Origin of the sequence: Micromonospora sp. NPDC005707, from assembly GCF_040631005.1 — a bacterium.
Lineage (GTDB): Bacteria > Actinomycetota > Actinomycetes > Mycobacteriales > Micromonosporaceae > Micromonospora.
On record NZ_JBEXYR010000002.1, the window covers coordinates 449794 to 507464 of the forward strand.

51 protein-coding genes (2 of these 51 only partly in view) are annotated in these 57671 nt (G+C 73.1%); 20 read left to right on the plus strand and 31 right to left on the minus strand.

All coding sequences use genetic code 11. The features are described from left to right. Both ABZ452_RS04685 and ABZ452_RS04690 read left to right on the plus strand, forming a co-directional pair. A protein-coding gene (locus ABZ452_RS04685) for a DEAD/DEAH box helicase (protein ID WP_357938881.1) crosses the window boundary here: on the plus strand, positions 1–918 show its 3' portion. It extends 771 nt beyond the left edge of the window; the window shows 918 of its 1689 coding nt (coding positions 772–1689); the start codon falls outside the window, past its left edge; it ends in the stop codon at positions 916–918. Between the two features lie 101 nt (positions 919–1019). Then, complete coding sequence (locus ABZ452_RS04690) at positions 1020–2174, plus strand: SAM-dependent methyltransferase (RefSeq protein WP_357938883.1); 1155 nt, start codon at positions 1020–1022, stop codon at positions 2172–2174. Here the strand turns inward: ABZ452_RS04690 and ABZ452_RS04695 are convergent. Further along, a complete protein-coding gene (locus tag ABZ452_RS04695; protein WP_357938885.1) occupies positions 2171–2602 on the minus strand; it encodes a hypothetical protein in 432 nt (143 codons plus the stop codon). The two genes, ABZ452_RS04690 and ABZ452_RS04695, sit on opposite strands and share 4 nt — an antisense overlap. A 194-nt stretch (positions 2603–2796) precedes the next feature. Between ABZ452_RS04695 and ABZ452_RS04700 the strand changes: the two genes are divergently transcribed. After that, a complete protein-coding gene (locus tag ABZ452_RS04700) occupies positions 2797–3216 on the plus strand; it encodes a helix-turn-helix transcriptional regulator (protein ID WP_151465319.1) in 420 nt (139 codons plus the stop codon). Between the two features lie 8 nt (positions 3217–3224). Here ABZ452_RS04700 and ABZ452_RS04705 read toward each other — a convergent pair whose 3' ends face one another. The 4 genes from ABZ452_RS04705 to ABZ452_RS04720 form a co-directional block, all read right to left on the minus strand. Then, a complete protein-coding gene (locus ABZ452_RS04705) occupies positions 3225–4319 on the minus strand; it encodes a hypothetical protein (RefSeq protein ID WP_357938887.1) in 1095 nt (364 codons plus the stop codon). A gap of 46 nt (positions 4320–4365) precedes the next feature. After that, the gene (locus tag ABZ452_RS04710) at positions 4366–4596 is read right to left on the minus strand and encodes a heavy metal-associated domain-containing protein (RefSeq protein ID WP_357938889.1); all 231 of its coding nucleotides are present in this window, start codon (positions 4594–4596) and stop codon (positions 4366–4368) included. A 109-nt stretch (positions 4597–4705) separates the two neighbouring features. Then, positions 4706–6826, minus strand: coding sequence for a RecQ family ATP-dependent DNA helicase (locus ABZ452_RS04715; protein ID WP_357938891.1), 2121 nt, complete (start codon positions 6824–6826; stop codon positions 4706–4708). 238 nt (positions 6827–7064) lie between these two features. Beyond that, the gene (locus ABZ452_RS04720) at positions 7065–8987 is read right to left on the minus strand and encodes a BTAD domain-containing putative transcriptional regulator (protein WP_357938893.1); all 1923 of its coding nucleotides are present in this window, start codon (positions 8985–8987) and stop codon (positions 7065–7067) included. 142 nt (positions 8988–9129) lie between these two features. Here ABZ452_RS04720 and ABZ452_RS04725 point away from each other — a divergent pair, with 142 nt between their 5' ends. Continuing rightward, positions 9130–9951, plus strand: a complete 822-nt coding sequence (locus ABZ452_RS04725) for a hypothetical protein (RefSeq protein ID WP_357938895.1) — start codon at positions 9130–9132, stop codon at positions 9949–9951. Positions 9952–10083: 132 nt separating this feature from the next. Here ABZ452_RS04725 and ABZ452_RS04730 read toward each other — a convergent pair whose 3' ends face one another. The 8 genes from ABZ452_RS04730 to ABZ452_RS04765 all read right to left on the minus strand — a co-directional run bounded on the left by ABZ452_RS04730 (position 10084) and on the right by ABZ452_RS04765 (position 17571). After that, on the minus strand, positions 10084–10833 hold the full coding sequence (locus tag ABZ452_RS04730; RefSeq protein ID WP_357938897.1) for an SDR family oxidoreductase: 750 nt from the start codon (positions 10831–10833) through the stop codon (positions 10084–10086). Positions 10834–10967: 134 nt separating this feature from the next. Then, positions 10968–12089 (minus strand): branched-chain amino acid ABC transporter permease, encoded by a 1122-nt coding sequence (locus tag ABZ452_RS04735; protein WP_357938899.1) that lies wholly within the window; start codon positions 12087–12089, stop codon positions 10968–10970. Continuing rightward, the gene (locus ABZ452_RS04740; protein WP_357938901.1) at positions 12086–12976 is read right to left on the minus strand and encodes a branched-chain amino acid ABC transporter permease; all 891 of its coding nucleotides are present in this window, start codon (positions 12974–12976) and stop codon (positions 12086–12088) included. Before ABZ452_RS04740 ends, ABZ452_RS04735 begins: the two co-directional genes overlap by 4 nt. Then, positions 12973–13701, minus strand: coding sequence for an ABC transporter ATP-binding protein (locus tag ABZ452_RS04745; protein ID WP_357938903.1), 729 nt, complete (start codon positions 13699–13701; stop codon positions 12973–12975). Before ABZ452_RS04745 ends, ABZ452_RS04740 begins: the two co-directional genes overlap by 4 nt. Then, on the minus strand, positions 13698–14441 hold the full coding sequence (locus ABZ452_RS04750) for an ABC transporter ATP-binding protein (RefSeq protein WP_357938905.1): 744 nt from the start codon (positions 14439–14441) through the stop codon (positions 13698–13700). Before ABZ452_RS04750 ends, ABZ452_RS04745 begins: the two co-directional genes overlap by 4 nt. A gap of 3 nt (positions 14442–14444) precedes the next feature. Continuing rightward, positions 14445–15647, minus strand: coding sequence for a substrate-binding domain-containing protein (locus tag ABZ452_RS04755; protein ID WP_357938907.1), 1203 nt, complete (start codon positions 15645–15647; stop codon positions 14445–14447). A 276-nt stretch (positions 15648–15923) separates the two neighbouring features. Then, positions 15924–17207, minus strand: coding sequence for an LPXTG cell wall anchor domain-containing protein (locus ABZ452_RS04760; protein ID WP_357938909.1), 1284 nt, complete (start codon positions 17205–17207; stop codon positions 15924–15926). Positions 17208–17316: 109 nt separating this feature from the next. After that, positions 17317–17571, minus strand: coding sequence for a hypothetical protein (locus ABZ452_RS04765; RefSeq protein ID WP_357938911.1), 255 nt, complete (start codon positions 17569–17571; stop codon positions 17317–17319). A 188-nt stretch (positions 17572–17759) separates the two neighbouring features. On the opposite strand from ABZ452_RS04765, the gene ABZ452_RS04770 reads away from it, so the two are divergent. Then, positions 17760–17990 carry a winged helix-turn-helix domain-containing protein gene (locus ABZ452_RS04770; protein ID WP_357938913.1) on the plus strand — a complete coding sequence of 77 codons (231 nt, stop codon included), beginning with the start codon at positions 17760–17762 and terminating at the stop codon, positions 17988–17990. A gap of 842 nt (positions 17991–18832) precedes the next feature. Here the strand turns inward: ABZ452_RS04770 and ABZ452_RS04775 are convergent. Next, on the minus strand, positions 18833–19948 hold the full coding sequence (locus ABZ452_RS04775) for a glycerophosphodiester phosphodiesterase (protein ID WP_357938915.1): 1116 nt from the start codon (positions 19946–19948) through the stop codon (positions 18833–18835). Between the two features lie 107 nt (positions 19949–20055). On the opposite strand from ABZ452_RS04775, the gene ABZ452_RS04780 reads away from it, so the two are divergent. Both ABZ452_RS04780 and ABZ452_RS04785 read left to right on the plus strand, forming a co-directional pair. After that, positions 20056–21390 carry a potassium transporter TrkG gene (locus ABZ452_RS04780; protein ID WP_357938917.1) on the plus strand — a complete coding sequence of 445 codons (1335 nt, stop codon included), beginning with the start codon at positions 20056–20058 and terminating at the stop codon, positions 21388–21390. Continuing rightward, a complete protein-coding gene (locus ABZ452_RS04785) occupies positions 21380–22048 on the plus strand; it encodes a TrkA family potassium uptake protein (protein ID WP_357938919.1) in 669 nt (222 codons plus the stop codon). Before ABZ452_RS04780 ends, ABZ452_RS04785 begins: the two co-directional genes overlap by 11 nt. 53 nt (positions 22049–22101) lie before the next feature. On the opposite strand, the gene ABZ452_RS04790 is transcribed toward ABZ452_RS04785, so the two are convergent. The 7 genes from ABZ452_RS04790 to ABZ452_RS04820 form a co-directional block, all read right to left on the minus strand. Beyond that, positions 22102–23721: a serine/threonine-protein kinase gene (locus ABZ452_RS04790; protein ID WP_357938920.1), complete on the minus strand. Its 1620-nt coding sequence runs from the start codon at positions 23719–23721 to the stop codon at positions 22102–22104. 71 nt (positions 23722–23792) lie between these two features. Continuing rightward, complete coding sequence (locus ABZ452_RS04795; protein WP_357938922.1) at positions 23793–25346, minus strand: fused MFS/spermidine synthase; 1554 nt, start codon at positions 25344–25346, stop codon at positions 23793–23795. A 36-nt stretch (positions 25347–25382) separates the two neighbouring features. Further along, positions 25383–26423, minus strand: coding sequence for a hypothetical protein (locus ABZ452_RS04800; RefSeq protein WP_357938924.1), 1041 nt, complete (start codon positions 26421–26423; stop codon positions 25383–25385). 192 nt (positions 26424–26615) lie between these two features. After that, positions 26616–27425: an inositol monophosphatase family protein gene (locus tag ABZ452_RS04805; protein WP_357938926.1), complete on the minus strand. Its 810-nt coding sequence runs from the start codon at positions 27423–27425 to the stop codon at positions 26616–26618. Further along, positions 27418–27870: a response regulator gene (locus ABZ452_RS04810; RefSeq protein ID WP_357938928.1), complete on the minus strand. Its 453-nt coding sequence runs from the start codon at positions 27868–27870 to the stop codon at positions 27418–27420. Before ABZ452_RS04810 ends, ABZ452_RS04805 begins: the two co-directional genes overlap by 8 nt. Then, positions 27867–29606 carry an ATP-binding protein gene (locus tag ABZ452_RS04815; protein WP_357938930.1) on the minus strand — a complete coding sequence of 580 codons (1740 nt, stop codon included), beginning with the start codon at positions 29604–29606 and terminating at the stop codon, positions 27867–27869. The genes ABZ452_RS04810 and ABZ452_RS04815 overlap by 4 nt, the downstream gene beginning before the upstream one ends. Next, a complete protein-coding gene (locus ABZ452_RS04820) occupies positions 29603–30841 on the minus strand; it encodes a fused response regulator/phosphatase (RefSeq protein WP_357938932.1) in 1239 nt (412 codons plus the stop codon). Before ABZ452_RS04820 ends, ABZ452_RS04815 begins: the two co-directional genes overlap by 4 nt. A 268-nt stretch (positions 30842–31109) precedes the next feature. On the opposite strand from ABZ452_RS04820, the gene ABZ452_RS04825 reads away from it, so the two are divergent. After that, entirely contained in the window at positions 31110–33533 is a 2424-nt protein-coding gene (locus ABZ452_RS04825; RefSeq protein WP_357938934.1) for a M28 family peptidase, read from the plus strand. A 93-nt stretch (positions 33534–33626) separates the two neighbouring features. On the opposite strand, the gene ABZ452_RS04830 is transcribed toward ABZ452_RS04825, so the two are convergent. Both ABZ452_RS04830 and ABZ452_RS04835 read right to left on the minus strand, forming a co-directional pair. Next, positions 33627–34037 carry an FxLYD domain-containing protein gene (locus ABZ452_RS04830; protein WP_357938936.1) on the minus strand — a complete coding sequence of 137 codons (411 nt, stop codon included), beginning with the start codon at positions 34035–34037 and terminating at the stop codon, positions 33627–33629. Between the two features lie 300 nt (positions 34038–34337). After that, entirely contained in the window at positions 34338–35513 is a 1176-nt protein-coding gene (locus ABZ452_RS04835; protein WP_357938938.1) for a low temperature requirement protein A, read from the minus strand. A gap of 212 nt (positions 35514–35725) precedes the next feature. On the opposite strand from ABZ452_RS04835, the gene ABZ452_RS04840 reads away from it, so the two are divergent. Then, positions 35726–36433: a DUF4386 domain-containing protein gene (locus ABZ452_RS04840; RefSeq protein WP_357938940.1), complete on the plus strand. Its 708-nt coding sequence runs from the start codon at positions 35726–35728 to the stop codon at positions 36431–36433. A gap of 53 nt (positions 36434–36486) precedes the next feature. Here ABZ452_RS04840 and ABZ452_RS04845 read toward each other — a convergent pair whose 3' ends face one another. The 4 genes from ABZ452_RS04845 to ABZ452_RS04860 all read right to left on the minus strand — a co-directional run bounded on the left by ABZ452_RS04845 (position 36487) and on the right by ABZ452_RS04860 (position 39227). After that, positions 36487–37602, minus strand: coding sequence for an acyltransferase family protein (locus ABZ452_RS04845; RefSeq protein ID WP_357938942.1), 1116 nt, complete (start codon positions 37600–37602; stop codon positions 36487–36489). 83 nt (positions 37603–37685) lie between these two features. Next, positions 37686–37940 (minus strand): Smr/MutS family protein, encoded by a 255-nt coding sequence (locus ABZ452_RS04850; RefSeq protein ID WP_046564396.1) that lies wholly within the window; start codon positions 37938–37940, stop codon positions 37686–37688. Between the two features lie 59 nt (positions 37941–37999). Next, positions 38000–38365 (minus strand): tetratricopeptide repeat protein, encoded by a 366-nt coding sequence (locus tag ABZ452_RS04855; protein WP_151465422.1) that lies wholly within the window; start codon positions 38363–38365, stop codon positions 38000–38002. Between the two features lie 91 nt (positions 38366–38456). Beyond that, on the minus strand, positions 38457–39227 hold the full coding sequence (locus ABZ452_RS04860; RefSeq protein ID WP_357938944.1) for an ROK family protein: 771 nt from the start codon (positions 39225–39227) through the stop codon (positions 38457–38459). A gap of 79 nt (positions 39228–39306) precedes the next feature. Here ABZ452_RS04860 and ABZ452_RS04865 point away from each other — a divergent pair, with 79 nt between their 5' ends. From ABZ452_RS04865 to ABZ452_RS04875, 3 genes are all read left to right on the plus strand, one after another. Further along, a complete protein-coding gene (locus ABZ452_RS04865) occupies positions 39307–40944 on the plus strand; it encodes an ABC-F family ATP-binding cassette domain-containing protein (protein ID WP_357938946.1) in 1638 nt (545 codons plus the stop codon). A 38-nt stretch (positions 40945–40982) separates the two neighbouring features. After that, the gene (locus ABZ452_RS04870; RefSeq protein ID WP_357938948.1) at positions 40983–41300 is read left to right on the plus strand and encodes a hypothetical protein; all 318 of its coding nucleotides are present in this window, start codon (positions 40983–40985) and stop codon (positions 41298–41300) included. 161 nt (positions 41301–41461) lie between these two features. Next, entirely contained in the window at positions 41462–42187 is a 726-nt protein-coding gene (locus ABZ452_RS04875) for a methyltransferase domain-containing protein (protein WP_357938950.1), read from the plus strand. A gap of 120 nt (positions 42188–42307) precedes the next feature. Here the strand turns inward: ABZ452_RS04875 and ABZ452_RS04880 are convergent, their stop codons facing one another. Beyond that, a complete protein-coding gene (locus tag ABZ452_RS04880; RefSeq protein ID WP_357938952.1) occupies positions 42308–43309 on the minus strand; it encodes a LacI family DNA-binding transcriptional regulator in 1002 nt (333 codons plus the stop codon). Positions 43310–43458: 149 nt separating this feature from the next. Here ABZ452_RS04880 and ABZ452_RS04885 point away from each other — a divergent pair, with 149 nt between their 5' ends. The 5 genes from ABZ452_RS04885 to ABZ452_RS04905 all read left to right on the plus strand — a co-directional run bounded on the left by ABZ452_RS04885 (position 43459) and on the right by ABZ452_RS04905 (position 49153). Continuing rightward, on the plus strand, positions 43459–44970 hold the full coding sequence (locus tag ABZ452_RS04885; RefSeq protein WP_357939105.1) for an alpha-N-arabinofuranosidase: 1512 nt from the start codon (positions 43459–43461) through the stop codon (positions 44968–44970). A 37-nt stretch (positions 44971–45007) separates the two neighbouring features. Next, complete coding sequence (locus ABZ452_RS04890) at positions 45008–46339, plus strand: ABC transporter substrate-binding protein (protein ID WP_357938954.1); 1332 nt, start codon at positions 45008–45010, stop codon at positions 46337–46339. Between the two features lie 6 nt (positions 46340–46345). Next, positions 46346–47308, plus strand: coding sequence for a sugar ABC transporter permease (locus ABZ452_RS04895; RefSeq protein WP_357938956.1), 963 nt, complete (start codon positions 46346–46348; stop codon positions 47306–47308). Positions 47309–47318: 10 nt separating this feature from the next. Then, entirely contained in the window at positions 47319–48143 is an 825-nt protein-coding gene (locus tag ABZ452_RS04900) for a carbohydrate ABC transporter permease (RefSeq protein WP_357938958.1), read from the plus strand. Between the two features lie 107 nt (positions 48144–48250). After that, a complete protein-coding gene (locus ABZ452_RS04905) occupies positions 48251–49153 on the plus strand; it encodes a glycoside hydrolase family 43 protein (protein WP_357938960.1) in 903 nt (300 codons plus the stop codon). 67 nt (positions 49154–49220) lie between these two features. Here the strand turns inward: ABZ452_RS04905 and ABZ452_RS04910 are convergent, their stop codons facing one another. Beyond that, positions 49221–50714, minus strand: a complete 1494-nt coding sequence (locus ABZ452_RS04910; RefSeq protein WP_357938962.1) for an amino acid permease — start codon at positions 50712–50714, stop codon at positions 49221–49223. 296 nt (positions 50715–51010) lie between these two features. Here ABZ452_RS04910 and ABZ452_RS04915 point away from each other — a divergent pair, with 296 nt between their 5' ends. Both ABZ452_RS04915 and ABZ452_RS04920 read left to right on the plus strand, forming a co-directional pair. Further along, positions 51011–52669 carry a family 10 glycosylhydrolase gene (locus ABZ452_RS04915; protein ID WP_357938964.1) on the plus strand — a complete coding sequence of 553 codons (1659 nt, stop codon included), beginning with the start codon at positions 51011–51013 and terminating at the stop codon, positions 52667–52669. 235 nt (positions 52670–52904) lie between these two features. Next, entirely contained in the window at positions 52905–53444 is a 540-nt protein-coding gene (locus ABZ452_RS04920; protein ID WP_357938966.1) for a phospholipase, read from the plus strand. A gap of 69 nt (positions 53445–53513) precedes the next feature. On the opposite strand, the gene ABZ452_RS04925 is transcribed toward ABZ452_RS04920, so the two are convergent. Then, entirely contained in the window at positions 53514–56312 is a 2799-nt protein-coding gene (locus ABZ452_RS04925) for an adenylate/guanylate cyclase domain-containing protein (protein WP_357938968.1), read from the minus strand. Positions 56313–56468: 156 nt separating this feature from the next. Continuing rightward, entirely contained in the window at positions 56469–56690 is a 222-nt protein-coding gene (locus tag ABZ452_RS04930) for a zinc ribbon domain-containing protein (protein ID WP_357938970.1), read from the minus strand. A 38-nt stretch (positions 56691–56728) separates the two neighbouring features. Between ABZ452_RS04930 and ABZ452_RS04935 the strand changes: the two genes are divergently transcribed. Beyond that, a protein-coding gene (locus ABZ452_RS04935; protein WP_357938973.1) for a lytic murein transglycosylase crosses the window boundary here: on the plus strand, positions 56729–57671 show its 5' portion. The gene runs 410 nt beyond the window's last position; only the first 943 of its 1353 coding nucleotides appear in the window; its start codon is at positions 56729–56731; its stop codon lies beyond the right edge, outside the window.

The window sequence follows — 57671 nt, forward strand, 5'->3', positions numbered from 1 at the left end:
CGCATCCTCCAGGCGGAGGGTCGCGGGCTGACCATGATCTTCACCCGCACGAAGCGGGCCGCCGACCGGGTGGCCGAGGACCTCGACTTCCGCGGTTTCGCGGTCGCCGCCGTCCACGGCGACCTGGGTCAGGGCGCGCGGGAGCGGGCGCTGCGGGCGTTCCGGGCTGGCAAGATCGACATCCTGGTCGCCACCGACGTGGCGGCCCGCGGGCTCGACGTCACCGGCGTCACCCACGTCATCAACTACGACTGCCCCGAGGACCAGGACACCTACACCCACCGGATCGGCCGCACCGGCCGCGCCGGGGCGTCCGGTGTCGCGGTGACCTTCGTCGACTGGGACGACATGCCCCGCTGGCGGATCATCGACAAGACCCTCGGGCTCGACATGCCCGAGCCGCCGGAGACCTACCACACCTCCGCGCACCTCTACACCGACCTGGACATCTCCCGGGACGTCAGCGGCACGCTGCCGACCGCCGACCGCACCCGCGCCGGCCTGTCGGCCGAGGTCGAGGAGGACCTGGGCGGTGGCCGGTCGCGGCGCGGCGAGCGCGGCGAGCGCGGCTCGCGGCGCGGCGACGGCCGGGGCGAGGGCCGGGGCGACGGCCGGGGCCGGGAGCGCCGCCGGGGTCGCGGCGGCGACAGCGACACCCCCGCCGAGGGCGCGCCCACCGAGGCGTCCGCCGAGGCCTCCGCCGAGGAGGGCACCCGCAGCCCGCGTCGCCGCCGGCGCCGCCGGGCCGGCGAGTCGGTCGCCGGCGAGCCCACCGCGGTGATCTCCACCGAGGGTGGCGCCGAGCCGGTCGCCGCGGCCGCCGAGGGCGAGTCGGCCGGCAAGCCGCGCCGCCGCCGGCGCCGCCGTGGTGGCGGTGGCGGGGGCACCGGTACGCCGGCCGAGGCGACCGCCGACTGACCCGCGAGACATCCGACGTCCCCCGTACCGGTCATCCGGTGCGGGGGACGTCCCCGTTCCACCACGGCCGCTGGGCCGAGCCCGTCGAGGAAGAGGAAGCCATGCCGGAACCGCTGGACGCCGCGCTGAGCGAGGTGCGGGCCCTGCTGCTCGACCCCGCCCTGACCCGGGCGGTCGCCGCGGGACGCCGCCGCGGCCAGCGCCCCTCCGTGGTCCGCGCCGAGCTGCGCCCGGTCACCCTCAAGGGCGGCCCGCGGCTCCAGATCTCGACCTCCGACGGCGCGCGGCCGTACACCCGGAACGTGGCACCGGGCACGGAGGCCGACGTGGCGGTCGACGCGCTGCTGGCCGAGCCCTTCGGCAACTGGCACGTGGAGACCGCCGGCAGCACGCTCCAGCTCCGGGTGACCAAGTCGGGCGAGGCGCAGGTGCACCGGGCGGCGGCCAGCCGGCCGGCCCCGGAGCCGGGCGGCCACGACCGGGCCAAGGACTGGCTGCTCGACCCGGGCGACCCGATCTTCGCCGAGATCGGCGGCTCGGCGGCCAAGCGCCGCCAGGTCGACGCGTTCCTCCGGGCGCTGGCGGCCACCCTGCCGGACGACCTCACCGGGCCGCTGCGCGTGGTCGACCTGGGGTGCGGCAACGCCTACCTGACCTTCGCGGCGCACCGCTACCTGACACAGCGGGGGCTGGACGTGACGCTGGTCGGGGTGGACGTCCGCGAGGACCAGCGCCAGCGGAACACCGAGCTGGCCGAGCGGCTGGGCTGGGCCGACCGGGTGAGCTTCGTGGCCGGCACCATCGCCGACGCTCAGGTCGAGCCGGCCCCGGATCTGGTGCTGGCGCTGCACGCCTGCGACACGGCGACCGACGAGGCACTGGCCCGCGCGCTGCGCTGGGACGCCCGCTGGGTGCTCGCCGCGCCGTGCTGCCACCACGACGTGGCCGCCCAGCTCCGGGCCCGACCCGCGCCGGCGCCGGCGCCGTACGAGCTGCTCACCCGGCAGGGCATCCTGCGCGAGCGGTTCGCCGACGTGCTCACCGACGCGCTGCGCGCCGGCCTGCTCCGGCTGCACGGCTACCGCGCCGAGGTGGTGGAGTTCGTCGACTCCCGGCACACCCCGCGCAACCTGCTGATCCGGGCCCGGCGCACCGGGAGCGCGCCGACCGGCGACCAGCGCGCCGAATACCGTCAGCTCGTCGACCAGTGGGGCGTCACGCCCCGGCTGGAGACGCTGCTCGCCGGCCGCTCCTAGCGGCGGCGGTCGCCCCGGTTGCGCTCCCCCCGCTCGACCGCGGGCACCCGGTCGCCGGGCCCCCGGTTGGTGGACCGGTCGCCCTCCGGCGACGGGGTCGGGAACGGCACCACCTTCCCCGACTCGTCGGCGTTGCCGGCGGCGGCGAACGCGTTCCACGAGATGTCGACAAGCAGCCGCTTCAGCTCGGCGTGCCGGTCGGCGGCGTCGCGCTGGAGCGCCATCCGGGCGCCCAGCACCACGCCGACCAACGTCGTGGTGGCCGCCCCGGTCGCGGCGATGAGGTGCACGCCGGTCGCCGGGCCGCCGAGCACCGCCAGCACCAGCAGCCAGATCCAGAAGCCGAGGGCGAAGACGCCGGCCTTGGCCACGAAGAAGAGGCTGATCGCGCCCGGGCGGTGGGGCACGGGACGGTCCGGCTCGGCCATGCTGCTCCTCGTCGTCGACTATGCACTGCTCAGCGGGTCCGTCGAGTTTAATTGACAGCTCACAACTGTCGATGCCCCGTGGCGGTCCCGCCCATGGGACCTTCCGACCGATCAGTCAGTTACTTATGCGTGCGGCCGTACTAGGCTCGGTGCCCAGAGTCGGGTGCTCCGGCGGAAAGGGACAGACCCCGGGGATGGGCTCCGCAGAGGTATCGCCGCAGATGGCCTTCGCGCGCTTCGTGCGACGTGCCATCGATGACGCCCGCGAGGAGCGCGGCTGGACGGTGACCGATCTCGCCACGCACACCGGGGTCGGGCGGTCGACCGTGTTCCGCTGGCTGGCCGGTGACTGGCAGGACTATCCCGAGCTGGCCAAGGTGCGCGGCTTCTGTGCCGCCCTCGACCTGCCGGTGGCGGCCGCGTTCCGCGCGCTGGGCCTGCCCGACGCCGGCGCCGTGCCCCGCCGCCGCGGTGCCGAGGACGGCCCGGTGGAGGCCGACGTGCGGGTGATCCTGGAACGCCTGGCCGACCCGAACGTCCCCGCCGAGGAGAAGCACCACATCCGCGACCTGCTCCGCTACCTGGCCCGCCGGCCGGTCCGCCGGGCGGGTTGATCGGCCGCTCAGGCCACCGTCACGCTGAACGCGGCCGTGCGCACCACGCCGCCGACCTGGAAGTCCAGGAACATCCGGTAGCGGCCCGGCCCGGGCGCGGTCAGCCAGAAGGTCACGGCGTCCCCGTCCCGCACCGGCTCGGGGTGCACGTGCAGGTAGCCGAGGTCGCCCTCGCGGAGCGCGACCAGGTGGCCGTACGCGCCGAGGTAGGGCTCCAGCGGCGCGGCCGCGCCGTCGGACCCGGTGACCCGGAACCGCAGCGGCACCGACTGGCCCACCGCCGGGGTGCCCGTGTAGCCGACGGTGAACCCGCCGACCGTGGTCGAGGTGGCCGGCGCGGGCAGCGGCCGGGGCGCGTACCCGCCGGGCGCGACCAGGTCGGCGCCGAGGATCACGGCGGTCTGCCGGCCGTCGTCGGCGACAGCGGTGAAGTCCGCGTACGCCCGCCAGGCGCCCGGCTCGGCCAGGGTCAGCGGCACCGACCAGGTGCCGTCGGCGGCCATGGTCGGGTGCAGGTGCTGGAATCCGGTGAGGTCGCGGCGCACCACGACGAGGTGCATCGGCTTGTCGTGCACGACGGCGAACCGGGTGACCGCCCGCCGCCGCTCGTCCCTGATCTGGAACCGCAGCTCACCGGCCTTGCCGGGGGTGAACTCCACGGTCGACGGGGCGAGCGTGTAGCCGGCCGAGGTGATCGACAGCCCGGCCGCGTCGGCGTCGCCGCCCTGGGTGACGGTGGCCCCGCCGTGCGAGTGCGCCCCGGTGCCGGGTGCGTGGGTGTGCTCCCCGGCCACCGCCGCGGCCCCGGTGCGGGCCGGAACCGGCGGCGGGTTCAGCCGGCCGAGACCGAAGCCGAGCAGCACGGCGAGCACCAGCCCGCCCACCACCAGGGCGAGCCGCAGCGTCGCCCGGTCCACCTCGACGGGCCCGGCCGGGGCGGGCGCGCCGGCAGGGGCCGTGGACCCGGCCAGGTCGGTCCCGGGCGACGACCCGCCGGGCCCGGAGCCCGCGACGTCAGGCCCGGCTGGCAGGTCGGTCCCGGGCGGCAGGTCGGACCCGGCCACCATGTCGGACCCGGCCGCCATGTCGGACCCGGCCGCCATGTCGGTCCCAGGCGGGGGCGCTTCGGGGCCGGCGAGGGGCGGCGACTCAGGCAACGCCGGAAGCCAGCTCGTAACCCGCCTCGTCGACGGCGGCGCGGACGGATTCGACGGGCAGCGCGGCGGCACTGGTGACCGTGGCCGTGCCGGCGGCGAGGTCGATCCGCACCTCCTCGACGCCCGGCAGGGCGGACAGTTCCTCGGTGACCGCCCGGACGCAGTGTTCGCAGGTCATCCCGGTGACGGCGTACGTCTGGACGACGGGTCGCTGCTCGGTCATGCGCCCACGGTACCGCCGTCGGGCGCCCGGCCCGCCGACGGTCCGCGGACGGTGGCGACGCTCGCATTCCCCAGCGGTCGGGAACTTTCCGTCCCCGGGGAGCGACGGTTCAACCGGCCACCGCGAGGGCCAGCGGCAGCACGTCGGGCGCGCCGGCCCGGCGCAGCAGGCGGGCCACCATGCTCATGGTCCAGCCCGAGTCGACCAGGTCGTCGACGAGCAGCACCGGCCCGTCCAGCCCGGGAAGCGCGTCGGCCAGGTCGGCGGTCACCGCGAAGGCGTCGTGCAGCGCGCGTACCCGCTGGGCGCTGTTGCCGCGCGGTCCGCCGGCCCCGGACGGGCCGGTGGGGTCGACCCGGCCGAGCAGCGGCAGCCGGCCCACCGCCGCGATCCGCTCGGCGAGCGAGCCGACCAGCAGCGGCCGGGTGCGGGAGCCGACCGCGACCACCCCGGCGGGGCGGCGCGGCCACGGGTCGTCGCCGTGCGCCCACGCCTTCAGCACCTCGACCACCGCCGCCGCCACGTCGTCGGGGACCGGGCCGTCCGCCGCGTCCGGCCCGACCAGGCCGCGCAGCCGCCCACCCCAGCCCAGGTCGGAGAGGCGTCCCACGGCCCGGCCGGGCAGCGCCTGCTCCGTCGGGAGGATCCGCCCCTTCAGGGGTACGCCGACCGCCTCCAACCCGGTCGGCCAGAGCTTCTTGGGCGCGATCTCCACCCCGGGGCGGCCCAGGAAGGTCTGCGCGGCGGTGAGCGCCGCGTCGGAGACCTCCGCCCCGAACAGCGGGGCCGCGCAGGTGTCGCACCGGCCGCAGTCCCCCGCCCCGGCGTCGTCGAGGCACTCCCGCAGGTAGCGCATCCGGCAGCCGGTCGTGGCCGCGTACTCCCGCATGGCCTGCTGCTCGGCGGTGCGCGCCTGGGCGACGCGGCGCAACCGGGCCTCGTCGTAGACCCAGGGCTCGCCGGTGGCGAGCCAGCCGCCGCGCACCCGGCGGACCGCGCCGTCCACGTCGAGCACCTTGAGCATCAGCTCCAGCCGGGCCCGGCGCAGGTCGACCACCGGTTCGAGGGCCTGGGTGGAGATCGGCCGTTCCGTGGAAAGGGCGGCGAGCACGGCCCGGACCTGCTCCTCGGGCGGGAAGGCGAGCGAGGCGAAGTACCGCCAGATGGCCGCGTCCTCGACGCCGGGGAGCAGCAGCACCTCGGCGTGCTCGACGGCCCGGCCGGCCCGGCCGACCTGCTGGTAGTAGGCGATCGGCGACGGCGGCGCGCCCAGGTGCACCACGAAGCCGAGGTCGGGCTTGTCGAAGCCCATGCCGAGCGCGCTGGTCGCCACCAGCGCCTTGATCTTGTTGTCGAGCAGGTCCTGCTCGGCGGCCCGCCGGTCGGCGTCCTCGGCCTGGCCCGTGTAGGCGGCCACCGACCAGCCGCGGGCGCGCAGGAACTCGGCCGTCTCGCCGGCCGCCGCCACGGTCAGCGTGTAGATGATCCCCGAGCCGGGGAGGCGGTCCAGGTGGTCGGCGAGCCACGCCAGCCGGTGCGCCGGGCTCGGCAGATCCAGTACGCCGAGCCGCAGCGACTCCCGGTCGAGGGTGCCGCGCAGCACCAGGGCGTCGCCGAGTTGCTCCGCGACATCCTGGGTGACCCGGGCGTTGGCGGTGGCCGTGGTGGCGAGCACCGGGGTCCGCTCGGGCAGGTTGGCGAGGAAGGTACGCAGGCGGCGGTAGTCGGGACGGAAGTCGTGCCCCCAGTCGGAGACGCAGTGCGCCTCGTCCACCACGAGCAGCCCGGTTGTCGCCGCGAGCTTCGGCAGCACGCCGTCCCGGAAGTCGGGGTTGTTGAGGCGTTCCGGGCTGATGAGCAGCACGTCCACCGCCCCGGCGTGGATCTCGGCGGTGATCTCGTCCCACTCGTCGAGGTTGGCCGAGTTGATGGTGCGGGCCCGGATGCCGGCCCGCGCGGCCGACTCGACCTGGTTACGCATGAGCGCCAGCAGCGGCGAGACGATCACCGTGGGGCCGTGCTCGCCGCCCTCACGCAGCAGCGCGGTGGCCACGAAGTAGACGGCCGACTTGCCCCAGCCGGTGCGCTGCACGCAGAGCACCCGCCGCCGGTCGACCACCAGCGCCTCGATGGCCCGCCACTGGTCCTCGCGGAGCCGGGCGTGCTCACCCGCCAGCCGCCGCAGCACCGCCTCGGCCCGTTCCCGGACGGCCATCCGATCCTGACCCATCCGGCATTTCTACCAGGCGACCGCCGTGAGACCCGAGTCACGAGGGCCGGCGGTCCGAATCACGACGGCCGGCGGCGGGCGGCTCGGGCCGCGTCACGAGGGCCGGCGGTCCGAGTCACGACGGCCGGCGGTCGGCGGCTCGGGCCGCGTCACGAGGGCCGGCGGTCCGAATCACGACGGCCGGCGGCCGGCGGCTCGGCCGAGTCACGAGGGTCGGCGGTCCGCGGTTCGGGCCGAGTTACGACGGCCGGGCGGCCGGCGGTTCGGGCGGCAGGAAGAGCAGGACGTCGCGGAGGGGTTCGGCGGCCGCGAGCGGCAGCGCGCACCGCGCGGCCAACTCCTCGATCGACCCGTACGGGCCACGCAGCCAGCGGTCGACCGCGATCTGGCGGCGCTGGTCGGCGGTCAGCCCGGGCAGCGACGCCAACACCGGATCGGGCACCGCGTTGACGTCCACCAGGCCGCCGTCGTCGTAGCTGCGGAGCAGGTCCGGGCGGCCGATGCGCAACTCCGCCCGGGCGGCCGGATAGTGGTGCAGCAGGTAGCGGGCCTGCTCCCGGCGCAGCCGCCGCTGCTCGGCGGTGCGCTGCCGGCCACTCCAGAACAGCCCGCCGACGGCCGCCCAGACCGTGGGGTTGAGCAGCAGCACGTGGACCGCGCCGAGCAGCCAGCAGATGCCCAGCACGACGACGAAGTACAACGTCTCCCCGTCGGTCGGCTCCTCGCTCTCCGGAGCGCTGACCGCGAGGACGAACACGCTGAGGACGAGCAGGAAGTAGCCGAGGCCGGCCACGGCCAGCCGCCAGCTCCGCCGCCACAGCGCGTACCCGAGGATCACCGCCCAGGTGAGCGACCCGAACGACAGCAGCGCGGTGGCCGTGCCGACGAGGGTCGCGGTGATCCGGACCCACCCGGGCGAACGGCGGGCCGCCGCAGCCTCGGGCGGCGCGCTCATGGCGACCAGGAGGGCGTGCGGGATCGCCGACCCGTCCCAGGGTGGTGCGGCCGGCGGGATCGAGGCGGGAGCGGGGGCCGGTCCGGTGGCGGCGAGCGCCGGGCGGGCGCCGGCCCCCTCCGGTTCAGCGGCCGTCGGCGCGTGCGGCAGGCCCGTCCCGCCGACGCCGCCGACACGGGGAGCCGGCACAGCGTCCGGCGCGGACGGCACAGCGTCCGGCGCGGACGGCACAGCGTCCGGCGCGGACGGCACAGCGTCCGGCGCGGACGGCACAGCGGCCGGTGTTGCAGTGGGCGAGGTGGGCTCGGTGGGCAGAGCATCCGGCTGGACAGGTGTCGGAGCGGCGGGCGCGGCGGGCGGCGCGGAGACGGTGGAGGGCGCGTAGGCGGCGGCGGGCGCGGGCGAGGGCGCGGCGGGCGCGGGTGGGGACGGTGGGAGGAGCGCCGGGTCGGCGCGGAGGATGCGCCGGTGCAGGTTCTGGAGTGCCTCGCCCGGCTCGATGCCGTACTCCTCGCGGAGCAGGTCGGCGAAGTCGCGGTAGGCGGCCAGCGCCTCGGCCTGCCGGCCGCTGCGGTGCAGCGCCAGCATGAGCTGGTGGCGCAGCCGCTCCCGGACCGGGAACTCGGCCACCTGCTCGACCAGCCGGCCGACCAGTTCGCCGTGGCGGCCGCCGGCCAGCTCCAGCTCGGTGCGCGTCTCCAGGGCCACGGCCCGCAGCTCCACCAGCCGGTGCCGGGCCGCGTCGAAGTACGGGCCGCCGAACCCGGTGAACGGCTCCCCCTGCCACCGCTCCAGGGCGGCGGTCACCTCGGCCAGGGCGTCCTCGATACGCCCGGCCGCGTGCCACTGCCGGGCCCGCTGCACGCCGCGCTCGAAGCGGACCGCGTCCACCGCGTCGGGTGGGATCCGCAGCAGGTACCCCGCGTCGGTGAGGGCGAGCACCTGCGCCGGCGTACGCGGCGACCGGTCGGGTTCGAGCACCCGCCGCAGCCCCGCCACGTATTTCTGCACGACGTTCGGGCCGTTCGCCGGGGGCTCCTCGGGCCAGACCGCGTCGACGATCTGCCCGGTCGGGACGGGGCGGCCCGCGGCGAGCAGCAGCACGGCCAGCACGGCCCGCTGCTTGCCGGGGCCGAGGTCGAGCGGGCGGTCCGCGTACCAGGCCCGTTGCGGGCCGAGGATCTCGAAGCGCAACGCCTCTGACATGCGAGTTTCCGCTCCTGTACCCCCTGGCCGCCCACCGCGGCGCCCCATGGCAGTCGGACGGCAGCATAACGGCAGCGGAACGGCTGTGGCGGTCTGCGAATATCTCGCTGCAACAGTCACCTGGGAAAGTGAGTCAAACGAGATGACGCAGCGTACCGGCACCGCCGCGACGTTCCGGCGGGTCGCGGCCCTCGCGACCGCCGTGCTGGCCGCCACCGCCCTGTCCGCGGGATGCGGCACCGGTGGGAGCACCGGATCCGATCCCACCGCAGCCCCGTCGGCCGACCCGAAGGCTGCGCTGCTGGCCGCCGTGCCGGACGAGAAGGACCCGGCCTTCCGGTTCTCCACCCTCGACGGCACCGACAGGTTCGTCGGCGTGGTGGACCCGGCCGCGCAGGCCATGGAGCTGGGGATGACCGAGAAGAACGACGACCCCGAGTTCACCATGGACATGACGTTCCGCGTGATCGACAAGGACCTGTGGATGCGGGTCAAGCTGACCGGCATCCCCGGCCTGCACGACATGCTGAAGCTGCCGAAGCGCTGGATGGCGCTGGACCGGACCAAGCTCGACGACGAGACGGAGGCGCCGGTCTACCAGAACGCCGACCCGGCGAACACCGCCGCGATCATCCGGACCGCGGACACGGTGGCGGACAAGGGCAACGGGACGTACACCGGCGTCGCCGACCTGACCGCCAACGCCGACGTGCAGAGTGCCTTCGACGGGGTGGACGTGGCGGCGCTGGGCGAGGCGGCGAAGAAGGTGCCGTTCACCGCGGTGGTCGGGCCGGACGGCAACCTCGCCTCGCTGACGCTGGACGTCCCCGCCGGCGGCAAGCAGAAGGCCATGAAGCTGGTCACCCGGTACTACGACTTCGGCAAGGCGCCGAAGCTCACCGCGCCCACCGGGAACCAGGTGCAGAAGGCGCCCGCGTCGGCGTACGAGGTGCTGAACGGCTGATCCAACGATGCGAGAAGGGGCGGCGGCCACACGGGGGGCCGCCGCCCCTTCTCGCGTCTCCGCGTTGTCCGCGTCTCCGCGTTGTCCGCGTCTCCGCGTCTCCGCGTCTCCGCGGCTCAGCGGCTCAGCGGCTCAGCGGCCGAGGACCGAGCCGCCGTTGACGCCGAGCACCTGCCCGGTGACGTAGCCGGCGGACGGGCCGACCAGGTAGCGGACCGCCGCCGCGATGTCGTCCGGCACGCCGGCCCGGCCGACCAGGGTGGCGGCCACCCGCTTGGCGTGCCCCTCCGGGGTCATCCGGTCGCCGAAGAACTCGGTCTCGGCCACGTACCCGGGGCTGACCACGTTGACCGTGATCTGATCCGGACCGAGCTGGCCGGCCAGGTCGTACGCCCAGCCGTGCAGCGCGGCCTTCGCCGCCGAGTAGGGCCCGGCCCCGCCCCGCTGGGCGGCGATCGAACTGAGCAGCACCACCCGGCCGCCGGGGCGGCGCAGGGCGGGCAGCAGCGCCTCGGTGAGCAGGACCGCGGTGAGCACGTTGGCGTCCAGGTTGGCCCGCCACCAGCCCGCCACGTCGGCGAGGGTGGCGGTCGGCCCGCCGAGGTAGCCCCCGGCGTTGTTGACCACCGCGTCGACGGTCCGCTCCCCGACGGCCGAGACGACCCCGGCGAGCTGCGCCGGGTCGGTCAGGTCGGCGGTCACGGCGCTGACCGCCGACGGAAGTCCACACTCCGCCGAGATCCGCGACGCGGTGTCCAGCAGCACGTCCGCCCGCCGCCCCACGATCAGTACCTCGAACCCGTCGAGCACGAGCCCCCGGGCGACGGCGGCCCCGATGCCGGTCCCGCCCCCACTGACAACGGCAAACCTGCTCTCCCCCATGCCCGCTCCCCCCTGCGCTCAGACCCCGTCGATCATGAACTTATCGCCATCGAGCACGGCGCGTCGTGACAATAACTTCATGATCAACGGGGTCAAGGCAACGAGGGCGAGGGGAACGCGGGGGGTGGCGCGGTTCAGTGGCGGCGGCGGGGGAGGGCCGTCAGGAGGGGGTGCAGGCGGGTGCGGAGGCTCGCCAGGCCGCCGGGGAAGAAGTACACCGCCAGGATGAACACCGTGCCGAGGACGAACAGCGGCTGGGACAGCGGGTGGCTGAGGAACGCCGGGAGGCTGTTGACCGCGTCGCTGGTGCCGAAGGCGGTGAGGCGGTGGTCGAGGTACATGTAGAGGACACCGCCGAGCACCGGGCCCCAGCGGGTGCCGGGGCCGCCGAGCACCACCATGACCAGCAGCGAGAGGGTCAGCTCGGACGACGTGATGTGCGGGCTGGCGCCGCCCACGATCAGGCAGTAGACCACCCCACCCGCTGCCGCCAGGCCGCCGGAGAGGGTGAACGCGACCAGCTTGAACCGGTACGGGTCGAGCCCCAGCACCCCGATCCGCCGCTCGTCGTCGCGCAGGCCGGCCAGCACCCGCCCGGTCGGCGAGCCGCTCACCCGGTGCACCACGAGGACCACCAGGGCCAGGTACGCCAGCGCCAGCCAGTAGAGGTTCACCGTGTTGGTGACCCCGACCAGGGCGGCCGGCAGCCCGGAGACGTCCAGTGGCAGCCCCTCCTCGCCGCCGGTGAGCCCGCCGAAGTCCCGGGCCACCAAAATCGCCCCGACCTGGGCGAAGGCGAGCGTCACCATGGCGAACGCGATGCCGACCGTGCGCAGCGCGACCGCGCCGAGCAGCGCGGCGAGGATCGTCCCGCCGGTGACGGTCAGCAGCGCGGCCTGCCAGAGCGGCAGCCCGGCCCGGGTGACCAGCACGTCGGTGCCGTAGACGCCGGCGGCGAAGTAGAGGGCGTGCCCGAAGGAGAGCATCCCGGTCCGCCCGAAGAGCAGGTCGTAGCCGGCCGCCAGGCCGCCGAAGACCAGGCAGATGGCGAGCAGTTGCAGGGTGCCCGGCGAGTTCAGCGGCCCCTCGAAGATGCCCGGCAGGTTGACCGTGGAGTACGGCAGGACCGCCGCCACCACCAGGGCGGCCAGGGGCACGTACGGGCGCAGGCCGTGCCAGCGGGCGTGGCCGGGGGTCAGCTCGTCGGGCACCGCGGCGGGCGGCGCCGCCACCTCGGCACTCTTGACCTCGGTCATGCGTGAGCCACCTTTCCGGCCAGGCCCTGCGGACGCAGCAGCAGCACCACGGCGAGCAGGCCGACCACGCAGAGGTCGCCCAACCCGGACGTGCCGTAGTAGTTGACGAACTGTTGCAGCAGCCCCACCGCGACCGCCGCGTACGCGGACCCGACGACCGAGCCCATGCCGCCGATCACCACCACGATGAACGCGAAGATCAGCAGCGAGCCGCCCTGCCCGGGCGAGACGGTGCCGAAGTAGACCGAGCCGAGCGCGCCGGCCAGCGCGGCGGCCGCCCCGCCGATCGCGAAGACCAGGGTGAACGCCTTGCGCACGTCGATGCCGAGCGCGGTCACCATCTCCCGGTTCTCCACGCCGGCCCGGATGATCAGGCCGTACCGGGTGAACCGCAGGAACGCGAGCAGCGCGCCGAGCACCACCGCGGCGGCGACGATCAGCAGGAGCCCGGCGTTCGGCACCTGTGCGCCGAGCACCGAGGTCACGTCCCGGGTCCAGCCGGGGCGCGGGAACGGCCGCGCGTCGGCGCCCCAGGTGGCCTGGAGCAGCGCCACCCCGGCCAGCGACAGGCCGACGGTGACCAGCACCTGCTCGATGGTGCGGGAGTAGAGCGGGCGGATCAGCACCAGCTCGACCAGCACGGCCACGGCCGACCCGGCGAGCACGCCGAACGCGGCGGCCACCACGAACCCGAGTCCGTCGGAGCCCGCCCCGGGCAGGTTGCCCGCCGCCCACCACGTCGCGTACGCGCCGACGCCGAGGAAGAGGCCGTGCGCGAAGTTGAGCACGTCGGCCAGGCCGAAGACCAGGGAGAGGCCGGAGGCGACGAGGAAGTACAGCGCCGCCAGGCCCAGCCCGGTCAGCGTCAACAGGATCACCGTGCTCATGCCTTGACCTCCGCGCCCACGCCCAGCAGCGACTTCGTCAGCGCGGTCTCCAGCAGCAGGTCCTGCGCGTTGCCGGTCCAGGCGACCCGGCCGGCGGAGAGCACCACGGCATCCTTCGCCAGTCGCCGCACCACGGCCAGGTTCTGCTCGACCAGCAGCACCGGCACGGATTCCGCGACCCGTTCCAGCACCTCGGCCACCTCGGTCACCACCTTCGGCGCCAACCCCTTGGTCGGCTCGTCGACCAGCAGCAGCCGGTTGTCGTTGAGCAGCACCCGGCCGATCGCGAGCATCTGCTGCTGCCCGCCGGAGAGCGAGCCGGCCCGTTGCCGTCCGCGCCGGTCCAGCTCGGGGAAAAGGGCATAGACCTTGTCGTACGCGGGGATGGTCCCCCGCCGCTCGGCCAGCCGCAGGTTCTCCGTGACGGTGAGCCCGGCGAAGACGCAGCGGTCCTCCGGCACGTAGCCGAGCCCGCCGCGGACCAGCCGGTGGGTGGGGCGGGCCAGCAGGCTCTGCGCCCCCATCCGGACGGTGCCGCGCACCTCGCCGTTGCGCGGCGTGAGCCCGACGACGGCGCGCAGCGTGGTGGTCTTGCCGACGCCGTTGCGGCCGAGCAGCACGGTCACCCCGGTCGGCGCCACCTCGAAGGACACCCCCTGGAGGATGTGCAGCCCGGCGATCCGCACCGACAGGTTCTCGACGCTCAGAACAGGTTCGACACTCACAGCGACTCCCCCAGGTATGCCTCCTGCACGGTGGCGTTGGCCATCACCGTGTCCGGGGTGTCGCAGGCCAGCAGCGCGCCGTGGTGCATCACGGCGATGCGGTCGGCCAGCTCAAGGATCACGTCCATGTGGTGCTCCACCATGAGCACCGACCGGCCGCTGTCCCCGGTCAGCGACTTGATCACGCTGACCAGTTCGGGCACGTCCTCGGCGCTGACCCCGGCCATCGGCTCGTCCAGCAGCATCACCCGGGGCTCACCGGCGAGCAGCAGAGCGATCTCCAGCTTGCGCTTCTCGCCGTGGGCCAGGTTGCCGGCCAGCGCCGTACCCCGGTGGGCGAGGCCCACCCGGTCGAGCGCCGCGTCGGCGGCGGCGGCCACCTCCCGGTCGGCCGCCGCCCGCCGCCACAGCTTCATCGAGCCACCCCGGTGCGCCTGTACGGCGAGCCGGACGTTCTCCCGGACCGTCAGCGACCCGAAGACCGAGGACGCCTGGAAGGTGCGCCCCAGCCCGAGGCGGGCCCGCCGGTGCGGGGGGAGGTCGGTGACGTCCGCCCCGTCCAGCAGGATCCGCCCCTCGGTGGGCCGGCGCAGGCCGGTGATCAGGTTGAACAGAGAGGTCTTGCCGGCGCCGTTCGGCCCGATCACGCCGAGGAACTCCCCGGGCGCGAGGTCGAGGTAGACGGAGTCGACGATGGCGACCTCACCGATCCGCCAGGTCAGACCGCGGGTGGCGAGCACTGGTCAGCCCTTCATCTGCGCGACCGGCGGCGCGGACTCGTCACCGGTCAGGGTCTTCTGCGCGGCCGCCGTGTAGGCGGTGCCGCTGCCGGAGAGCTTCGCCTGGTACATCGGCTGGAGCAGCGCGTGGTCCTCGGCGCGGATGGTCATCTTGCCCTTGACGCCGTCGAACTGCCAGCCCTCCAGCGCCTTGACCATCTTGTCCACGTCGTCGCCACCCTCCTGCACGGCGCGGACGACCATCTGGGCGGCCGCGAAGCCGTCCGGGTGGAACAGGTCGAGCGTGCCGCCCGGGATCTTCGCCTTGGCGGCCTTGGCGGCCTCGGTGTCGCTGGCCCCGTCGAAGTAGTGCGACAGGAAGGAGATCTTGCTGCCGGCCGCGCCGAAGGTGGCCCAGGAGGCGCGGATGTCCAGGCCGGTGACGACCGTGGTGGAGGAGAGCACGCCCTGCTGGTCGAGGGTCTGCCACATGGCCGGGGCGGTGGTGCCGGCCCAGGCGACGAAGAGCAGGTCCGGCTTGGCGGCCTTGATCTGGCTGGCGAACGGGGTGAACTCGGTCGCGCTGGCCGGGGCCCGGACGCTGCTCACGGTCGCGCCGGCGCCACCGATGACGGCCTTGACGGCGGCCTCGTTCGCGTCACCGAACGCGCCGTCCTGGGCGAAGACGACCACCTTCTTGCCGGCGGCGTCACCGATGAACGACTTGGCGGTCACCACGTCCTGGTACGACTGCCGGCCGGAGCGGAAGGTGTACTTGTTCGCGCCGGTCACCGCGTCGGTGGCGGCCGGGCCGGAGATGAACAGCACCTTGTTCTGCGCCGCGATCGGGGCGACCTGGAGGGCCACGCCGGACGAGGTGGACCCGGCGATGATCTTCGTGCCCTTGCCGATGAGGTCCTTGGCCGTGGAGACCGCCTTCGCCGGGTCGCCGGCGTCGTCGACCTCGGTCAGCTCGACCTTCCGGTCGCCGACCTTGCCGGTGCCCTTGGTGGCGAAGTCGAGGCCGGCCTTGAAGCCCTCGATGTACTGCTTGCCGTAGCTGGCCAGCGGGCCGGACTGGGAATACACGAGGCCGACCTTGACCGGTGCGGCGTCGCCGCCGCCGGAGGCGGTGTCCTGCGGGCTGCCACAGGCCGTGGCCGCGAGCGCGGCCGCCATCACCGTGGCGGCGGAAAGGAACACCCGTCGCGTGTGCCGGATCGTCATTGCGACTCCAGGTGGGGACAGGGGGAAGTGTCAGTTGTCGGCTCACGCTAGAAGTGACGTCACGCACGGGCTATGTGGCCGAAACACACAAGTAACCAGGGTGGGGTGGCCGACCGTAACAACTGCCTCCAGCCCGTGGATCGTCGCCCCGAACGCGGTGGCCGCCGGCACCACCGGGCGGGGCGCCACTGTGTCGCGCCCCGCCATCGAAACCGCCCGAAACACGGAACGCTCCGGGCACCACGTGCGGTGCCCGGAGCGTTTCGGAGGTACGAGTCAGACGTTGACGCGCATCCTCCGCCGCAGCCGGCTTAGGCCGACCAGGACGCCGCCGGCGGCCAGGAGGCCGCCACCCAGCGAGGCGGCCTGGACCGAGCTGCTGCCGGTGACCGGCAGCTTGTCGTCCTTGCCCTTCCGCCAGTCCTCGCCGTCCTTGCCGCCCTGCCAGTCCTTGCCGTCCTTGCCGTCCTGCCAGTCCTTGTCGTCCTTGCGGTGGTCGTACTTGCCGTCCCGGATGCAGATCGTGACGGTCGCCGGGTCGGAGACCACGGTCCGGTAGCGGTACTTGCCGACGGCCCGGGCGGTGTTCACCACCTTGCCCTCCTTGACGTCGCGCCAGTCCACCTCGTGCGGATGCACGGCGTGACAGTCCGTGCTGGTGCGCGGGGCGAGCGTGGTGTTGTTGCAGACCACGTACCCGGCGGTCGGGTCGTCGACCGAGACGTCGGTGATCCGCACGGTTCCGGTGTTGGCGACCCGGTAGGTGTAGAAGATCTTGTCGCCCTCGGCGGCGTAGCCGTCGTTCTCACAATGCTCGCGGCAGTCCGACTCGACCCGGGCCTTCTTGTCGATCGACAGGCCGACCTGCGGCTCTCCCGGGTACCCCGGGTATCCCGGACCTCCGGGGTGTCCCGGGTTCCCCGGATCGCCTGGGTCCCCTGGGTCGCCCGGATCTCCCGGATCCCCTGGGTCGCCCGGGTTCCCCGGATCCCCTGGGTCGCCCGGATCTCCCGGATCCCCTGGGTCGCCCGGATCCCCCGGATCCCCTGGGTCGCCCGGATCCCCCGGATCTCCCGGGTCGCCCGGATCCCCCGGGGTGTCGGAGGCGGCGCAGGTGTGGGCGAGCACGAAGTTCTCGGCCGTCCCGGAGATCACCGCGGTGGCGCCGGTGAGCGTCCAGCCGGCCGGCAGCCGGATGAAGGCCCGGCTCACGCCCTCGAAGTCGACGATCTCACTGTTCGCCGTGCCGGGGATCGGCCGCGTGACGGTGCCGCCGGACGTGCTGAAGGTCGTCGACAGCGACTGGAAGACGCCGCTGGTCTGCGGGTCGCCGGACAGGTCGAACACCCAGGTTTCCTCGTCCGGGAAGGGCCCGCCGCCTGGGTAGCAGAACTGGGGCGCGTCCCCCGCCCTGGTCGGCACGTCGTCCGGATCGATGCTGATCGTCTGGGCGGCCAGAGCCGGCGTGCCACCCAGCACCAGAGCGCCGGTCAGCAACCCGAAGGCCGCCAACCGTACGCCGATGCTCGCTCGCCTGCTCGGCGCAGAGGTCCTTCTCATGTACATCCCCCGTGTCGTGGATCCTTGACACGGGACGAAACGACCGCTAATAGGACATGTTACGCATAGCGGACACGAATCCCTCGGACGATGGAACGTCCTCGGATTCTCACCGGAGACGGGCCGTTGCGCACTCGCCGTCGTGGTCGGCCGGGAGCGGGCACCGCCGGCCCCCGTCGAGCAGCCGGTCGCACCATACCCAGTGGCGTACGCACTGCGCGTCCTCGGCCGACACCGTCGTGCCCAGCCGGTCCACGTCGGCGAGGAAGCCGAGCGACCGGCAGATGACCCGCGCGAAACGTCGCGCCCGGTCGAGGTCCGTCGCGAGCACCGGCAGGTGCACGACGAAGCGCTCCTTGTCCACGATGCCCTCCCACCGGGATCCGTCGAGGTCCGGCCCCGCGGCTTGCCGAACCAACCGGAGCCGGACAGACCGAAGCTACACCAAATGCTTGTGTAGGTCGACCCTCAGCAGCGCGACGCCACGACCTGTTGCAGTTACTGGTGTAGGCCCGGCATGATCGAGGAGCCGAACCAACCGGAGTCCTCACCATGCCCACAGCCGAAGCTCCATACCGCCGGATCGCCAACGACCTAGCCGCAAAGATCAGAAGCGGTGAGCTCAAGCCGGGTGACAAGCTGCCCTCCACCCGGGAGTTGGCCGAGACCTACGGCGTCCACATGAACACGGCCTCGCGTGCCCTGTCGTTGCTGCACGATCGCGAGCTGATCACCGGCCAGCCGGGACGCGGTACCTACGTGGCCGAGCGACCCGGGCAGTAGTCCCCGAGCCGCTACAAACTTGATGTCGTGAACGACTCAGGCCCATCCTTGGCCCACTCGGCCTGCCGCTGACGGCCGCCGCGAGCAGGCGTTCTCGCACAGCGGGGCCCGCCCGGTCGGCTCGGTCGACAGACTCAGCCGTCCGTTCTTGAGTCGTTTCCGACATCAGCTCGGCAGGCACCCGCAGGGACACGGCCGCCGTCACCCGCACCGAGCCCGGCATCGGCACGGCAGTCCGTCCGATCCATCCACGTCATCAAGTTTGTAGCGGCTCACACCAACATCTCGGGCCGTCGCGGGGACGGCCCAACGCCCCGACGGCCCAACGCCCCGACGCCCCGACGCCCCGACGCCCCAGCGGCCCGACGCCCGACGGCCCAGCGGCCCAGCGGCCCAGCGGCCCAACGACCCAGCGGCCCAACGACCCAGCGGCCCAACGACCCAACGACCCAACGACCCAACGACCCAACGACCCGACGCCCCAGGGGGCCCAGCGGCGCAGCGCCCCAGCAGCCCAGCGGCCCAGCGGCCCAGCAGCCCAACGACCCGACGCCCCAGCAGCCCAGCAGCCCAACGACCCGACGCCCCGACGCCCCGACGCCCCGACGCCCCGGCGGCCCAACGCCTCGGCGCCCCGGCTCCGCGAAGCCCTGGAGCACCCGACCCGCCGACCCCCCGGCAGCAGCACCCCCGGCCGCCCGATCGGCGGAGGGTCGGGCGGAGGGCCCGCCCGGGGACGCGTACCCCGGGAAAAGCCGGTGGGGTGACCGGCCTCGACCGGTCACCCCACACGAGGATGGCGTCCGCGCCGAGGCCCCGAGCCGCCCCGGCGCGGACGCCGGTCAGAGTCCCGCGCGCGCCGCCACGGCCGTGTCGGGCTGGTCGGCGAAGGCGCCGTCGAGGCCCAGGCCGTAGAAGAGCTCGTACTCGGCGGTGATGTCGCCGCGGGCGTTCGGGTCGGCGCCGATCCGGAAGTCGGTCGGCAGGAACTGGTTCTCGGCGCGGAAGGTCCAGGCGTGCACCAGCAGCTTCACCCGGTGCGCGTCCCGGATCACCGAGGTGGGCGCGAGCAGCTTGCCGGCGGCGTCCCGGGGCACGATCAGGTTCTTGTTGAGGCCGACGCCGTCGGCGTACCCCGCCACCCAGGCCAGACCGGCGGCGGTGGCCAGGTCGGCGTAGCCGCGCGGGTCGCCGGCGGCGGTGAAGTCGTAGGGGGCGCCCGTGGCGTCCATGAGCTGGACGAGCCGCACGTCGATCATCCGGTCCAGCTTGCGCAGGTTGGCGGTCTCGAAGCTCTGCACGAAGACCGGGTCGTCGCGGTGCGTCAGCTTGTTGGCCTTGAGCGTGGCGACCAGCGGCTCCTCCAGCGCCAGCCCGATCGAGGCGAAGTAGCTGGGGTGCTTGGTCTCCGGGTAGACGCCGACGGTGCGGCCCCGGGCCTTCGACTCGGCGCGGGCCAGGTCGATGACCTCCTGGAAGGTCGGCACCTGGAACCTGCCGTCGAAGGCCGTGTTGGTCACCCGCACCAGGGGCAGCCGCTCCTTGGCGCGCAGCGTCCGCAGCTCGGCCAGGGTGAAGTCCTCGGTGAACCAGCCGGTGACCCTGACCCCGTCGATGGTCTTCGTCGCCTTCCGGGCGGCGAACTCCGGGTGGGCGGCCACGTCGGTCGTGCCCGAGATCTCGTTCTCGTGCCGGGCGACCAGCACACCGTCCTTCGTCGAGACCAGGTCCGGCTCGATGAAGTCGGCGCCCTGGCGGATGGCCAACCGGTAGGCCTCCAGGGTGTGCTCCGGACGGTAGCCGCTGGCGCCGCGGTGGCCGATCACGATGGGCCGCTGGACCGCGCGGGAGCGCTCGGCGCGAGGCTCCGGGTCGGCCTGGGCGGCCACCGCCGGGGCCACCACGGCCGCCGCGAGCAGCGCGCCGGCCACGCCGAGGGCGGAAAGGGTACGTCGCAACGCCGTCTCCTGTCGTCGAGGGGGTACGCACAGCAGACCGGTCCCGGTTGGCCGCCAGTTGGTCGGTTCCTGGCCTGCCGGTGAATCTCCGGACGGAAGATGACCTGGTGCGCCGTCTGCTCCGGAACCCCGTACGGCTGGTGCCGTTCGGGTTCCTGGCGGTGATCCTGCTCGGCACCGGCCTGCTGATGCTGCCCTGGGCCACCAGCGAGAGCCGCTACACCCCGTTCGTCACGGCGCTGTTCACCTCGACCTCGGCGGTCTCGGTCACCGGCCTCGCCGTCAACGACACGCCGAACTACTGGAACGACTTCGGCCTGGTCATGATCACGGTGCTCACCCAGCTCGGCGGCCTGGGCATCCTGACCGTCGCGGCGCTGGTGATCCTGGTGGTCTCCCGGCAGCTCGGCCTGCGCAACCGGCTGCTCGTGCAGGCCGAGACCGCCGAGTTCGGCATCGGCGACGTGCGCTGGCTGCTGGTCCGGATCGTCACGACCGTCTTCGCCACCGAAGCGGTGATGACCGCGGTGATCACCGGCCGGCTCTGGCTGGTCTACGACTACGACCCGGGGCGGGCGCTGTGGACCGCCGTCTTCCACGCGATCCAGGCGTTCAACAACGGTGGCTTCACCCTCTACTCCGACGGGCTGGTCGCCTTCTCCCGCGACCCGTGGGTGTCGCTGCCGCTGGGCCTCGGCGCGATCATCGGCGGTCTCGGCTTCCCGGCGCTGTTCGAGGCCGTCCGGCTCTGGCGGCGGCCGCGCCGCTGGGCGGTCGCCACCAAGCTGACCATCTGGGGCAGCGTCGTGCTCATCGGGTCGGGCTTCGGGTTCCTGCTGCTCGCCGAATGGACCAACCCGGCCACCATCGGCACCTACGACGCGCCCGGCAAGGTGCTGGCGTCGTTCACCCAGATCGCGCTGAGCCGCACCGGCGGCTTCGACGTGATCAACGTCGACCGGCTCAGCGAGGAGAGCTATCCGCTGCTCATCGTGCTCATGTTCATCGGCGGCGGCAGCGCGAGCACCGCGGGCGGCATCAAGGTCTCCACCTTCTTCCTGCTCGGCTTCGTGATCTGGGCCGAGCTGCGCGGCGAGCCGGACGTCAACGTGGGCGGCCGACGGGTCGCCACCGCCAGCCAGCGGCAGGCGCTCACCGTGACGCTGCTCAGCGTGGCGCTGGTGGTCCTCGGCACGATCCTGCTGATCGTGTTCACCGACCACCTGCGCAACTTCGCCGCGCTCTTCGAGGTGACCTCGGCGTTCAGCACCACGGGCCTCTCCACCGGTCTCGCCCCGGAGCTGTCGAGACCCGGCCAGTACGTGCTCATCGTGCTGATGTTCATCGGCCGGGTCGGCCCACTCACCCTCGGGTCCGCGATCGCGTTGAACACCCGGCGACACCTGTACCGCTACCCGGAGGAGCAACCCGTTGTCGGCTAGGAGGACGGACGACAGCAGCGTCGTGGTGATCGGCCTGGGCCGGTTCGGCTCCCGGCTGGCCGGCTCGCTGCTGCAACTCGACCACGACGTGCTCGCCATCGACCACGAGCAGGATCGGGTGCAGCGCTGGGCATCCCGGCTGGACCGGGTCGTGCAGGCGGACACCACCGAGGAGAACGTGCTGCGCCAACTGGGCGTCGCGGACTTCCGCCGGGTGGTGGTGGCCATCGGCGCGTCGGTCGAGGCGAGCGTGCTCACCGTGCTGGCCCTGACCGAGTTGGGAATCCCCCAGATCTGGGCGCGGGCCACCTCGGAGAAACACGCGAAGATCCTGCGCTCGGTGGGCGTGCACCACGTCATCTTCCCCGAGGCGGAGACCGGCGAACGGGTGGCGCACCTGATCGTCAGCCGGATGCTCGACGTCATGGAGTTCGGCGACGACTTCGCGATCGCCAAGGTCCGGGTGCCCGCGTCGCTGGTCGGCCGGGCGCTGCGCGAGCTGGCCCCGATCGACCGGTACGGGGTGATGGTGGTCGGCGCGAAGCTCCCCGACGAGCCGTTCCGCTACGCCGACCCGGACACCGTCCTCCAGCCCGGCAGCGTGCTCATCGTGGAAGGGCCGATCGACCGGGTGCAGCAGTTCGCCGCCCTGGGCTGACCGTCACTTCTTCTTGCCCTTGCCCTTGCCGTGCCCACCCCCCTTCGGCCGGTCTACCTTGCTTTTCCCTTGCCACTCTCCTTGCCCTTGCCGGACTTGGGCGGCTTGGGCTTGCCGGCGGTCTTCGGGGCGGCCTTCGCGGGCGCCTTCGCCGGAGCCTTGGCGGCCGGCGGCTTCGCGGGCGGTGCGGCGGGCGGCGGCGCCGTGGTCGGCACGGACCCGGCGACGCCGGACACCTGCACGCCGCAGGTGCTCCCGTCGACCTTGAACTCCACCGGCAGCGGGTTGCCCCCGGTGTAGCTGCCCGTGAGCGAGACCTTCTTCGAGGCGCCCGGCGCCAGCGCGGCGTCGGTGGCCGCGGCCTTGACGAGCACCGTCTTGCCCTGCTGGCGCACCGCCGGCTGGGCCGCGCTGACCGTCTGCCTGCCGGGGAAGGTGAAGCTCATGGTCCAGTCACCCAGCTCGCGGGTGCCGGTGTTGGTGAGGGTCAGGTCCGCGGTGAAGTCCTTGCCGGAGTCGCGGCGCAGCACGTAGTCGACCGCGCAGGGGGTCGGCTCGGGCAGGGCCATCCGGGCCTCGGTGGGCTCCACCCCGCCGCTGGCCGGGCTCTTCGAGGTGACCCCCCACAGGGTGGCGGTGACCGCGATCAGGCCGGCGGCGGCCACCCCGGCCTCCACCCTGCGCCGGCGGGCGGCCGCCCGGCGGGTCTTCGTGCGGATCGCCGAAAAGGGCAGCGCGTCGGTCGCCGCCGACCAGGGCAGGATGGTGGTGCCGGCGTTCTCCATGAGCGCGGGGTCGAACTGGCCGAGCGCCGGGGAGACCGGCACGATCGGCGCGATCCCGGCGGCCTCGGCGAGCGTACGGGCCACCTCGGCGGTGGCCGGGCGGTCCTCCGGGCGCTTCGCCAGGCAGCGCCGGACCAGCTCGGCGACCTCGTCGGGAAGACCCACCACCGGCGGCATGGGGTCCGGCTCGTTGTACATGTGGGCGCGGAGCATCTGGGTGGTCGTACTGGCCTGCCAGGGCAGCCGGCCGGTGAGCATCCGGTAGAGCAGCAGGCCGACCGCGTAGACGTCGGTGGCCGGGGACACCTGGCCGTTGTCCAGCCGCTCCGGCGCCAGGTACGCGGGGGTGCCGAGCAGCGCGCCGTCCGGGCCCTTCTCGCTCTCCCCCACCAGCGCCGAGATGCCGAAGTCGACGACCTTCACCCCGGTCGAGGTGAGCATGACGTTGCCGGGCGTGACGTCGCGGTGCACCACGCCCCGGGCGTGCGCGGCGGCCAGCGCCGACGCCACCTCCGCGCCGATCGTCAACGCCTCCCGCCAGGGCAGCTGCCCGCCCCGGCCGAGCCGGCTGCTGAGCGGCCCGCCGTCGACCAGCTCCATGACGACGTACGGGACGGTCAGCCCGACCTGCTCGGACTCCCCGTAGTCGTACACGTTGGTGATATTGGGGTGGCAGAGCCGCGCGGCGGCCTGCGCCTCGACCCGGATGCGGTGGCGGAACGCCTTGTCGCTGGCCAGCCGCGACGCCAGCACCTTGATCGCCACCTGCCGACCCAGCACCTCGTCGTAGCCGCGCCAGACGACCGACATGCCCCCCGCGCCCAGCTGCTCGATCAGCCGATACCGCTCGCCGACCAGCTGCGCGCCCTTCCTGACCGCTGCACCCATGGTCGGTCCAGTTGCCCGTGGGCGGCCCCCGTACACCTCATGGGTCGAAATCGGTCAGGGAAGTCACCCGATCAGGCGGTCGCGAGGAGCTGGTCCACCGGCGCGTAGTCGTCGGTGAGCACCAGCGCGTCCCCGACGAACGCGGTCACCTTCCCGCCGTCCAGCAGCTTCGCCGGCTCGGCGAGCCGGCGCAGCCGCGCCGGCACGTCGGCCAGCGGCAGCGGCGCGTCCGAGGCCACGATGAGGAAGTTCGCGCCGTGCTGGCCGGCGATCGCGCCGGGCGGGGCGATCAGCGCGACGTGGCGGAACTCGGCCGCCACGGTGGCCAGCTCGGCCCGGATGAACCGGTCCGGCGGATAGTCGATGACGTTCTGCACGTAGATCCCGTCCGGGCGGATCACCCGGCGGATGTCGGCGGCCATCTCCCGGGTGGCCAGGTGCCAGGGCACCACGAGGTGACCGAAGGCGTCGCCGACGATGAAGTCCCGGCTGTCGGTGGGCTCGGCGCCGAGCAGCACCCGCGCGTCCCCCACCCGGGCGCGCAGCTGCGGCCCGGTGCGCACGCCCAGCTCCCGCCGGTCCAGGTCGACCAGCCCGCCGTCGATCTCGAAGACCAGGTTGTCGCTGCCCGGCCGGGTCGCGGCCAGGTAGCGCGGCACGGTGAAGCCACCACCACCCAGGTGCAGCGCGTCCATCCGCTGCTTCGCCGGCCGCGCCAGGTCCGCGACCAGGCCGATCCACTGGGTGTACGCGTACTTCAGGTGGGTCGGGTCGGCCAGGTCCACGTAGGAGTGCTCGGCGGAGTTCAGGTAGAGCGTCCGCCCCTGGGCCCGCTGCGCGTCGACCTCGACGCGGGCGCAGTGGTAGGCGGTCTCCACGTCGCACGGGTTCGGGGCGACCGCGGAGAGGCCGGCCGCCGCCAGGCCGAGCACCGCCAGGGCGGCCCTGGCCCGGGCCGGACCGGGCAGCGCCGCCCCCGCCTGCCGGCGCAGGTACGCCCCGAGCACCAGCCCGGTCACCCCCAGCACGCCGGCCAGCGCCAGCACGATCACCGTGCTGGGCAGGGCCGCCACCAACACGAAGCCGGTGGCCAGCGTGGCCGTGATGCCGCCCAGGGTGCCGATGCCGGACAGCCGCCCGACCACCTGCCCGGTGCGGCGCAGGTCGGCGAGCTGGAGCTTCACCACCAGCGGGGTGACCCCGGCCAGCAACGCCGCCGGCAGCAGCACCGCCAGGGCGGTCAGCAGCAGCACGGCGCTCGCCGCGCCGCCGCGCAGCGCCTCACCGGCGTACCGGACCACCGGCAGGGTGACCGCGGTGGCGATGCCGGCCAGCACCAGGGCCGGGGCGAGCAGGGTGCGGGGGTCCCGCCGGTCGGCCAGCCAGCCACCCATCCACGCCCCGTACGCGATGGCGCCCAGGGCCATGCCGATCACCGAGCTGGTCACCTGGAGGGTCACCCCGACGTACGGGCCGACCAGGCGCAGCGAGACCGTCTCCAGCACCAGCACCGCACCGCTGGAGAGGAAGACCAGGAATGCGGCGAGCCCGTTCGGCAGGGCCCGGGGCGGGACCGGCGCGCTCGGCGCCGGCTCCGCGACGACGTCGGACGATGTGCTGCTCACCGTGGCGATGCTACGCAGCGTTCCCGGCGCAAGAGGTCAATACATGGAGATGTGAACATGGTTTGTGTGGTCCGCGGCGGGACTGCCGCCTCCGCTGTACGCCCGCCACCCGGTGTTCGGCATCCAGATCTGCCGGTACCAGATGACGTACATGATGCCGAGCCGGCTGGCGTTGTTCTTGGCCCAGCTGGCGAGGCTGTCCCCGTACGCCTTGTCGCCGCCGGTGGCGGACTTGTCCTCGAAGCCGCCGGTGGCGGCGGCGAAGTCGCAGGCCCGGCCCTTGGGGTGCTCGCCACCGCCACCGCTGCGGTGGCAGGAGGCGTAGCGCTTGTAGCCGGCGGCCTTGGCCTGCTCGAGCATGTGCAGCGTGCGCGGGGTGATGCAGCCGGACGCCGGGGTCGGGTCGTTCACCGAGCAGGACTCCGACGGCCACGAGCCGTCCGAGTTGCGCGGCGCCGGCTTGGCCGACGACGAGCCGCCGCTGAACCCGGAGCCGGCACCGGAGCTGACCTTGGCGAGCGCGACCTCGGCGTCCCGCTTCTTCCTGGCCAGCACGGCGAGCTGCTTCTGCTGCTCCCGCACCTCGGTGTCGATGGCCACCTTCGCCTCGGCGGCCTGCGCCTTCGCCTCGTTGAGGTCGTGCAGCCGCTTGCTGTCCCGCTGCGCCATCACGTCCAGCTCGGCGGCCCGCCTGAGGAACGCGTCGGGGTCGGAGCTGCCCAGCAGCATCGACACCGGGGTCAACCGGCCCAGCCGGTAGGACTGCGCGGCCACCTCACCGACCTGCGCGGACAGCTCGACCAGGCGTGCCTCGACCTGCTTGAGCTGGGAGGTCAGCGCCACCTGCCGGCGCTTGGAGTTGTCGAGCCGGTTCTTGGCCTCGATGTGGCCCCTCGCCGCCGCGTCCAGGGCCGCGCGGAGCTGCTTGGTGCCGCCCTCGTCCGGTGCGTTCGGCGTGGGTGCGGCGGCGGCCGCCCCGGCGGGGGCGAGGCCGGCGCCCAGCAGCAGGGCCGTCGCGGCGAGCAGGGCTAGCAGCGACCGGCGGACGGGCCGGCGGGTGAGCCTGGTCCTGGGCACGTGAGGGTCCTTCCGTCGACCGCCGGCCCCCGAGTCGACCTTGCGCGGCGGCGGCTCCACCGGCGCCGGGCGGCGGCCTGCTGGCGGAGACCGCCGGTCACGATACCGGACCACCGGCCGCGCGCCACGCCCCCGACCTCGGACGACGCGGATCGTCGACGGAGCGTGCCGGGGCCGTCGCGGATCGCTCGCTCAGCCGCCCAGCAGGGCCGCCCGGACCTCTTCCCAGCTCTCCTCGCTGGCCGCGACCAGCAGGCCTTTGCCCTCGTCGGCCGGGTGGTAGTCGGTGCCGTCGAAGCGGCGGGCCACCCCGCCGGCCTCCCGGACCAGCAGGGTGCCGGGGGCATGGTCCCAGGGCAGGGTGCGCCAGAAGAGCACGAACTGCTGCGCGCCGGTGAGCACGTCCAGGTATTCCCGGCCGGCGCAGTGCTGGCCGGGCAGCAGCTCGCCGAGCCGCTCGCCGCCCGCCTCGACGCTCCGCCGGAAGTCGGGGGGCAGGAAGCGGGTCATCGCCGTGCCGCGCAGCGCGCCGACCTCGGGCACCCGCCCGGCGGTGCGCACCGTCGTGCCGTCCAGCCGGGTGCCGTCGCCCACCCGGCAGCTGGCCAGCGCGCCGTCCAGCGGGTCGTAGACCCAGGAGGCGACCGGCACCCCGTCGGTCAGCAGCGCCACCATCAGGGCGAAGGGGCGCCGGCCGGCGGCGAAGTTGGAGGTGCCGTCCACCGGGTCGACCAGCCAGACGTCACCGGCGCCGCGCAGGTGCCGCAGCAGGGACGGGTCGTCGGCGACCGCCTCCTCACCGACGACCACCGAGCCGGGGCGCAGCCGCCGCAGCCCGGCGGAGATCAGCGCCTCGGCCTTCCGGTCGGCGACGGTGACCACCTCGCCGGGGGCCTTCTCGGAGATGTCGGAGTCGTCGAGGCGGCGGAACAGCGGCACCACGATGTCGGCCGCGGCCTCCCGCAGCAGCGCGCCGACCTCCTCCAGCAGCGGGTCAGCCACGCGGCGGCAGCTTGACCACGCTGACGAAGAACTCGTCGATCTGGCGGACCACCGAGATGAAGCGCTCGAAGTCCACCGGCTTGGTCACGTAGGCGTTGGCGTGCAGCTGGTAGCTGCGCAGGATGTCCTCGTCGGCCTGGGAGGTGGTGAGCACCACGACCGGGATCCGGCAGAGCTGCTCGTCCTTCTTGATCTCCTCCAGCACCTCCCGGCCGTCCCGGCGGGGCAGGTTCAGGTCGAGCAGGATCAGGTCGGGGGCGACGGCGTCCCCGTACGGGCCCTCGCGACGCAGGTAGGCCAGCGCCTCGGCGCCGTCCGAGACCACGGTGAGGCGGTTGCGGAGCTTGTGCTCCTCGAACGCCTCCTGGGTCATCAGCACGTCGCCCGGGTCGTCCTCGACGAGCAGGACCTCGATCGGGCTCTTGCCGTCCGCCGGCGCGGTCATCCCACCGTCTCCTTCATGCCACCCGTCTCAGTGTCTCGGGCCGCCCCCTCGGGCGTCTCTTCCCGGGCCGTGCCGTCCGGCTGCCGGGCCACGCTCACCGCGGCGTCCTCGGCGCCGTCCCCGGCCGCCGTCCCGTCCCCGGTCGACTCCTCGACCCTGGCCGGCTCCGCCGCCCGCGCCGCCGCGACGTCCTCGGGCAGGGCCGGGAGCGTGAACCGGATGGTGGTCCCCTCCGCGGTGTCGGTGTCCACCCAGACCCGGCCGCCGTGGTATTCGACGATCTTCTTGACGATGGCCAGCCCGATGCCGGTGCCCGGGTACGCGTCCTTGGAGTGCAGCCGCTGGAAGATCACGAAGATCTTGTCGGCGAACTCCGGCTCGATCCCGATGCCGTTGTCCCGGCAGCTGATCTCCCACTCGTCGTCGACCAGGCGGGCCGAGACGTGCACCTTCGGCGGCAGGTCGGGCCGCCGGAACTTGATCGAGTTGCTGACCAGGTTGGCCAGCAGGTTGGTCAGCAGCGGCTCCTCGCCGCGGATCACCGGCAGCCTGTCCCAGGTCAGCTCGGCGTCGGCGTACTGCCGGGCCGCCTCGGTCTGCCCGGCCACGTCGCCCATCACCTTGTTGAGGTCGACCTCGGTGAAACCGGTGGTGAGCCGGCCGATGCGGGAGAACGCCAGCAGGTCGTTGATCAGCCGCTGCATCCGCTGCGCGCCGTCGACCGCGAAGGCGATGTACTGGTCGGCCCGCTCGTCGAGCTGGCCCGCGTAACGCCGCTGGAGGAGCTGGCAGAAGCTGGCCACCTTGCGCAGCGGCTCCTGGAGGTCGTGCGAGGCGACGTACGCGAACTGCTCCAGGTCACGGTTGGACCGGGTGAGTTCCTCGGCCTGCTTCTGGAGCTGGCTGTTGACCCACTCGATGCGCTCACGCGCCTCGCGTACCTCGTCCAGCTCCCGGGCGATCTTCTGCCGCATGAGGTCGATGTCGTCGGCGAGCAGCCGGAACTCCGGCGGGCCGGACCCCTCGATGTGGTGCCGGTAGTCGCCCTCGGCCACCTCGCGCACCTGACTGACGAGGCCGGCCAGCGGCCGGATCAGGATCCGGTCGAGCGAGAGCAGCATGACCGCGCCGGCCACCGCCACCACCAGGGCCGCGATGATCAGGAGCACCACCAGCACGTTGCTCGTCGCGTTGACCTTGTCGGCGGTCTCCTTCCGGACCTCCAGGATCTCGCCCTGGAGGGCGTCCACCGCGGACCGGATGCTGTCGAACTGCTGCCGGGTCTGGTCGGTGATCAGCGCCTGGCCGGCGGACGGGCCGCTGCGCTCGGTCGTGGTGATCACCGGCTCGGCGACGGCGGCCCGCCACTCGGCGGCCCGCTGCTCGACGACGCCGACCTCGCGCAGCACGTCCGGATAGTCGACGGCCAGCTTCCGCATCTCGACGACCGTGTCCTGCTCCCGCCGCAGGCCGTCCTGGTAGGGCTCCAGGTCGTTGCGGTCGGCGTTCACCGCGTAGCCGCGGACCGCGGTCTCCTGGTCGAGCAGGGCGCTCATCAGCTCCTGCGCCTGCACCCGCAACGGGCCGGTCTTGAGCAGCACCGCGTCGATGTTCTGCCGGTTCTTGGCGGCGAGGGTCGCCTCGGCCGCGGCCAGCCCGAGCAGCAGCACCAGGACCACGCCGAGAAGTGCGCCGACGCGCCGTCGCAGGGTCCAACCCTGCTGGTACGCCTTCATCGGCCACCACCCCGGGTGACCAGCAGCATGGCGACGTCGTCGGCGAGCGGGCCGCCGTTGAGCTGCTCGGCCCGGCCGACCAGCCAGGCGGGCAGCTCGGCAAGGGACACCGCGCGGTTGGCGGGGTCGGCGAGCAGGTCGGTCAGCCCCGGCACGTCCAGCCGGTCGTCACCGCTGTCCACCCGACCCTCGATGAGGCCGTCGGTGTACATCAGCAGGGACCAGTCATCGGTGTCGAACTCCAGGTCGAAGGCAACGGGTCGGCGCGGCCGTACGCCCAGCAGCAGACCGCCCCGGGCCGGCACCGGGGCGACCTTACCCCCGCTGAGCAGCAACGGCGGCGGATGCCCGGCGAGTCGCACGGTGGCCCGGTTGGCCGCCAGGTCGAGCCGGGCGGTGGCCACCGTGGCGAAGATCTCCTGGAGCCGGCGCTCGCTCATCAGCACCTGCTCCAGCGCGGGCAGCACCTCGTCGTCCGGCACCCCGGCCAGGACCAGGGCCCGCCAGGCCACCCGCAGCTCGACCCCGAGGGCCGCCTCGTCCACGCCGTGGCCGCAGACGTCACCGACGATCAGGTCGATCCGGTCCGGCCGGGTCTGCACCACGTCGTAGAAGTCGCCGCCGATCAGCGCGGCGTGCCGGCCGGGGCGGTAGAAGGTGTGCACCGCCACCTGGTCGGTGGTCATCAGCGGCTGGGGCAGCAGGCCGCGCTCCAGGCGGGCCGACTCGGCCTGGCGCAGCTCCACCTCACGCAGCCGGCGGGCGTTCTCGTCGGCGCGCTTGCGCTCCACCGCGTAGCGCAGGGCCCGGGTCAGCAGGACGCCGTCGACCTGCCCCTTGACCAGGTAGTCCTGCGCGCCCTCGGCAACCGCGACGATGCCCAGGTGCTCGTCGGAGCGGCCGGTGAGCACGCAGACCGCCGCCCCGCTGGCCATCTCCAGCACCTGGCGCAGCCCGTCCAGGCCCTGCGCGTCGGGCAGGCCCAGGTCGAGCAGGACGCAGTCGACCCCCATCACCCGCTGCCGGGCCTCGCTGAGACTGGTGGCGACCAGCAGGTCGATCATCGAGTTGGTCTCGGCGAGCAGCTCGCCGACCAGGAAGGCGTCACCCTCGTCGTCCTCGACCAGCAGAACCCGCAGCCGCTCGCCCGGGGGCACACGGCCGTAGTGCCCGAGCCCGACCTGCGGCGCGACGGGGACACCGGGCAGACCGGTGCCCCGGTGCGGCCGGGTCACCGCCGCGAGACGCGGGAGTTCGCTGGTGATGTCGGGGCTCCTTCCGAGTGCGCTGCTGATCCTGTCTCAGACAACGGTCGCACACAACACGACCGGAGTCGGCGCGGGCGGGGCGAGCGAATCCACCCGACGAACAGCGGCACGGCCGACGCCCGATGTTACGCCGCGACGGAGCTCCGGCCGGGAGCGCACCGGCCGGTGGGAGTGCCGCCGCAGGCCGCGGGGGTGCAGGATGATGCCCACCCCCGAAGCACCCCGAGGAGTACCCGTGGGCGTACCCCCCACCCGCCCCGCCGACCGCGCTCCGGCCCGGCCGGGCCCGCCTCCCACCCGACCGGCCGACCGGGCGCTGGCCCGGCCGCGCCGGCGGCTGCCCGCCGCGCTGGCCGCGCTCGCCGCGCTGCTCGCCGTCGGCGCCGGCGTCCTGGTCGACCTGGCCACCCCGGCGCCCCGCCCCGCCGACGCGCCGGCGGACGCGTTCAGCGCCGAGCGCGCGTACCAGCAGGTCAAGGTCATCGCGGCGCGGCCGCACGTGGCCGGCAGCGCCGCCAACGACCAGGTCCGGGAGCACCTCGTAAGCGTGCTGCGCGGGCTGGGCCTGGAGACCGAGGTGCAGGACACGGTGGCCCCGGAGGCCGGGCAGCTCAGCGGGGCGGCCGGCGGCGCGACCCTGGCCCGGGTCCGCAACGTGGTGGCCCGGCTGCCCGGCACCGACCCGACCGGGCGGGTCTTCCTGGTGGCCCACTACGACTCGGTGCAGTCCGGGCCCGGCGGCAACGACGACGCCGCCGGCACCTCCACCATCCTGGAGGTGGCCCGGGCGCTGAGCGCCGGCCCGCGTCCCCGCAACGACGTGGTCCTGGTGCTCACCGACGCGGAGGAGGCGTGCCTCTGCGGGGCCGCCGGCTTCGCCGCCGACCACCCGCTGGCCGCCGACGGCGGCGTGGTCCTCAACCTGGAGGCGCGCGGCTCCACCGGCCCGGTGATCATGTTCGAGACGTCCCGGAACAACGCGAAGCTCGTGGAGGCGTTCGGCCGGGCCGCCCCGCACCCGGTGGGCACCTCGTTCGCGGTGGAGATCTACCGGGCGCTGCCCAACGACACCGACTTCACCGCCTTCCTCGACCACCGGTTCGTCGGACTGAACTCGGCGTACATCGACGGGGGCGCGGTCTACCACACCCCGCTCGACGTGCCGGCGGCGATGGACCGGGGCAGCCTCCAGATGCACGGCGACAACGCGCTCGGCCTGGCCCGCGAGTTCGGCCGGACCGACCTGGGCGACCTGCGTTCCGGCCACGACGACACCTACTTCCCGGTGCCCGGCGGGCTGGTCCGCTACCCCGGCTGGCTGACGCTGCCGCTGGCGCTGGCCGCGCTGCTCGCGGTCGGCGTGCTCGGCGCTCTGCTGCGCCGGCGCGGCCGGGCCACCACCGGGCGGCTCGTGGCCGGCGCCGGCCTGGCCCTCGTGCCGGTCGTCGCCGCCCCGCTCGGCGCGTGGCTGCTCTGGACCGCGGTCACCACCGTCCGCCCCGGCTACGCCGAGCTGCTCGACCCGTACCGCCCGGTCTGGTACCGGCTCGCCGTGGTGGCGCTCGCCGCCGCGATCCTGTTCGCCTGGTACGCGCTGACCCGCCGCTGGGCCGGCCCGGCCGCCCTGGCGTTCGGTGGCCTGGTGTGGCTGGCCCTCTTCGGGGTGCTCCTCGCCGTGCTGGTGCCCGGTGGCGCGTACCTGACCACCCTGCCCGCCCTCGCCGGCGCGCTGGCCGGCCTGGCGGCGCTGGCCACCCGCCGCGACGGCCCGTGGCCGGTGGTCGCCGTGACCCTGGCCGGCGCGGTGGCCGTGGTGATCCTGCTGCCGACCGTGGTGCTGCTCTTCCCGGCGCTCGGCATGGGCATGGGTGGCGTGGCGGCGCTCTTCGCGGTGCTGCTCGGCCTGGCCGCGCTGCCCGTCGTGGACCTGCTGCACCCGCAGGCCGGCGGCCAGCGCGGCCTGCTCGCGCTGCGGGCCCGCCGGCTCGGCGCGCTGCCGGCCGGCGCCGCCGCGCTCGCGGCCGTGGTGCTCGCCGGGGTCGGCCTGGCCGTGGACCGCTTCGACGCCGCGCACCCCGTGCCGACCCACCTCATGTACGCCCTCGACGCGGGCACCGGGAAGGCGCAGTGGCTCAGTCACGAGGAAGACCCGCAGCCCTGGACCGACGGGTACGTGGACCGCGCCGTCTCCGTGGCCGACGACTTCCCGGGGCTGGGTGACGCGGAACTGCGGGCCGGAGCGGCCCAGGCGGCGAACCTGCCCGCCCCGAAGCTGGAGACCCTCTCCGACACCCGCTCGGGCGACCAGCGGGTGCTGCGGCTGCGCGTGCTCCCCCAGCGGCCGGTCCGGCTGCTCTCCCTGCACGTGGACACCTCGACCGCCGAGGTGCGGTCGGCGACGGTGGCGGGGCGGGACGTGCCGGTCAAGGCGCGCGACGGCCGGTGGGGCTTCGGGGTCGTCTTCCACGCCCCGCCGCCGGAGGGTGTCGAGGTCACCCTGACGCTGGTGCCGAAGGCCGGGCAGGTGAACCTGCGGGCGATGGACGCCAGCGACGGCCTGGGCGGGCTGCCCGGGTTCCGGGCCCGGCCCGCGGACGTCGGCGTGGTCGGCTCGCACAGCTCGGAGATGCTGGCGGTGGCCCGGACCTATCCCCTGTAGCCCGCGATCTCGTCCCGGTCCTGCTCGGCGACGGCATGCCATTGGTGAGCCGTGTGGCCCCCGGGGGATCGCCCGGGGGCCACGGCGACTAGGTCAGGAGACCTTGTCGATCTTGCAGGTGACGTCACCGGTCACCTTCTGGCTCAGGACGACCATGCCCTCCTCGACGGCCTTCTGGCCGGGCCGCACGTCCGACACGATGGCGGTGGTGTTGCCCACCCGGGTGCCCTTGGCGTCGAGCACGAACACGTCGACCAGGTAGGTGTTCTGGTCCTTGCTGGTGTTGTTCACCTCGACGTCGAACTTCACGTTCGCCAGGAACTCGTCGCCGGCCGACTCGGCCTCGCACGACTTGAGCTCGACGTGCCCGGCCTTCGCATCCTGGCTCTTGCTGATGTCGTCGGCCGCCTTGCCGACCAGCGCGGTGCACGCCACGAGGCCGCCGCCGCAGAGCACGACGGCCAGGCCGGCGATGATGAGGAAGACCTTCAGCCCCGTCGACATCCCCTTCTTCGGCGGGGGCGCGGGGGCGTATCCCGGAGGCGGGGGCGGGGTCGGCTGCGACATTTCGTTGTGCCTTTCATCGACGATCGCGAGACCGCCGGCGGTCGTTTCCCGCCGGCGGCCCACCTGTGCTTGTTTTCGCAGGTCATGGCGACGATCCGGAACGGAAGCGGCGCCCGGCAGAGAGTGGCACAGCCGAGGCCCCCGCAAGATCAACCAGCCCGGTGATTGCCTCCGGACAACCAGTTACTCGAAGCAACTAATTGGCTGATCGGAGCCCCACCGCTCGGCTGAGCATGATCAACCGGGCCGCCCCCGCAGCAGTGGGCGGCTCGACCGCCGGCTCATGGTGTCGGTGACCACCACCCCGGACAGCACCAGCACGATGAGGGCGGCGACCAGCACCGGGTGCCACCCGCCCACCCAGGGCATCAAGGCCAGCATCACCACCAGCCAGAACACCCGACGCCACGGGACCGTGCCGATGATCTTGTAGGTGAACAGGGTGCGGCCCACCAGGAAGAGGGCGGGACCGCCGAAGATCAGCGCGATCCACCGTCGCGGCGTGTCGCCGGTGGGACGCTCAAGGACCAGGTCGAACGCGGCGGCCGTGCAGACGATGCCGGCCAGCATGACGAGGTGGGTGTACGGCGCCAGCCGAGTCGCGCGCCGGAGCACCTGCGGGGCGGTGGTCCGCACGATCGAACCGGCACCCAGAACGTAGATCTGCCAGAGCAGCAGCATGGTGCAGAAAGCGGTCACGAAGGCGGCCGACCGGGCCAGGGTGAAGTCGGACCGGCTGATCTCCAGGGTCGGCACCAGGATGACGTCGCCGAGCGCCAGGATGACGAACTGCTGGTAGCGCTCCCCCAGGTGCTCGGTCGTCTTCTCGTACTGGGCGAGCGGCACCCGGCCGAGACCGGGCGTCGGGTAACGCGCGCCGGCCGAGACGTAGTCGATCGTCACGGCGACGACCCACAGCGCCAACGCCCACCCGTCCGGCAGCAGCGCCCCGCCGATCCAGAAGAAGCCGGAGACCACGAACCAGAAGAGGAAGCGGGCGGCCCGCTGCTCGGCCATGCGCTGGCGCGGGTGCAGCACGGCCACCAGCACCACCCCGCGCACCAGGTGCGGGGTCACGTAGCCGATCGCGAAGACCAGCGCGTGCGAATCGACGGCCAGCCCCGCCGCCGTCACCACGGCACCGAACATGGTCACCATGAGGATGGTCTGGATGGGTCGCTGGTCCGGGTCGTAGAAGTCGGTGGTCGTCGAGGTGATCGACCAGGTCCACCACACCGCCATCAGCATGATCACGACCGGCGCGACGCCGGTCCACGAGGCCCGGTCCGCGATCAGCATCGACACCAACGCCAGCGCGGCCACGAAGACGACGTCGAAGAGCAACTCCAGCAGGGTGGCGCGGGTCGAGCCTCCCGGCGGGCGCACCAGCTCGCTGCCGCCTCCGGTCGTCATGCCGGGCCTCCCGCCGCCCCGGGCCGCTGCCTTTCCGGCAATTGTCCGGGCAGCGCGGCTCCGCCGGGCCGCTTCCCGCGGAATGCACCAACCGGGGCACCGGGCCGACGCCGCGAGGATTGCCCGTGCGGCCGATTCGCCGTCGCACCGATCGGCAGGAGGGTGACCTCATGACCACCGTCGACTGAACGCCAGCAACGAAAGGAGCCCCGATGGACTCACTGAGGAGGACCTCGCTGGTCGCGGGCGGGTTCTACGTGCTGACCTTTGTCTCGATCCCGACCGTCGGCCTGTACGGTGCGGTGCACGACGCGGACTACATCGTCGGCACCACGTCGGAAACCCCGGTCGTCATCGGCGGCGTCCTTGAGGTGATCGTTGCCCTCGCCTGCATCGGCACCGCCGTCGCGCTGTACCCGGTGGTCAAACGGCAGGGGGAGGCCCGCGCGCTGGGCTTCATCGGCGCCCGGGTTCTCGAAGCCGCCGGCATCTTCGTCGGCGTCGCGAGCCTCCTGACGGTCGTGGCCCTGCGGCGGGCCGGAGCCGGAACAGATGCCCTGGTCACCGGTCAGGCGCTGGTCGCCTTCTACGACTCGATCTTCCTGATCAGCCAGGGCTTCCTTCCGGCCGTGAACGCCCTGCTGCTGGGTTCCCTGCTGTACCAGTCACGCCTCGTACCGCGGGTTCTTCCGGTGCTCGGCCTCCTCGGGGCGCCCCTGCTCGTCGTTTCCGACGCCGGCACACTGTTCGGCCTCTGGGACCGCCTGTCCCCGGTGGCGGCGATCGCGGCCATCCCCATCGCCGTGTGGGAGTTCTCGCTGGGCGTCTACCTGATCGTCAAAGGCTTCCGGCCCTCCCCGGTCACCGCGGGAATGGTCGCCGCCGCCAGCGCCCGGCCCGCCCGGAGCGCCGCCGTCTGACCATCGAGGGCGCCGCCGCGCGATCGGAGGCACGGCCCGTCCCACGCGCGCCTTCACCTGCTTCTCGATGGCCTCGACCACGAGGTCCGCGCGGGTGAGCCCGGGCCCGTCGTGGACTGGTGATTCGCCGCTGGGCCGTCCCTGAGCATCCAGCGGACCGGCGGGCTGACCAGCGGACGCAACGCCCACACCACGGGCCGGCTGGCGGTGAGCCAGACCAGCGCGACGGCCGCGGCGACGAGCACCAGCAAGGCCGGGATGTTGTCGACCTGGTCGACGAGGGGTGACCACGCGAAGGCCATGACGACGAACACGTGCAGCAGATACGGGTACATGGAGTTGACTCCCCAACCCGTGAAGAACGTCTGGCGACGCGGAGCGAGCATCATGATCGCCCAGGTCATCGCCAACCCGACGCCCAGCAGTCCAAGCCGGATCAGGACGCCTTCGGTCACCCCCACCCCGAGCTGCTGGTAAGCGCGGTTCCAGTACACCCAGAGGCCCGACAGCCGCGAGGCGACCAGATAGGCGAGCGGCGCGGCAGCGACGAGCACGGCGATCGCGGCTACCCGCACGCGCGCAGATGGGCGGTACGCGAGCCTGCCGCGACCGAGCCAGACACCGAGGACGAAGAAGGGCAGCATCCCTGACACCCGGTCCAAGGCCAGGGCGCGACCGAGCACCGTGGCGGCTCCGGCGGAGAGGGACACCACGATCGCGACGACGACCGCTCCACGGAGTTGGGCGAAGGGCGGAGCGAGCATCCGCCAGATGAACAGAGCGGGCAGGAACCACAGGTGATAGATCGGGGAGAGGAACCCGTTGACCGTCCAGTGCATCGGCTTGTCCATGACCGTGTAGAAGGTCATGTAGAGCAGCTGAAACACCACGTACGGCACGAGCAGGTCCCGGATCAGCGACGCCGCGCGACGGCCGGTGAGTTCGGCTGCCGAGAGCATCCCCGAAAGCATGACGAAGGCCGGCATGTGGCACAGGTAGATGAATGTGTAGATCGTCTTGCCACCTGGCGAGGAGCCGAGCGTCTGAGCCAGCAGGTGGCCAAGCACGACCAGGACGATCAACAGCCCTTTGACGTTGTCGATGTACGGGTCACGCCTGATGGGCGCGACAGCGACCGCAGGGCTCTCCGGCATCACCGTGGTTGACACCTGGCCAGGCTGCCGGTCGGCCAATACCCGATCCAGCCGGGGTGAGCAGGATCACCAAAGCGGCCGGAACTGTTCCGCAGGCTCTACTTCCAGCGGAAATGCACGAAGAGGCGGCCGAAGTTCTTCGAGTCCTTCTCGACCCGGTGGTAGAGCTGCTTGACGTCCTTCTGGTCGAGGAAGCGCAGCACCTTCTTCTTCAGCTGGCCGGAGCCCTTCCCAGGGATGATCTCCACCAGGGTGGCCTTCTTCGCCACCGCCTCGTCCATGATCCCGCGCAGGGCCCGGTCGATGTCGTGGCCCCGGTTGTAGATGTCGTGGAGGTCGAGCTTGAGCTTCACCAGCCCATCCTAGGTACGCCGAAGGGCAGCCCCGAGGGGCTGCCCTTCGTGGTCAACCGTCAGCGACCGCCGACCTTGCCCTCCACCCGGCGCAGCGCCGTGGTGTAGTCGGCGTTGGTCGAGTACATGGCCGCCGCGATGCGCAGGTGCCGCAGCGCGTCGACGGGGCGGTTCATCCGCTCCAGCGTCCGGCCCAGCACGTGGTGCGCGTAGTGGTCGCTCGGGTCCCGGTCGACCAGCTCGCGCAACTGCTCCTCGGCCCGGTTGAGCTGGGCCGACTGGAAGTACGCCCGGGCCAGCAACTGCCGGACCGAGGAGTTGCCGGGCTCGGCCTCGACGATCGGTTCGAGCAGCCGGGCCGCTCCGGTCGGGTCACCCGCTTCGAAGAACATGGTCGCCCGCCGGTACTCCGCCAGAAGATCCACTCGACCCACCTCCTCGTGTCGCGCCAGCCCTTTCTCCGACGCTGGCACAACACCAGCCGTACCGCGAGTGTTCCTTCGGGGAAGATCGTGCTCAGGAGGTCGGGTCGTACCGGTCTCCGACCAGCTCCCAGGCCCGGACACCGCCGACGATTCCGGCCGTGTTCGGGACGACCACGACGTCGTCGCCCATCCGGGCCAGCTGGTCCGGCCGGATCAGGCGGGAGTTGCCGCCGCCCAGGTAGAGCCGGTCCCAGCGGAAGACCGGCCGCAGGCCGTCCACCACCTGGCGGATCCGCCGGGACCAGAACGCGTCGCCGAGGCGCCGCCGTTCCGGCTCTCCGACGTACGTGTCGTAGGTGGTGTTCCAGCGCACCGGCGCGTGCGACAGCTCCAGGTGCGGTGCGAGCACCCCGCCGTCGAAGAGCGCGCTGCCCAGCCCGGTGCCGAGGGTCAGCACCAGCTCGCAGCCGGTCCCGGCGACGACGCCCGCGCCGTGCACCTCGGCGTCGTTGAGCACCAGGGCCGGCACGCCGAACGCCTCGGCCAGGGCGCTGCGCGCGTCGTACCCGGACCATTCGGCGACCAGGTCCGGGTCGACCCGGCTGCGCGGGCCGGAGCGGGTCACGTAGTGCGGGGTGGCCACCACCACGCCGTGCCGGATCATGCCGGGCATCCCGACGGTGAGCCGGTCCGCCGGGGGCAGCCGGCTGCCGAGGTCCAGCAGCGTCTTGACGAACAGGGCGGGCGGCAGCGGGTACGGCGTGGGGACGCGCAGCGGCCGGGCCCGCATGGTCCCCGCCGCGTCCAGCACGGAGGCCTTGATCCCACCGCCCCCGCAGTCGATCGCCAGAGTGGTCACCACGGCTGTGAGTCTCCCTCACCTCGGTCGGGCCCCGAGCCCGGGTCAACCGATTCGGCGCGCCGGTAGGCTCGATCTCCTCATGAGCGCCACGTTGATCGCCAAGGACCTCACCGCCGGGCACGGCGACCGTCTCCTCTTCACCGACCTGGACCTGGTGGTCGCCCCGGGCGACGTGGTCGGGCTCGTCGGGGTGAACGGCGCCGGCAAGTCCACGCTGCTGCGTACCCTCGCCGGGCTCCAGCCGCTGGAGCAGGGGTCGGTGGTGTCGAGCCCGCCCACCGCCACCGTGGGCTACCTGCCGCAGGAGCCGGAGCGCCGGCCGGGCGAGACGGTCCGCGACTTCCTGGCCCGGCGCACCGGGGTGACGGCGGCGCAGGCGGCGCTGGACACGGCCACCGAGGCGCTGACGGCCGGGGTTCCGGGCGCGGACGACGCGTACGCCACGGCGCTGGAGCGCTGGCTCGACCTGGGCGGGGCGGACCTGGACGAGCGGGCCGAGCAGGTCGCCGCCGAGCTGGGGCTCCGCGTCGACCTCGACCACCCGATGACCGGCCTCTCCGGCGGCCAGGCGGCCCGGGCGGGGCTGGCCTCGCTGCTGCTCAGCCGCTACGACGTCTTCCTGCTCGACGAGCCCACCAACGACCTGGACCTGGCCGGCCTGGACCGGCTGGAACGCTTCGTCACCGGGCTGCGCGCCGGCACCGTGGTGGTCAGCCACGACCGGGAGTTCCTCACCCGGACGGTCACCCGGGTGGTGGAGCTGGACCTGCACCAGGGCCAGGTCAACCACTTCGGCGGCGGCTACGCGGCCTACCTGGAGGAGCGCGAGGTGGCCCGCCGGCACGCCCGCGAGGAGTACGAGGAGTACGCCGGCACCCGGGCGCAGCTGGAGGCGCGGGCCCGGACGCAGCGGTCCTGGATGGAGAAGGGCGTGAAGAACGCCCGCCGCAAGGCCACCGACAACGACAAGATCGGCCGGAAGTTCCGCTCCGAGTCCAGTGAGAAGCAGGCCGCCAAGGCCCGGCAGACCGAGCGGCTGATCGAGCGGCTGGAGGTGGTCGACGAGCCGCGCAAGGAGTGGGAGCTGCGGATGGAGATCGCCGCCGCGCCCCGCGCCGGCGCCGTGGTGGCCTCGCTCCGAAACGCCCGGGTACGCCGGGGCGACTTCACCCTCGGCCCGGTGGACCTCCAGATCGACTGGGCCGACCGGGTGGCGATCACCGGGGCGAACGGCTCCGGCAAGAGCACGCTGCTGGCCGCGCTTCTCGGCCGGCTGCCGCTGGACGAGGGGCACGCCGCGCTCGGCCCGGGCGTGGTGGTGGGCGAGGTGGACCAGGCCCGGGGGCTCTTCCTCGGCGACCAGCCCCTGCTGGACGCGTTCGGCGCCGCCGTACCCGAGCTGAACCCGGCGGACGTGCGGACGCTGCTGGCCAAGTTCGGCCTCCGGGCCGATCACGTGCTGCGGCCGGCGGCCACCCTGTCCCCCGGCGAGCGCACCCGGGCCGCGCTGGCCCTGCTGCAGGGGCGCGGGGTGAACCTGCTGGTGCTCGACGAGCCGACGAACCACCTGGACCTGGCGGCGATCGAGCAGCTCGAATCGGCCCTGGCGGGCTATCCGGGGACGCTGCTGCTGGTGACCCACGACCGGCGGATGCTGGACGCGGTGAGCGTGAACCGGCGGCTGCGGGTGGCGGACGGACGGATCGTCGAAGACTGATCCGTGCCGACCCGGTCGCGCGGGGTGAGAATGACTCCATGCTCAAGTGGGAGTACGCGCTGCTGGTCCGCCGGCGGCAGGCCGCCACCACCGACATCGGGTGGGAGGTCGTCTTCATCTGGTACGGCCCGGACGGCTCCATGATCGACGTCACGCCGTACGGCGACACCGCGCTGGCCCACCTGAACCGGGCCGGTGACCAGGGCTGGGAACTGGTCGCGATGAGCGAGGACCCGTCCCTGCCGGGCAACAACGAGTTGCACCGCTACCACCTGAAACGGCCGAAGGCGGCCGCGCCGCAGCCGCGCCAGCGGATGCGGGGCTCCCGCGGCACACGCCGCACCATCGCCGGCTGATTCCTTGATCCACTCCAGCTCGCCGAAGTGGCGCCATCGACGGGTGCCGAATACCGCCAGCTCGGCGAGGTGAAGTGGATCAACCGCCGGGTGCCGGCTTCTGGGGCAGGTCAGGCATACCGGGCGGGGATGCGGGTATCGCGCCGCCCGGAGGTGGGCGCATGGTGGCGGTGGGGCAATCCGCACTCTCGGGTGAGCGGCTGCGGGAGGTCGACGGCTTCCTCGCCGAGGCGTGGGCCGATCAGGCCCGCCACGACGAGCGGCTGCGCGGGCTGACCGTGGAGGTGCGCTTCGACCGGGGGGTGGCCCACCTCGACGGCGCGGTGGCCGACCCGGCGCAGCTGCGGCTGGTCCGGGACCTGGTGGGCCGGCTCGACGGGGTGCTGGGCGTCTGGTGCCGGGTGAGCGTCGCCGGCCGGGCGCCGGTCGTGGTGGACCTGGGCTGCGGGGCGACCAAGCAGTGGCCGGGCAACCTGGGCCTGGACATCTATCCGGCGCCCGGGGTGAACGCGGTGGCCGACCTGTCCGGCTCGCTCCCGCTGGCCGACGACTCGGTGGACGTGCTCTTCGCGGTGCACATCCTGGAGCACCTGATCGACTTCCTGCCGCTGCTCGACGAGTGCCACCGGGCGCTGCGCCCGGGCGGCGTGCTGCACGTGATGAGCCCCTGGTGGCGGCACGTGAACGCGGTGGCCGACCCGACCCACGTCCGCCTGCTGGACGTGCAGACCTTCAAGGGCATCTGCGGTCAGCGCCCGCCCGGCACCCCGCGCTGGTATCCGCTACACGTTGGCTGCGACGGCGCCTCGATCTTCGCCGACCTGACCCCGCTCCCCCCGGACGCGCCACCCCCGTCCAGTTCCCACCTGGCCCGCTTCTTCGACTGACCCCCGCCGCGGGTCGCGCAGTCGATCATGAAGTTGGCGGCACTTCAGGAGATCGACTCCGCCGTCAACCTCATGATCGACCGCCGAGGGCGCGCCGGGCGGCGCGGGGCCAGGTCGGGGTCAGGGGGCGGATTCGCGGAGGGCCAGGCGGTGGGGGGCGACCAGCTCGCGGGGCGGGGCGTCCCGGTCGGCGGTCAGGCGGTCGGCCAGGAGTTCGACCGCCAGGCGGGCGATGCGCTCCTTGTCGGGGGCGACGGTGCTCAGGGTCGGGATGGAGAAGCGGCCGTCCTCGATGTCGTCGAAGCCGGCCACCGCGACGTCGTCGGGCACCCGCAGGCCGGACTCGTGCAGGGCGCGTAGCGCGCCGAGGGCCAGGGTGTCGTTGAAGCAGAAGACGGCGTCGGGGCGTACCCCGGTGGAGAGCAGGTGCCGCATGGCGGCCGCGCCGTCCGCCCGGTGCCAGGCCGGCGCGGGCGCCACCAGGCGCTCGTCGTAGGCGATGCCGGCCTCGGCCAGCGCGGCGGTGTAGCCGGTGAGGCGCAGGCGCGCGCTGGCGCCCTCGGGGGTGCGCTGCGAGCCGATGGCGGCGATCCGGCGGCGGCCGAGCCCGACCAGGTGGGCGGTGATCTCCCGGGCGGCGGCCACGTTGTCGACCACGACGTGGTCGGCGGGGCCGTGGTCGACCCGCTCGCCGAGCAGCACCATGGGCATGCCGTCGAGGCCGGCGAGGTCGTCGGCGGTCAGTGCGAGCGGGCTGAAGATCAGCCCGTCGATCATGTGGTCGCCGATGCCGCTGGCCGCCTTGCGTTCCTGCTCCGGGCCGCCGCCGGTCTGGTCGATCAGCACCGTCCAGCCGTGTTCGGCGGCGGCGGTGACCACGTGCCGGGCCAGCTCGGCGAAGTAGGGGATGTCCAGCTCGGGCACGGCCAGGGCGATCACCCCGGTGCGGCCCTTGCGGAGGTTGCGGGCCGAGAGGTTGGGGCGGTAGTTGAGCTCGACGATGGCGGCCTCGACCCGGGCCCGGGTGTCGGCGCGGACGTGCTGGTAGCCGTTGACCACGTTGGAGACGGTCTTCACCGACACGCCGGCCCGTTCCGCCACGTCCTTGAGCCTGTGCCGCACTGCGCTTCCTCCCGGTGGCTGCTGGGGCGCACTCTACCGCGTCACGACGACGTAACGACCCCTTTACATCGTTGGTTACAACGTTGTACAAACCAGGGACACGGGTGACCGAGGTCACCCGGGACAGCACCGAGGAAAGGGTGGCACCCGTGCCGAACGCGCAGCTCACGATCGACCCGACCTTCACCATCGGCGCGGCCGACCGGCGCCTCTTCGGTTCGTTCGTCGAGCACATGGGCCGCTGCGTCTACGGCGGTGTCTATGAACCCGGCCACCCGACCGCCGACCCGCGCGGCTTCCGGCGCGACGTGCTGGAGCTGACCCGCGAGCTGGGCGTGTCGGTGGTCCGCTACCCGGGTGGCAACTTCGTCTCCGGCTACCGCTGGGAGGACGGCGTGGGCCCGGTCGGCGACCGTCCGCGCCGGCTCGATCTGGCCTGGAAGACCATCGAGACCAACGCGTTCGGCCTGGACGAGTTCATGACCTGGGCGGCCGAGGCCGGCGTCGAGCCGATGATGGCGGTGAACCTCGGCACCCGTGGCGTCCAGGAGGCCTGCGACCTGCTGGAGTACACCAACCACCCGGGCGGCACCCAGCTGTCCGACCTGCGCCGCAAGCACGGCGCCGAGGACCCGTACGGGGTCCGGCTCTGGTGCCTCGGCAACGAACTGGACGGGCCGTGGCAGGTCGGCCACAAGACCGCCGACGAGTACGGCCGGCTCGCCGCCGAGACCGCCCGCGCCATGAAGATGATCGACCCCTCGATCAGCCTGGTCGCCTGCGGCAGCTCCAACCGGGGGATGCCCACCTTCGCCTCCTGGGAGGCGACCGTGCTGGAGCACACCTACGAGCACGTCGACTACATCTCGGCCCACACCTACTACGACCCGTCCGACGGCGACCGGGCCAGCATCCTGGCCTCGGCCGTGGACATGGACAACTTCATCCGCGAGGTGGTCGCCACCGCCGACCACGTGGCCGCCAAGCAGCGGCAGAGGCGCAAGCTGAAGATCTCCTTCGACGAGTGGAACGTCTGGTACCAGTCCCGCCTCCAGGCCGACCTCGACCGGCGCGGCTGGGTCGAGGCGCCGGCCCTGATCGAGGACGACTACAACGCCGTCGACGCCGTGGTGGTCGGCGACCTGCTGATCACCCTGCTCCGGCACGCCGACCGGGTCGGGGTGGCCTGCCAGGCGCAGCTCGCCAACGTGATCGCCCCGATCCGCACCCGCAACGGCGGGCCGGCCTGGCGGCAGAGCATCTTCCACCCGTTCGCCCTGACCGCCCGGCACGCCCGGGGCACCGTGCTGCGCACCGAGCCGGTCGGCCCCACGTACGAGACGAAGCGGTACGGCGAGGTGCCGGTGCTCGACACCGTCGCCGTGCACGACGAGGAGACCGGTGGGCTGGCCGTCTTCGCGGTCAACCGGGGTCCGAACGACCTCGCCCTCGACCTGGACATGCGCGGGCTGCCCGGCCTGCGCGCCGTCGGACACACCACCCTCGCGGCCGGCGGCGACCCGGCCGCCACGAACACCGAGGCGGAGCCCGAGCGGGTGACGCCTCGGGAGATCACCACCCCCACCCTCGACGGCGGCCGGTGCTCCGTGGCACTGCCCGCCTGCTCCTGGAACCTGCTGCGCTTCGCGACTCAGCCGTGACCAGGCAATACTGCATCCCGTCCCCCAAGGAGTGAGCATGATCCAGAACGAGATGAGCCGACGCCGCCTGCTCGGCCTCGGTGTCGGGCTCGGCGCGGCGGCCACGCTGACGCTGGCCGGCTGCGGCGGCGGCAGCAGCACCAAGGGCTCCACCGCGGCCGGCAACGGCGGCAAGGACTACACCGGCCCGAAGGTCGACCTGAAGCTCTGGAACGGCTTCACCGGCGGCGACGGCGACATCTTCAAGAAACTGGTCGAGCAGTTCAACAGCGAGCACCAGAACATCGCCGTCAGCGTCATCACGTACGAGTGGCAGGACTACTACAGCAAGCTGCCCGGCGCGGTGACCAGCGGCAACGGCCCGGACATCGCGGTCATGCACATGGACCAGCTCGCCACCTTCGCCGCCCGCGGCGTGATCACCGAGCTGGACGACGTGGCCAAGGCCCTGGAGCTGAGCGAGGGCGACTTCGCCCCGACGGTGTGGAAGGGCGGCATCTACCACGACAAGCGGTACGGCATCCCGCTGGACATGCACCCGATGGGCTTCTACTACAACAAGGCCGTCATGCAGAAGGGCGGCCTCGACCCGAACAAGCCGCCGACGACCAAGGACGAGTACACGGCGGCGCTGACCGAGCTGAAGAAGGCCGGCGTGCAGGGTTTCTGGGTCAGCCCGTTCCAGTTCACCGGCGGCATGACCTTCTACAGCCTGCTGCACCAGTGGGGCGGGACGCTCTTCGACGCCGAGGTGGCGAAGGCGACCTTCAACTCGGACCCGGCCGTCGAGGCGTGCACCTGGCTGGTCGACATGATCAAGCAGGGCTTCTCCCCCGCCAACGTCGGCCAGGACGCCGACTACCTGGCGCTCAAGAGCGGCAAGAACGCCTTCAACTTCAACGGCATCTGGCAGATCAACGACCTGAAGAAGAGCCCCCAGGTGCAGTGGGGCGTCGCGCCCCTGCCGCAGATCGGCAGCCAGAAGGCGACCTGGGCGAACTCGCACAACTTCACGATCGTCAAGCAGCGCAGCGCCGACAACAACAAGGTCTCCGGGGCGAAGGTCTTCATCAACTGGTTGAGCCAGCACTCGCTCGACTGGGCCAAGGGTGGTCAGATCCCGGCCCGCAAGGAGGTCCGGGAGGGCGCCGAGTTCAAGGCCCTGCCGGAGATCAGCGCGCTCGCCCCGGAGCTGGAGTACGCGGCCTTCCCGCCGGCCGCGCCCGGCCTCGGCGAGGTCATGACCACCTTCTACAACGCCTTCAACGAGGCGGCGCTCAGCAAGAAGTCGCCGAAGCAGGCGCTGGACGACGGGGTGGCCAAGGCCAACAAGCAGCTCGAAGACAACCGCAAGAAGTACGGGAGCTGATCCGCCGTGGCGGACGTGATCGAGGTCGGGGCGGCGCGTGGTGACGCGCCGCCCCCGGCGGGCCGCGCCCGCCGTCGGGGCGCGACGGAACGGGGGCACCGGGCGACGCCGTACCTCTTCCTCGCGCCGTACCTGGTTCTCTTCCTGGTCTTCGGGCTGGCGCCGATCGTGTTCGGCGTCTGGATCAGCCTGCACCAGTGGGACCTCCAGCTGCCGAACCGGCCGTTCATCGGGCTGGAGAACTACCGGGACCTGTTCTCCAGTGACTCGGCCGACTACGCGGACTGGTGGTCCAGCGTCCGGGCGACCGCGATCTTCACCGTGCTGTCGGTGCCGCTGCTGGTGGTCGTCCCGCTGGGCCTGGCCCTGCTGCTGAACGAGAAGTTCCCCGGCCGGACGTTCTTCCGGGCCGCCTTCTTCGCCCCGTACGTGCTCGGCGTCGCGGTGATCGGCCTGCTCTGGCGCTTCCTGCTGGACGCGAACCTCGGTCTGGTCAACCGGCTGCTCGGCGCGGTCGGGCTGCCCGCGGACACCCCCTGGGTGACCGACGTGCCGTGGGCCTGGGTCTCCCTGGTCGGCGTGACGGTGTGGTGGACCTGCGGCTTCAACGCGGTGATCTACCTGGCCGGGCTCCAGGACATCCCGGCCGAGCTGTACGAGGCGGCGAAGGTCGACGGCGCGAGCGCCTGGGACCGGTTCCGCCACGTCACCCTTCCCGGGCTGCGCCCGGTGCTGCTCTTCGTGCTCACCACGACGATCCTCGCGTCGGCGAACGTCTTCGGGCAGTCCTTCCTGATCACCCAGGGGGCGCCGGGCGAGCAGACCCGGACCGTGGTCTGGCGGATCGTCGACGAGGGGCTGCGCAACTACGACGTCGGCCAGGCGTCCGCGATGAGCGTGCTCTTCGCGCTGCTGCTGGCGGTGGTCAGCATCGTCAACTTCCGGCTGTTCCGCTACCGGGAAGACTGAGGGGACGACCATGACGAACGTGCGTCGGGTGGCGCGCTACGGCGCGCTGCTCCTGATCACCGCGGTGTTCGTGACCCCGCTGGTCTGGATGCTCCTCACCTCGCTGAAGACGTACGAGGACGCGCAGCAGGACCCGCCGAGCTGGCTGCCGCACCCGTTCTCCACGTACGGCTTCGACCAGATCCTCGGCAACACCGCCAACCCGGTGCTGCGCTGGTTCCTCAACAGCATGCTCGCCGCCAGCCTGCACACGCTGCTGGTGCTGGCCACCGCGTCGATGGCCGCGTACGCCCTGGCCCGGCTGCGGTTCCGGGGCCGGAAGGTGAGCTTCGCGCTGATCGTCGGGACGCTGTTCCTGCCGCCCACGTCGTTGATCATTCCGAACTTCGTGATCGCCGATCGGCTCGGCTGGATCGACACCCTGACGGTGATCGTCGTGCCGGGCGCGGCGAGCGCGTTCGGGGTCTTCTTCCTGCGCCAGTTCTTCCTCTCCGTCCCGGCCGAGCTGGAGGAGGCGGCGGTGCTGGACGGGGCGAACCACTGGCAGGTCTTCTCCCGGGTGCTGCTGCCGCTGTCGAAGCCGGCGCTGGCCACCCTGGCGGTGCTGTCGTTCCTCACCAACTGGAACGACTTCCTGTGGCCGGTCTACGTGCTGTTCAGCCCGGAGCGGCTGACCCTGCCGGCCGGCCTGGGCCTGCTCCAGGGCGCCTACGTGACCGACTACCCGGTGATCATGGCGGGGGCGGTGCTGGCCAGCGTGCCGGTGCTGATCCTCTTCGTGCTCGCCCAGCGGCACGTCATCCAGGGCGTGTCGCGCAGCGGTCTGAAGGGATGACCGGCCGGCGGACACGGCGACGCGGCGCGGCGGCCCTGGCCGCCGCGCTGCTCGTCGCCGGTTGCGGCAGCGGAGAAACCCCGTCGAGTACGCCGGAGGGCGCACGCGTGTACACCAACCCGGTCATCAGGACCGACGCACCCGACCCGCAGGCGATCCGGGTCGGCGACACCTGGTACCTGTTCCACACCAACTCGGGCGGCCGGAACGTCCCGGTGCTCACCTCGCCCGACCTGGTCGAGTGGACCGAGGCCGGTGACGCCCTGCCGGAGCTGCCGGCCTGGGCCGACGCCGGGAAGACCTGGGCGCCGGAGGTCATCCAGCTCGCTTCGGACCGGTTCGTCCTCTACTACACGGTGGCCGACCGTGACTCCGGCCGGCAGTGCCTCGGCCGGGCGGTCGCGACCACCCCGCTCGGGCCGTACCGGGACGACGCGGACGGGCCGCTGGTCTGCCAGGCGGAGCTGGGCGGCTCGATCGACGCCAGCCCGTACCGGGACACCGACGGGAGCCTCTGGCTGCTCTGGAAGAACGACGGCAACGCCATCGGGGTGGACACCTGGCTCTGGTCGCAGCGCCTCTCGCCCGACGGGCTCCGGCTGGTCGGCGCGCCGACGAAGCTGCTCAAGCAGACCGAGCCCTGGGAGGGCACGCTGATCGAGGGGCCGTTCTTCCACCGGCACGACGGGAAGCTGCTGCTCTTCTTCGCCGCCAACGCCTACGACCGGGACACCTACGCCGAGGGCTACGCGGTCTGCGAGAGCCCCACGGGGCCGTGCGTGAAGGCCGCCGAGAACCCGATCCTGACGTCGAACGCGGTCGCCTCCGGGCCGGGTCACGCGTCGATGGTCTCCAAGGACGGCCGCACCTGGCTGCTGTACCACGCCTGGCCGCCCGGCCAGGAGGGCAGCACCGACCCGGGCCGCCAGGTCTGGCTCGACGAGGTGGTGTGGACCGACGGCCGGCCCGTGGTGAAGGGCCCGACGGCGGAGCCCCAGCCGCGCCCCTGAGCCGGAAGACGCGACATCGCGGTATCCCCGGTGCCGGGATACCGCGATGTCGTCGTTCGGCGGTCGGTCAGCTCGTCACGGCCGGCTCCGCCTCCGCCTGCTGCTCGCGGCGGGCCAGGCGGTTCTTCCGGTGGCCGTAGCCGAAGTAGATGAGCCCGCCGAGCACCATCCAGGCGAGGAACCGGAGCCAGGTCTCCACGGACAGGTTGAACATCAGGTAGAGGCAGGCCAGCGCGGACACGATCGGCAGCACCGGCGAGAACGGCACCTTGAACGGCCGCTCCAGCTCCGGGCGCCGCCGGCGCAGGATCGGCACCGCGATCGAGACCAGCACGAACGCGCAGAGCGCGCCGATGCTGACCAGGTCGGCCAGCGCGGACAGCGGCAGGAAGCCGGCGAGCAGGGCCACGCCGACCGTCATGATCGCCGAGATCCGGTACGGGGTGCCCCAGCGCGGGTGGATCTTGGCGATGGACGGCGGGATCAGCCCGTCCCGCCCGATGGCGAAGCCGATCCGGCCCATGGCTACCAGGTCGACCAGGATGACGCTGGTCAGGCCGGCGACGGCGGCGATCGAGACCAGGATGGCGGCCCAGCCGGCGCCGACCGCCTCGAAGGCCGAGGCGATCGGGGCGCCCTCGTCGATGTCGGTGTAGCGCACCATGCCGACCAGCACCAGCGAGACGCCGATGTACAGCACGGTGGAGATGCCCAGCGTGCCGAGCAGGCCCAGCGGCAGGTCGCGGCGGGGCTTGCGGGTCTCCTCGCCGAGGTTCGCCACGGCCTCGAAACCGGTGTACGCGAAGAACACCACCGCGGCGGCTGTCAGCACCCCGGCGAAGCCGAAGATCGACGGCTCCAGACCGAAGACGGCCTGGGTGACCGGCTGCCGGATGCCGTCCTCGCCACTCCCGGCCGGCTCGGCGGTCGGGATGAACGGGCTGAGGTTGGCGGCCTTCACGAAGAACGCCCCGGCGACCACGATGAACACGCAGATGGCGACCTTGACCAGGACCAGCAGGTTGGTCACCCGGGCGGACTCGCGGATGCCGACGATGCCGATCGCCCCGAGGATCAGCACGATGGCGATCGCGCCGAGGTTGACCACGCTGCCCTCCTCGGCGAACCAGGCGCTGGGCAGGTTGAAGAGTTCGGCGAGGTAGCCGGACCAGCCGCGGGCGACCACCGCCGAGCCGAGCGCGAACTCCAGCAGCAGGTCCCAGCCGATGATCCAGGCGACGATCTCCCCCATGGTCGCGTACGCGTAGGTGTAGGCGCTGCCGGCGGTCGGCACGCTGGACGCCAGCTCCGCGTAGCAGAGGGCGGCGAGCAGCGCGACCACGCCGGCGATCGCGAACGAGATCACCACGCCGGGGCCGGCGTGGTTCTTCGCCTCGATGCCGGTCAGCGTGAAGATGCCGGTGCCGATCACGATGCCGATGCCGAAGCCCATCAGGTCGATCGCGCCGAGGCGGCGGCGCAGTCCGGGCCGCCCGTCCTCGCCGTCGGCCTCCCCCTGGGCGAGCACGTCCCGGATCGGTTTCGTCCGCAGGACGGACATGATCACCTCCCACCGTGCGACCACCACGGCGGCGGTCCGTGACCGGGCAAGCTACCCAGGCCACCATCCCGGTAATCCGGTACGGCACGTGTCGGGAAGGTCACGCACCGGACTGTGGTCCGGCTCACCCTCGGACGTTCGGCCCCACCTGCGCATCGATCCGTCCGCAGGTCTTGCGCCGTATCCGGATTGATGAAAGTTTTCTACCGGGGACAGATAATGTGCGGCGAATCTTGCCAGAAGCGCCGCACGTCCGCCGCCATCCGACGTGAGCCCCAACGAAGGGACCGCACCGCATGAAGGCAACTCGGCTCGGAGCCGCCGGGCTGGCCGTGGCGCTGCTCGGCGCGCTCGTCGCCGGCGCCCCCGCCAGCGCCGCGGAGAGCAACACGGCGACCGACTCCACCGCGACCACCTGCGTCACCGACCCGGCCGTGCCGAAGCGGCAGTTCCGGGCCATGTGGATCGCCTCGGTGACGAACATCGACTGGCCCAGCAAGGGCTCCTGGACCGCACCGGACCAGGTGGCCAAGCAGAAGGCCGAATACCTGGCCTGGCTCGACCTGGCCCAGAAGCTCAACCACAACGCCGTCGTGGTCCAGGTCCGCCCGACCGCCGACGCGTTCTGGCCCTCGCCCGTCGAGCCCTGGTCGGAGTACCTGACCGGGGTCCGCGGCCAGGACCCGGGCTGGGACCCGCTGGCCTTCCTCGTCGAGGAGTCGCACAAGCGGAACCTGGAGTTCCACGCCTGGATGAACCCGTACCGGGTCTCCATGCCGGCCCCCGGCGGCGCGGGCGCCGACATCTCGAAGCTCGCCCCGAACCACCCGGTGCGCCAGCACCCGGACTGGGTGTTCGCCTACCCGCCGGCCGGGGTCGCCGGCAGCCGGCTCTACTACAACCCCGGCATTCCGGAGGTCCGCGAGTTCGTGCAGACCGCGATGATGGACGCGGTCAAGAAGTACGACATCGACGGCGTGCACTTCGACGACTACTTCTACCCGTACCCGAGCGGCACCTACCAGTACCCGGACGACGCCACGTTCGCCCAGTACAACCGGGGCTTCACGGACAAGGCCGACTGGCGGCGGGACAACATCAACCTGCTGATCCAGGAGATGAACGCCAAGATCAAGGCGGAGAAGCCGTGGGTGAAGTTCGGCGTCAGCCCGTTCGGCATCTGGCGCAACAAGTCGGCTGACCCGAACGGCTCGGACACCACCGGCTCGCAGTCGTACGACATCATCTCCGCCGACACCCGCAAGTGGGTCAAGGAGGAGTGGATCGACTACATCGTGCCGCAGCTCTACTGGTACATCGGCCAGTACCCGGCCGCCGACTACGCCCGGCTCGTGCCGTGGTGGGCGGAGACCGTGCGGGGCACCAACGTCCAGCTCTACATCGGGCAGGCCGACTACAAGAGCGGTGACCCGGTGTACGGCTCGTTCTGGATGAACCCGCAGGAGCTGTCGAACCACCTGACGCTCAACCGGTCGTACCCGGAGGTGCTCGGCAACGTGCACTTCTCCGCGGTGCAGGTGCGGGCGAACCGGCTCGGCGCCACCGACATCTACGCGGCCGAGCACTACTCCCGCCCCGCGCTGGTGCCGACCATGTCGCAGCTTCCGGCCAAGCCGCTGCTCTTCCCGGTGGTGACCGGCGCCAAGCGGCAGGCCGACGGGGTGCGGCTGAGCTGGCGGCAGCCGGCCGACGGCAAGGGCCCGTTCGGCAAGGCCACGTCGTACGCGATCTACCGGTTTGACGGCGCCGGCCTGGCCGGCCGGTGCGACTTCGCCGACGCGTCCCACCTGGTCGCCACCGTCCGGGCGGACGGCGACGTGCAGTCCTGGGTGGACACCACGGTGGAGTCCGGCGCGCGCTACACCTACTACGTGACCGCGCTGGACCGGCTCTGGAACGAGAGCCCGGCGAGCCCGCCGCGCTTCGTGCGCTGACCCGTCACGACAGGGGACGCCCGGGGCTCACGCCCCGGGCGTCCCGGCGTCTTCGGGCGGTCCTGCGCGGCCGCACCTCCAGCCCGACCAGCCCGTCCCGGTCGACCTCGGCGCCCCCGACGGCATTCGTCTGTTTCGACGCATGTCACCAACACGCCGCCCGAAGCATCGCCCCGGGCTCGGTTAGCGATCGAAAATCATCGACATCTAGCCCCACATCCCCGGGGAGGTATCCGTGTCCCGACGTCTCACCACCCTGCTCGCCGCCGGCACGATCGCCCTGCTCACCGCCATCGGCGTGGCCACCCCCGCCGCCGCCGCGGTGAGCCGCGAGCAGAAGCTCGCCGTGCTCTCCAGCTGGACCCAGACCAGCGCCAGCAGCTACAACGCCTGGAACTCCGCCCGGGTGAACAGGTCCCCCTGGACCGAGTACGCCTTCGACTGGTCGACCGACTACTGCTCCTCCAGCCCGGACAACCCGCTCGGCTTCAACTTCAGCCTCTCCTGCTACCGGCACGACTTCGGCTACCGCAACCACAAGGCGATGGGGGTGTTCCCGGCCAACAAGTCCCGGCTCGACAGCGCCTTCTACGAGGACCTGAAGCGGGTCTGCACCACCTACAACAGCGTGGTGCGGCCGGCCTGCTACAGCCTGGCCTGGACCTACTACCAGGCGGTGAGCGTCTTCGGCTCGGTCGCCGCCGTCCAACAGTCCGACCTGGACCGCGCCGCCCGGATGAAGGCGAACGCCGAACGCGCGGCCGCCCGGCACTGACCCCCTACCCCTCGTCGACCAGGAGGTTCCCGTCGCCGGCGAGCCCGGACCCCGACGCGAACCTCCTGGTCAACTCGCCGTGGAGCGGCGCGGCGCGGGCGCCGTGAAGCGAGGGGAATCGGGGGTCGTCAGATCGGGGTGTTCCAGGTCGAGGGCCAGGGCGGCGGCCTCCTCCAGGCGGAGGGCCGCACCCGTGGCGTAGGCGGCGTCGAACGCGGCGTCGCCGAGGGCCTGGCGCAGGTCCACCTGGCGGGCCAGCCAGTAAGGGCCGTAGATGCCCGGGGTGGCGCGCAGACTCGCCCGGGTGGCCTGGGCCGCGCCGAAGAGCCGGGCCGCCGTCACCGGCTCGCCGCCCAGCACGCAACGCACCGCGATCGCGTTCAACGTGTCGCAGGCCCGGCCCAGGTAGCCGTGGCTCATCCGAGAGCGGAGCGCCACCAGCAGGTGCTCGTGCGCGGCCACCAGGTCACCCCGGGCCAGCGCGACCAGGCCGAGCAGCATGTCCACCGAGCGGCGGCCCCGCTCGACCGGGCGGGCCGCCTCCACCGGGCGGGCCGCGCCGAGCACCTCGGCCGCCTCGTCCAGCGCGCCCCGCCGCCAGAGCAGCTCGGCGAGGTTGTAGACGGCGAGCAGCGCGTCGGAGACCACGTCCTGGGCGTACGCCCAGTCGATGACCTCCCGGCAGACCCGTTCGGCCTCGACGAACTGTCCCATGTCGACCAGCGGCGCGGCCCGTCCCGCCAGCACCCGGGCGAGCAACCCCAGGTCGCCGGCCTGCCGGGCGGCCGCCTCGGCCCGCTGCGAGTAGCGCAGCTCCTCGGCGAACTCGCCGTCCGCACCGGCGTGCAACGAGTGCATGTGGTACGCCGCCGCCAGCTCGGCCTCGGGGATCGACTCCCCGGTCTCGGCGATCCGGCCGTAGAGCCGGAACAGCCAGAGCCGCCCCTCCCGGGCCAGCCCCCGCTCCCGCCACCACTGGTCCAGCCCGCCGGCCAGCCGCAGGCCGGACCGCGCGCTGCCACCGGTGGCGCACCAGCGCAGCGCGGCCCGCAGCTCACCGGCGAGCGGGTCGAGCGCGTACAGGGAGAGGGTGACCGGGCGGCCGTCCGGGCCCAGGTGGGCGCGCTCCAGGGCGTGCCGGGACCAGGCGACGTGCCGGTCCCGGGCGGTCTGCTCCTCGCCGGCCTCGATCAGCCGCCGGGCCGCGTACGCCCGGATCGGGTCCAGCATCCGGTAGGTACTGCCCGAGACGTGCGGCTCGGCCAGCACCATCGACTTGTCCACGAGCACCGACAGCGGGTCGAGCGGGTCGTCGTCGAGCAGCCACTGCACGGTCCGCAGGTCCACCGGGCCGGCGAAGACGGCCAGCCAGCGCAGCAGCCGGGCCGAGCGCGCCCCCAACGTCCGGTACGACCAGGTGACCGTGGCCTGCATGGTCAGGTGCCGCTCGTTCGCCGAGCGCTGTACGGCGCGGCTGGCCGGGGTGGCCGGCGCGGCCCCGGTGGCGGCGGCCACCAGGTCGACGGTGTCCTGCTGGTTGCCGGTCCACCCGGCCTCCACCACAGGCGGCTCCAGTTCCTCCCGCCCGGCGTCCAGCGTGCCCAGCATGTCGTCGAGACGCTCGGCGAGCTGCCCGGCCGACAGCACCCGCAGCCGCGCGGCGGCCAGCTCGATGGCGAGCGGCAGCCCGTCCAGCCGGCGGACCACCCGGCGCAGGTCGGCCTGCTCGGCGGGCTCCGGCGCCCGGCCGCCACGGGCCGCCGCGGTGCGGTCCAGCAGCAGGGCCACGGCGTCGCTCGCCCCACCGTCCGGGCCCGGGTCCACCGACAGCGGCGGGATCCGCCACACCACCTCGCCGGGCACACCGAACGACTCGCGGCTGGTGGCCAGCACCCGCACACCCCGGCCACCGGCCAGCAGCCGGGAGATCACCTCGGCCGAGGCGGCCGGCTGGGCGTCGCAGGTGTCCAGCACGACCAGCATCCGCCGGGCCGCCGCGTACTCGACAAGGGTGTCCACCATGGGCCGGCCGGGCTCCGGGCGGAGCCCGAGCACGGCGGCGATCTCGAACGCCACCAGCCCCGGGTCGGTCACGGCGGCGACGTCGACGAACCACACCCCGTCCGGGTACGCCTCGACCACCCCGGAGGCCAGCTCCACGGCCAGCCGGGTCTTGCCCGCCCCGCCCGCGCCCAGCACGGTCACCAGCCGGTACGTCTCGACCAGCCGCCGCAGCTCGGCCCGCTCGGCCTGCCGGCCGACGAACGAGGTGACCTGGGTGGGCAGGTTGTGCGCCACCGCGTCGGCGGTACGCGGCCGCGGAAAGCTCCGCTCCAGACCGGGCGCGACGAGCTGAAACAGCCGTTCCCGGTCGTCGAAGCCACGCAGCCGGTGCAGCCCGAGGTCCAACAGGGACGCTCCGTCGGGCAGCGGGTCGGCGTGCCGGGCCGTTGCCGCCGAGCAGAGCACCTGTCCACCGTGGGCGGCGGCGGCCACCCGGGCGGCCCGGTGCACCTCGGGGCTGGCGTACTCGCCGTCGCGGGGCTCGGCGTAGCCGGTGTGCAGGCCCATCCGGACCCGCGGCGCGGCATCCGGGGTGGGCCAGTCGTGGTCGGCGAGCGCGCGTTGCGCCGTGAGGCAGGCGTGCACCGCGGCCCCCGCGTCCGGGAAGGCGAGAAAGAACGAGTCGCCCTCGGTCAGCAGCTCAGCGCCGTCGGTGCCGGCCAGCGTGTGGCGCAGCAACCGGCGGTGTTCCCGCAGAACCGGGCGGTAGCCCGGACCGAGCAGCTGGGCCAGTCGCGTGGAGCCCTCGATGTCGGTGAAGACGAAGGTCACCCAGCCGCTCGGGAGGTGGATCCGTGGCGACATGCGTGGAACCTCCGCCCCGTGACGTCGGCTTCATGCTGCCCTATGGTCACGCGGTCACGCATCGTGAGAACGGCCGGGCAGATTCCGACCCAAGGTGCCAAAGGATCACACGGGCGGCAAGCCGGATCACCCGGCGGGCCGAGGCCGGGCGGCCGGTCAGCAGCCGCAGGCGCCGCCGCAGCAGCCACCACCGGCCGGGGCAGAGGCCCCGCCCACCGGACCGGATCCGCCCCGGCCGGTGACCGCGACGGTGGACAGCAGCTTCACCGTGTCGGCGTGTCCCTGTGGGCAGGAGGCCGGCTGGCCGGCGTCGGCCATGGGGCGGTTGACCTCGAAGGTGTCGCCGCAGGCGCGGCAGCGGAACTCGTAGCGGGGCATGCCGTCAGCGTACGGCCGGGCCTGACTCCACGGCAGTCATGGGTGATACTCGACGGGTGGTGGACGGCGAGCAGCGATCGACGGTTCGACCCCTGCGACCGGCCGCGCCGCCCGACGGCGGCGCCGGACCCGTCCCCCGCCCCCGCCGCGACACCGCCCCCGACCCGGCCGCCGCCCCCAGGGCCGAGCCGACCGACCCGAAGCCGGGGCCGGTCGACGCGAAGGCGGAGCCCGGTGATCCGAAGGCGAAGCCGGGGCCGGTCGACGCGAAGCCGGAGCCGGGCGACCCGAAGGCAAAGCCGAGGCCGGTCGACGCGCAGCCGACGCCGAGCGACGCGAAGCCGACGCCGGGCGACGCGAAGGCGGAGCCGGGCGGCGCGGAGACGAAGTCGGGCGGCGTGGACGCGGCGGTTGAGCCGGCGGCGGGTCGGCGGCGGCGGGTGCCGTTCGCGCACGCGGTCCGGATGCCGCCGCCGCGGCAGCTCGCCGTCGGCGCGGCCCGGGCCACCCGCGCGTGGTCGCGCCGTCCCAGCGGGCGCACGACCCTGCCCGGTCTCTTCCTGCTCGTTCTGGTCGCGGCCACCGCCGCGGCCGGCGCGCTGCTGGTGCCCGCGGCGGTTCGCAAGCCGCAGCCGGTGGCCGTCGACGTCACCACGAACGCGCCGGTCCAGGGCGTGCCGCAGGCCGGCGTGGTGCCCGGGGCGACCGGCGTGCCGGTGGGCCCGGGCGCGACCGGGGTGCCGGGCACCCTCGGCCCGACCGGCACGGGCGTACCCGGCGGCACGCCGACCGGTCCGGTGGGCCCGGCGGTCCCCGGCCGCCCGGCCGACGCGCTGGCCGGCTGGGCGCAGCAGGTCAGCGCGACCACCGGGATCCCGCCGGTCGCCATGCAGGCGTACGGCTACGCCGAGCTGGTGCTGGCCCAGACGCAGCGCAGCTGCCAGTTGAGCTGGACCACGCTGGCCGCGATCGGCTACGTCG

Bases quoted from the DNA above. Each gene is read 5' to 3' on its own strand.
- ABZ452_RS04690 (WP_357938883.1), top strand. From the start codon at position 1,020: ATGCCGGAACCGCTGGACGCCGCGCTGAGCGAGGTGCGGGCCCTGCTG.
- ABZ452_RS04695 (WP_357938885.1), bottom strand. From the start codon at position 2,602: ATGGCCGAGCCGGACCGTCCCGTGCCCCACCGCCCGGGCGCGATCAGC.
- ABZ452_RS04700 (WP_151465319.1), top strand. From the start codon at position 2,797: ATGGGCTCCGCAGAGGTATCGCCGCAGATGGCCTTCGCGCGCTTCGTG.
- ABZ452_RS04705 (WP_357938887.1), bottom strand. From the start codon at position 4,319: ATGGCGGCCGGGTCCGACATGGCGGCCGGGTCCGACATGGTGGCCGGG.
- ABZ452_RS04710 (WP_357938889.1), bottom strand. From the start codon at position 4,596: ATGACCGAGCAGCGACCCGTCGTCCAGACGTACGCCGTCACCGGGATG.
- ABZ452_RS04715 (WP_357938891.1), bottom strand. From the start codon at position 6,826: ATGGGTCAGGATCGGATGGCCGTCCGGGAACGGGCCGAGGCGGTGCTG.
- ABZ452_RS04720 (WP_357938893.1), bottom strand. From the start codon at position 8,987: ATGTCAGAGGCGTTGCGCTTCGAGATCCTCGGCCCGCAACGGGCCTGG.
- ABZ452_RS04725 (WP_357938895.1), top strand. From the start codon at position 9,130: ATGACGCAGCGTACCGGCACCGCCGCGACGTTCCGGCGGGTCGCGGCC.
- ABZ452_RS04730 (WP_357938897.1), bottom strand. From the start codon at position 10,833: ATGGGGGAGAGCAGGTTTGCCGTTGTCAGTGGGGGCGGGACCGGCATC.
- ABZ452_RS04735 (WP_357938899.1), bottom strand. From the start codon at position 12,089: ATGACCGAGGTCAAGAGTGCCGAGGTGGCGGCGCCGCCCGCCGCGGTG.
- ABZ452_RS04740 (WP_357938901.1), bottom strand. From the start codon at position 12,976: ATGAGCACGGTGATCCTGTTGACGCTGACCGGGCTGGGCCTGGCGGCG.
- ABZ452_RS04755 (WP_357938907.1), bottom strand. From the start codon at position 15,647: ATGACGATCCGGCACACGCGACGGGTGTTCCTTTCCGCCGCCACGGTG.
- ABZ452_RS04760 (WP_357938909.1), bottom strand. From the start codon at position 17,207: ATGAGAAGGACCTCTGCGCCGAGCAGGCGAGCGAGCATCGGCGTACGG.
- ABZ452_RS04770 (WP_357938913.1), top strand. From the start codon at position 17,760: ATGCCCACAGCCGAAGCTCCATACCGCCGGATCGCCAACGACCTAGCC.
- ABZ452_RS04790 (WP_357938920.1), bottom strand. From the start codon at position 23,721: ATGGGTGCAGCGGTCAGGAAGGGCGCGCAGCTGGTCGGCGAGCGGTAT.
- ABZ452_RS04810 (WP_357938928.1), bottom strand. From the start codon at position 27,870: ATGACCGCGCCGGCGGACGGCAAGAGCCCGATCGAGGTCCTGCTCGTC.
- ABZ452_RS04815 (WP_357938930.1), bottom strand. From the start codon at position 29,606: ATGAAGGCGTACCAGCAGGGTTGGACCCTGCGACGGCGCGTCGGCGCA.
- ABZ452_RS04830 (WP_357938936.1), bottom strand. From the start codon at position 34,037: ATGTCGACGGGGCTGAAGGTCTTCCTCATCATCGCCGGCCTGGCCGTC.
- ABZ452_RS04835 (WP_357938938.1), bottom strand. From the start codon at position 35,513: ATGACGACCGGAGGCGGCAGCGAGCTGGTGCGCCCGCCGGGAGGCTCG.
- ABZ452_RS04840 (WP_357938940.1), top strand. From the start codon at position 35,726: ATGGACTCACTGAGGAGGACCTCGCTGGTCGCGGGCGGGTTCTACGTG.
- ABZ452_RS04865 (WP_357938946.1), top strand. From the start codon at position 39,307: ATGAGCGCCACGTTGATCGCCAAGGACCTCACCGCCGGGCACGGCGAC.
- ABZ452_RS04870 (WP_357938948.1), top strand. From the start codon at position 40,983: ATGCTCAAGTGGGAGTACGCGCTGCTGGTCCGCCGGCGGCAGGCCGCC.
- ABZ452_RS04875 (WP_357938950.1), top strand. From the start codon at position 41,462: ATGGTGGCGGTGGGGCAATCCGCACTCTCGGGTGAGCGGCTGCGGGAG.
- ABZ452_RS04890 (WP_357938954.1), top strand. From the start codon at position 45,008: ATGATCCAGAACGAGATGAGCCGACGCCGCCTGCTCGGCCTCGGTGTC.
- ABZ452_RS04900 (WP_357938958.1), top strand. From the start codon at position 47,319: ATGACGAACGTGCGTCGGGTGGCGCGCTACGGCGCGCTGCTCCTGATC.
- ABZ452_RS04910 (WP_357938962.1), bottom strand. From the start codon at position 50,714: ATGTCCGTCCTGCGGACGAAACCGATCCGGGACGTGCTCGCCCAGGGG.
- ABZ452_RS04915 (WP_357938964.1), top strand. From the start codon at position 51,011: ATGAAGGCAACTCGGCTCGGAGCCGCCGGGCTGGCCGTGGCGCTGCTC.
- ABZ452_RS04925 (WP_357938968.1), bottom strand. From the start codon at position 56,312: ATGTCGCCACGGATCCACCTCCCGAGCGGCTGGGTGACCTTCGTCTTC.
- ABZ452_RS04930 (WP_357938970.1), bottom strand. From the start codon at position 56,690: ATGCCCCGCTACGAGTTCCGCTGCCGCGCCTGCGGCGACACCTTCGAG.